Annotated in this window: 46 protein-coding genes and 4 pseudogenes (2 of these 50 only partly in view); 21 read left to right on the top strand and 29 right to left on the bottom strand. The window is 73.0% G+C overall.

What is annotated here, in order from left to right:
- Positions 1–2,223: the 5' portion of a leucine--tRNA ligase gene (gene leuS, locus ACLQ2V_RS12140; RefSeq protein WP_425718530.1), read on the bottom strand. 615 nt of this gene lie to the left of the window's left edge; only the first 2,223 of its 2,838 coding nucleotides appear in the window; the start codon lies at positions 2,221–2,223; its stop codon lies off the left edge, out of view.
- 523 nt (positions 2,224–2,746) lie between these two features.
- Here leuS and ACLQ2V_RS12135 point away from each other — a divergent pair.
- The 3 genes from ACLQ2V_RS12135 to ACLQ2V_RS12125 all read left to right on the top strand — a co-directional run bounded on the left by ACLQ2V_RS12135 (position 2,747) and on the right by ACLQ2V_RS12125 (position 7,650).
- On the top strand, positions 2,747–3,802 hold the full coding sequence (locus ACLQ2V_RS12135; protein ID WP_425718529.1) for an AAA family ATPase: 1,056 nt from the start codon (positions 2,747–2,749) through the stop codon (positions 3,800–3,802).
- A 3-nt stretch (positions 3,803–3,805) separates the two neighbouring features.
- Entirely contained in the window at positions 3,806–5,104 is a 1,299-nt protein-coding gene (locus ACLQ2V_RS12130; RefSeq protein WP_425718528.1) for a DUF58 domain-containing protein, read from the top strand.
- 77 nt (positions 5,105–5,181) lie between these two features.
- On the top strand, positions 5,182–7,650 hold the full coding sequence (locus ACLQ2V_RS12125; protein WP_425718527.1) for a transglutaminase TgpA family protein: 2,469 nt from the start codon (positions 5,182–5,184) through the stop codon (positions 7,648–7,650).
- Between the two features lie 187 nt (positions 7,651–7,837).
- Here ACLQ2V_RS12125 and ACLQ2V_RS12120 read toward each other — a convergent pair whose 3' ends face one another.
- The 13 genes and pseudogenes from ACLQ2V_RS12120 to ACLQ2V_RS12060 all read right to left on the bottom strand — a co-directional run bounded on the left by ACLQ2V_RS12120 (position 7,838) and on the right by ACLQ2V_RS12060 (position 23,951).
- A complete protein-coding gene (locus tag ACLQ2V_RS12120) occupies positions 7,838–8,239 on the bottom strand; it encodes a DUF3040 domain-containing protein (RefSeq protein ID WP_425718526.1) in 402 nt (133 codons plus the stop codon).
- Positions 8,240–8,355: 116 nt separating this feature from the next.
- Positions 8,356–9,615 (bottom strand): DNA polymerase IV, encoded by a 1,260-nt coding sequence (locus ACLQ2V_RS12115; RefSeq protein ID WP_425718525.1) that lies wholly within the window; start codon positions 9,613–9,615, stop codon positions 8,356–8,358.
- Between the two features lie 50 nt (positions 9,616–9,665).
- Complete coding sequence (locus ACLQ2V_RS12110; RefSeq protein ID WP_425718524.1) at positions 9,666–10,868, bottom strand: alkaline phosphatase family protein; 1,203 nt, start codon at positions 10,866–10,868, stop codon at positions 9,666–9,668.
- On the bottom strand, positions 10,865–11,614 hold the full coding sequence (locus ACLQ2V_RS12105; protein ID WP_425718523.1) for a methyltransferase domain-containing protein: 750 nt from the start codon (positions 11,612–11,614) through the stop codon (positions 10,865–10,867). Before ACLQ2V_RS12105 ends, ACLQ2V_RS12110 begins: the two co-directional genes overlap by 4 nt.
- 71 nt (positions 11,615–11,685) lie before the next feature.
- Positions 11,686–12,609, bottom strand: a complete 924-nt coding sequence (locus ACLQ2V_RS12100) for a carbohydrate ABC transporter permease (protein WP_425718522.1) — start codon at positions 12,607–12,609, stop codon at positions 11,686–11,688.
- Complete coding sequence (locus ACLQ2V_RS12095; protein WP_425718521.1) at positions 12,606–13,514, bottom strand: carbohydrate ABC transporter permease; 909 nt, start codon at positions 13,512–13,514, stop codon at positions 12,606–12,608. The genes ACLQ2V_RS12100 and ACLQ2V_RS12095 overlap by 4 nt, the downstream gene beginning before the upstream one ends.
- A 49-nt stretch (positions 13,515–13,563) precedes the next feature.
- On the bottom strand, positions 13,564–14,919 hold the full coding sequence (locus tag ACLQ2V_RS12090; RefSeq protein ID WP_425718520.1) for an extracellular solute-binding protein: 1,356 nt from the start codon (positions 14,917–14,919) through the stop codon (positions 13,564–13,566).
- Positions 14,920–15,027: 108 nt separating this feature from the next.
- Positions 15,028–18,354, bottom strand: a complete 3,327-nt coding sequence (locus ACLQ2V_RS12085; RefSeq protein WP_425718826.1) for an error-prone DNA polymerase — start codon at positions 18,352–18,354, stop codon at positions 15,028–15,030.
- A gap of 369 nt (positions 18,355–18,723) precedes the next feature.
- Positions 18,724–19,062: pseudogene (locus tag ACLQ2V_RS12080) on the bottom strand (DNA polymerase Y family protein); the annotation flags it as partial.
- Between the two features lie 165 nt (positions 19,063–19,227).
- Positions 19,228–20,469, bottom strand: a pseudogene (locus ACLQ2V_RS12075) (DNA polymerase Y family protein); the annotation flags it as partial.
- A gap of 116 nt (positions 20,470–20,585) precedes the next feature.
- Positions 20,586–21,332, bottom strand: a pseudogene (locus tag ACLQ2V_RS12070) (hypothetical protein); the annotation flags it as partial.
- A gap of 124 nt (positions 21,333–21,456) precedes the next feature.
- Complete coding sequence (locus ACLQ2V_RS12065; protein ID WP_425718519.1) at positions 21,457–21,906, bottom strand: SAV_6107 family HEPN domain-containing protein; 450 nt, start codon at positions 21,904–21,906, stop codon at positions 21,457–21,459.
- A 422-nt stretch (positions 21,907–22,328) separates the two neighbouring features.
- On the bottom strand, positions 22,329–23,951 hold the full coding sequence (locus tag ACLQ2V_RS12060; RefSeq protein WP_425718518.1) for a DUF5722 domain-containing protein: 1,623 nt from the start codon (positions 23,949–23,951) through the stop codon (positions 22,329–22,331).
- Between the two features lie 191 nt (positions 23,952–24,142).
- Here ACLQ2V_RS12060 and ACLQ2V_RS12055 point away from each other — a divergent pair, with 191 nt between their 5' ends.
- From ACLQ2V_RS12055 to ACLQ2V_RS12035, 5 genes are read left to right on the top strand one after another with little or no spacing between them, the layout of a single operon-like run.
- Positions 24,143–24,931 carry a monooxygenase gene (locus ACLQ2V_RS12055; RefSeq protein ID WP_425718517.1) on the top strand — a complete coding sequence of 263 codons (789 nt, stop codon included), beginning with the start codon at positions 24,143–24,145 and terminating at the stop codon, positions 24,929–24,931.
- Positions 24,928–25,512: a GNAT family N-acetyltransferase gene (locus tag ACLQ2V_RS12050; protein ID WP_425718516.1), complete on the top strand. Its 585-nt coding sequence runs from the start codon at positions 24,928–24,930 to the stop codon at positions 25,510–25,512. The genes ACLQ2V_RS12055 and ACLQ2V_RS12050 overlap by 4 nt, the downstream gene beginning before the upstream one ends.
- Positions 25,509–26,348, top strand: coding sequence for a carotenoid biosynthesis protein (locus tag ACLQ2V_RS12045; RefSeq protein ID WP_425718515.1), 840 nt, complete (start codon positions 25,509–25,511; stop codon positions 26,346–26,348). The genes ACLQ2V_RS12050 and ACLQ2V_RS12045 overlap by 4 nt, the downstream gene beginning before the upstream one ends.
- 25 nt (positions 26,349–26,373) lie before the next feature.
- Positions 26,374–27,510: a glycosyltransferase gene (locus ACLQ2V_RS12040; RefSeq protein WP_425718514.1), complete on the top strand. Its 1,137-nt coding sequence runs from the start codon at positions 26,374–26,376 to the stop codon at positions 27,508–27,510.
- Positions 27,511–27,520: 10 nt separating this feature from the next.
- Positions 27,521–29,011: a phytoene desaturase family protein gene (locus tag ACLQ2V_RS12035; protein WP_425718513.1), complete on the top strand. Its 1,491-nt coding sequence runs from the start codon at positions 27,521–27,523 to the stop codon at positions 29,009–29,011.
- A gap of 58 nt (positions 29,012–29,069) precedes the next feature.
- Here ACLQ2V_RS12035 and ACLQ2V_RS12030 read toward each other — a convergent pair whose 3' ends face one another.
- Both ACLQ2V_RS12030 and metF read right to left on the bottom strand, forming a co-directional pair.
- Positions 29,070–29,759: a CDP-alcohol phosphatidyltransferase family protein gene (locus ACLQ2V_RS12030; RefSeq protein WP_425718512.1), complete on the bottom strand. Its 690-nt coding sequence runs from the start codon at positions 29,757–29,759 to the stop codon at positions 29,070–29,072.
- A 43-nt stretch (positions 29,760–29,802) separates the two neighbouring features.
- A complete protein-coding gene (gene metF / locus ACLQ2V_RS12025; protein WP_425718511.1) occupies positions 29,803–30,720 on the bottom strand; it encodes a methylenetetrahydrofolate reductase [NAD(P)H] in 918 nt (305 codons plus the stop codon).
- Between the two features lie 409 nt (positions 30,721–31,129).
- Between metF and ACLQ2V_RS12020 the strand changes: the two genes are divergently transcribed.
- The gene (locus tag ACLQ2V_RS12020; RefSeq protein WP_425718510.1) at positions 31,130–31,642 is read left to right on the top strand and encodes a helix-turn-helix domain-containing protein; all 513 of its coding nucleotides are present in this window, start codon (positions 31,130–31,132) and stop codon (positions 31,640–31,642) included.
- Positions 31,643–31,651: 9 nt separating this feature from the next.
- A complete protein-coding gene (locus tag ACLQ2V_RS12015; protein ID WP_425718509.1) occupies positions 31,652–32,734 on the top strand; it encodes a polyprenyl synthetase family protein in 1,083 nt (360 codons plus the stop codon).
- Between the two features lie 99 nt (positions 32,735–32,833).
- On the opposite strand, the gene ACLQ2V_RS12010 is transcribed toward ACLQ2V_RS12015, so the two are convergent.
- Complete coding sequence (locus ACLQ2V_RS12010) at positions 32,834–33,220, bottom strand: Rv2175c family DNA-binding protein (RefSeq protein WP_425718508.1); 387 nt, start codon at positions 33,218–33,220, stop codon at positions 32,834–32,836.
- Between the two features lie 266 nt (positions 33,221–33,486).
- Between ACLQ2V_RS12010 and pknB the strand changes: the two genes are divergently transcribed.
- Positions 33,487–35,472, top strand: coding sequence for a Stk1 family PASTA domain-containing Ser/Thr kinase (gene pknB / locus ACLQ2V_RS12005; protein WP_425718507.1), 1,986 nt, complete (start codon positions 33,487–33,489; stop codon positions 35,470–35,472).
- Entirely contained in the window at positions 35,463–36,347 is an 885-nt protein-coding gene (locus tag ACLQ2V_RS12000; RefSeq protein ID WP_425718506.1) for a deoxyribonuclease IV, read from the top strand. Before pknB ends, ACLQ2V_RS12000 begins: the two co-directional genes overlap by 10 nt.
- 32 nt (positions 36,348–36,379) lie before the next feature.
- Here the strand turns inward: ACLQ2V_RS12000 and ACLQ2V_RS11995 are convergent, their stop codons facing one another.
- From ACLQ2V_RS11995 to ACLQ2V_RS11975, 5 genes are all read right to left on the bottom strand, one after another.
- On the bottom strand, positions 36,380–37,399 hold the full coding sequence (locus tag ACLQ2V_RS11995) for a threonine aldolase family protein (RefSeq protein WP_425718505.1): 1,020 nt from the start codon (positions 37,397–37,399) through the stop codon (positions 36,380–36,382).
- A gap of 42 nt (positions 37,400–37,441) precedes the next feature.
- On the bottom strand, positions 37,442–38,848 hold the full coding sequence (locus tag ACLQ2V_RS11990) for a class II 3-deoxy-7-phosphoheptulonate synthase (RefSeq protein ID WP_425718504.1): 1,407 nt from the start codon (positions 38,846–38,848) through the stop codon (positions 37,442–37,444).
- Positions 38,849–38,938: 90 nt separating this feature from the next.
- Positions 38,939–39,415 (bottom strand): hypothetical protein, encoded by a 477-nt coding sequence (locus ACLQ2V_RS11985; RefSeq protein WP_425718503.1) that lies wholly within the window; start codon positions 39,413–39,415, stop codon positions 38,939–38,941.
- Positions 39,416–39,637: 222 nt separating this feature from the next.
- Positions 39,638–41,248, bottom strand: coding sequence for a glycosyl hydrolase family 18 protein (locus ACLQ2V_RS11980; RefSeq protein WP_425718502.1), 1,611 nt, complete (start codon positions 41,246–41,248; stop codon positions 39,638–39,640).
- Positions 41,249–41,452: 204 nt separating this feature from the next.
- Positions 41,453–42,256: an SGNH/GDSL hydrolase family protein gene (locus tag ACLQ2V_RS11975; RefSeq protein WP_425718501.1), complete on the bottom strand. Its 804-nt coding sequence runs from the start codon at positions 42,254–42,256 to the stop codon at positions 41,453–41,455.
- Between the two features lie 187 nt (positions 42,257–42,443).
- Between ACLQ2V_RS11975 and ACLQ2V_RS11970 the strand changes: the two genes are divergently transcribed.
- Positions 42,444–43,274 (top strand): exonuclease domain-containing protein, encoded by an 831-nt coding sequence (locus ACLQ2V_RS11970; RefSeq protein ID WP_425718500.1) that lies wholly within the window; start codon positions 42,444–42,446, stop codon positions 43,272–43,274.
- Between the two features lie 49 nt (positions 43,275–43,323).
- On the opposite strand, the gene ACLQ2V_RS11965 is transcribed toward ACLQ2V_RS11970, so the two are convergent.
- The 3 genes from ACLQ2V_RS11965 to ACLQ2V_RS11955 all read right to left on the bottom strand — a co-directional run bounded on the left by ACLQ2V_RS11965 (position 43,324) and on the right by ACLQ2V_RS11955 (position 45,474).
- Complete coding sequence (locus ACLQ2V_RS11965; protein ID WP_425718499.1) at positions 43,324–43,809, bottom strand: GNAT family N-acetyltransferase; 486 nt, start codon at positions 43,807–43,809, stop codon at positions 43,324–43,326.
- 85 nt (positions 43,810–43,894) lie between these two features.
- On the bottom strand, positions 43,895–44,905 hold the full coding sequence (gene gap / locus ACLQ2V_RS11960; RefSeq protein ID WP_425718498.1) for a type I glyceraldehyde-3-phosphate dehydrogenase: 1,011 nt from the start codon (positions 44,903–44,905) through the stop codon (positions 43,895–43,897).
- The gene (locus ACLQ2V_RS11955) at positions 44,902–45,474 is read right to left on the bottom strand and encodes a TetR/AcrR family transcriptional regulator (RefSeq protein WP_425718497.1); all 573 of its coding nucleotides are present in this window, start codon (positions 45,472–45,474) and stop codon (positions 44,902–44,904) included. The genes gap and ACLQ2V_RS11955 overlap by 4 nt, the downstream gene beginning before the upstream one ends.
- Before the next feature lie 202 nt (positions 45,475–45,676).
- Between ACLQ2V_RS11955 and ACLQ2V_RS11950 the strand changes: the two genes are divergently transcribed.
- On the top strand, positions 45,677–46,660 hold the full coding sequence (locus ACLQ2V_RS11950; protein WP_425718496.1) for a threonine ammonia-lyase: 984 nt from the start codon (positions 45,677–45,679) through the stop codon (positions 46,658–46,660).
- A gap of 121 nt (positions 46,661–46,781) precedes the next feature.
- Here ACLQ2V_RS11950 and ACLQ2V_RS11945 read toward each other — a convergent pair whose 3' ends face one another.
- A complete protein-coding gene (locus tag ACLQ2V_RS11945; protein ID WP_425718495.1) occupies positions 46,782–47,132 on the bottom strand; it encodes a DUF2203 domain-containing protein in 351 nt (116 codons plus the stop codon).
- A 159-nt stretch (positions 47,133–47,291) separates the two neighbouring features.
- Between ACLQ2V_RS11945 and ACLQ2V_RS11940 the strand changes: the two genes are divergently transcribed.
- From ACLQ2V_RS11940 to ACLQ2V_RS11910, 7 genes and pseudogenes are all read left to right on the top strand, one after another.
- Positions 47,292–47,492, top strand: coding sequence for a hypothetical protein (locus ACLQ2V_RS11940; RefSeq protein WP_425718494.1), 201 nt, complete (start codon positions 47,292–47,294; stop codon positions 47,490–47,492).
- Positions 47,489–48,007 (top strand): TetR/AcrR family transcriptional regulator, encoded by a 519-nt coding sequence (locus tag ACLQ2V_RS11935; RefSeq protein WP_425718493.1) that lies wholly within the window; start codon positions 47,489–47,491, stop codon positions 48,005–48,007. The genes ACLQ2V_RS11940 and ACLQ2V_RS11935 overlap by 4 nt, the downstream gene beginning before the upstream one ends.
- Positions 48,008–48,077: 70 nt before the next feature.
- Positions 48,078–48,419 (top strand): ArsR/SmtB family transcription factor, encoded by a 342-nt coding sequence (locus tag ACLQ2V_RS11930; RefSeq protein ID WP_425718492.1) that lies wholly within the window; start codon positions 48,078–48,080, stop codon positions 48,417–48,419.
- 3 nt (positions 48,420–48,422) lie between these two features.
- Positions 48,423–48,929 carry an SRPBCC family protein gene (locus tag ACLQ2V_RS11925; protein ID WP_425718491.1) on the top strand — a complete coding sequence of 169 codons (507 nt, stop codon included), beginning with the start codon at positions 48,423–48,425 and terminating at the stop codon, positions 48,927–48,929.
- Positions 48,929–49,593: pseudogene (locus tag ACLQ2V_RS11920) on the top strand (dihydrofolate reductase family protein). The gene ACLQ2V_RS11925 and the pseudogene ACLQ2V_RS11920 overlap by 1 nt, the downstream one beginning before the upstream one ends.
- Positions 49,594–49,766: 173 nt before the next feature.
- The gene (locus ACLQ2V_RS11915) at positions 49,767–50,111 is read left to right on the top strand and encodes a hypothetical protein (protein ID WP_425718490.1); all 345 of its coding nucleotides are present in this window, start codon (positions 49,767–49,769) and stop codon (positions 50,109–50,111) included.
- A 353-nt stretch (positions 50,112–50,464) separates the two neighbouring features.
- Complete coding sequence (locus ACLQ2V_RS11910; RefSeq protein ID WP_425718489.1) at positions 50,465–52,618, top strand: UvrD-helicase domain-containing protein; 2,154 nt, start codon at positions 50,465–50,467, stop codon at positions 52,616–52,618.
- A 63-nt stretch (positions 52,619–52,681) separates the two neighbouring features.
- Here ACLQ2V_RS11910 and ACLQ2V_RS11905 read toward each other — a convergent pair whose 3' ends face one another.
- The 3 genes in view from ACLQ2V_RS11905 to ACLQ2V_RS11895 are tightly spaced (at most 41 nt apart) and all read right to left on the bottom strand, a layout consistent with a single transcriptional unit that may run on beyond the window.
- Positions 52,682–54,409: an AIPR family protein gene (locus tag ACLQ2V_RS11905; RefSeq protein WP_425718488.1), complete on the bottom strand. Its 1,728-nt coding sequence runs from the start codon at positions 54,407–54,409 to the stop codon at positions 52,682–52,684.
- A gap of 41 nt (positions 54,410–54,450) precedes the next feature.
- Positions 54,451–55,644, bottom strand: a complete 1,194-nt coding sequence (locus ACLQ2V_RS11900; RefSeq protein ID WP_425718487.1) for an McrC family protein — start codon at positions 55,642–55,644, stop codon at positions 54,451–54,453.
- Positions 55,641–57,671, bottom strand: partial view of an AAA family ATPase gene (locus tag ACLQ2V_RS11895; protein WP_425718825.1) — the 3' portion only. Its footprint extends 21 nt past the window's final position; 2,031 of the gene's 2,052 nt are visible here — the last part of the coding sequence; the start codon falls outside the window, past its right edge; it ends in the stop codon at positions 55,641–55,643. Before ACLQ2V_RS11895 ends, ACLQ2V_RS11900 begins: the two co-directional genes overlap by 4 nt.

The following is a 57,671-nucleotide window of genomic DNA, read 5'->3' as shown; positions in this document are numbered from 1 at the left end:
GTCCGCGCCGTAGACGGCGCACATGTCGTCGGGGGTGACCACGTTCTTCAGGGACTTGCCCATCTTGCCGTACTCGCGGCGCACCTCCTCGTCGCCCAGGAACCAGGCGCCGTCGCGCTCGACGACCTCCTCGGCCGGCACGTAGGTGCCCCGGGCGTCGGTGTACGCGTACGCCTGGATCATGCCCTGGTTGAACAGCCGCCGGTACGGCTCGAACGACGACACGTGGCCCAGGTCGTAGAGGACCTTGTGCCAGAAGCGGGCGTACAGCAGGTGCAGCACGGCGTGCTCCGCGCCGCCGACGTACAGGTCGGTGCCGCCGCAGTCGCCCGCGCCGCGCGGGCCCATCCAGTACCGCTCGTTCTCGGCGTCGACGAACCGCTCGGCGTTGGTCGGGTCCAGGTAGCGCAGCTCGTACCAGCAGGAGCCGGCCCACTGCGGCATCACGTTGGTCTCCCGGGTGTAGCGCTTGGGCCCGTCGCCCAGGTCCAGCTCCACCTCCACCCAGTCGCGGCGGCGCGACAGCGGGGTCTCCGGGTTGCTGTCGGCGTCGTCGGCGTCGAAGGTCTTCGGGGAGAAGTCGTCGACCTCGGGCAGCTCGACCGGCAGCATCTCCTCCGGCAGCGCGATGGCCGCGCCGGTTTCGTCGTACACGATGGGGAACGGCTCGCCCCAGTAGCGCTGCCGGGAGAAGAGCCAGTCGCGCAGCCGGTAGGTCACCGCGCCGGTGCCGTGGCCGTTGGTCTCCAACCAGGCGATCGTCGCCGCCTTCGCCTCGGCGACGGCCAGGCCGTCCAGCTCCAGGCCGCGCTCGGGCGCGGCGCTGTTGATCGCCGGCCCGTCCCCGGTGTACGCCTTGCCGTCGAAGCCCTCCGGCGGCGCCACGGTACGCACGATCGGCAGCTCGAAGACCTCGGCGAATGCCCAGTCCCGCTCGTCCTGCGCCGGCACCGCCATGATCGCGCCGGTGCCGTAGCCGGCCAGCACGTAGTCGGCGACGAAGACGGGGATCTGCCGACCGGTGACCGGGTTGGTGGCGTACCCGCCGACGAAGACGCCGGTCTTCTCCTTCGTGTCGGCCTGCCGCTCCACGTCGCTCTTGGCCGCCGCCGCCTTCCGGTACGCCTCCACGGCCGCCCGGGGGTTGGGGTGCCCGCCCGTCCAGGCGTCCCGCGTCCCCTCCGGCCAGGCCGCCGGCACCAGCGCGTCGACCATCTCGTGCTCGGGGGCCAGCACCAGGTAGGTGGCCCCGAAGATGGTGTCCGGCCGGGTCGTGAACACCCGCACCGCCCCGGCGGCGGTCGGGAAGTCGATGTGCGCCCCCTGCGACCGGCCGATCCAGTTGCGCTGCATCAGCTTGATCGGCTCGGGCCAGTCCAGGGCGTCCAGGTCCGCCAGCAGCCGGTCGCCGTACGCGGTGATCCGCATCATCCACTGCTTCAGGTTCCGCTTGAAGACCGGGAAGTTGCCCCGGTCCGAGCGGCCGTCGGCGGTGACCTCCTCGTTGGCCAGCACGGTGCCCAGCCCGGGGCACCAGTTCACCGGCGCCTGCGACACGTACGCCAGCCGGTGGTCGTCGACGATGCTCCGCTGCTCGGCGACGGTCAGCTCCGCCCAGGGGCGGCCGTCCGGGGTGGGGCGGGTGCCGCCGGAGAACTCGGCGATCAGCTCGGCGATCGGCCGGGCCTTCTTCGCCTCGGCGTCGTACCAGGAGTTGAAGACCTGCAGGAAGACCCACTGCGTCCAGCGGTAGAACTCGGTGTCGATGGTGGCCACCGAGCGCCGGTCGTCGTGGGCCAGCCCCAGCCGGCGCAGCTGCTCCTTGTAGCGGGCGATGTTCGCCACGGTGGTGGTGCGCGGGTGGGTGCCGGTCTGCACCGCGTACTGCTCGGCGGGGAGCCCGAACGCGTCGAAGCCCATCGCGTGCAGCACGTTGCGCCCGGCCATCCGCTGGTAGCGGGCGTAGCAGTCGGTGCCGATGTAGCCCAGCGGGTGCCCGACGTGCAGGCCCGCCCCCGACGGGTACGGGAACATGTCCAGCACGTACAGCTTCTCCGCGCCCGCCCGGGGGTGGTCGGGGTCGGCCAGCGGCCCGGTCGGGTTCGGGGCGTGGAAGGTGCCCTCCCGTTCCCAGGTGGCCTGCCAGTCCTGCTCGATCTTCCCGGCCAGGGCCGCGGTGTACCGGTACGGGGGGGTGTCGCCCACCGGTGCTGCCTCACTCATGGCGTCTCCTCGCTTCGCTCGTCGCCGCCGGCCGCGCCACGGCCGGGCTGGGTGCTGACCTCGCTCGGCGCGGTCAATGTCGGTATGGGGAGTGCGTCCGCCCGCGCTGCCACCGCCGGCCGCCCGGCGGGGCGTCGTGCCGCCCGGCGCGCCGCGCCCGGTGAGGGGCGTGACCCGGCGGAGGGCACAAAAAAGCCCCTCGCGCAGGAGGGGCCGCCGTGCTGTCGCGCGTCAGCGCATCAGCACGGCCCGGTAAGGAGCAGGAAGACTCCGGCCATGTCCGGCAGTGTACCCCGCCGCCGGTCCGCGCACGTCGCCCGCACCGACAGGCGGGACCCGCCGGCGAATCTTCCGGGGCTAACCTACGGACTTGCTGCGAGGGTCGGCGATAACGACAAACATGGTTAGCCTGAGAGGCCGACGTCTTTTTCTGCGGCAGACAAGACTCTTCCCGTCGCGAACCAACTGGCGGGTCCAGGTGCTCTCTGCAGAGCTGCCGTTTCGCCCGACGAGGAGGAGGCCCGTGACACAGCAGACCTGGGACGAGGTGGGCGGCGTGCTGCCGCACGACGAGTTCCGTACGGCCAGCGAGGCCATCGTGGCCAACATCGAGCAGGTCATCGAGGGCAAGACGGCCACGGTCCGGCTCGCCCTGGCCGTCCTGCTGGCCGAGGGCCACCTCCTCATCGAGGACGTTCCCGGCGTCGGCAAGACCAAGCTGGCGAAGGCCCTCGCCCGGTCGATCGACTGCTCGGTGCGTCGCATCCAGTTCACTCCGGACCTGCTGCCCAGCGACGTCACCGGGGTCAGTGTCTACAACCAGGAGACGCACGACTTCGAGTTCCGCCCCGGCGCGGTCTTCGCCAACCTGGTCGTCGGCGACGAGATCAACCGGGCCTCGCCGAAGACCCAGTCGGCGCTGCTGGAGTGCATGGAGGAACGGCAGGTCACGGTCGACGGGGTCACCTACCACCTGCAGACCCCGTTCATGGTGATCGCCACCCAGAACCCGATCGAGATGGAGGGGACGTACCCACTCCCCGAGGCGCAGCGGGACCGCTTCACCGCCCGGATCGCGATGGGGTACCCGGACCCGGCCGCCGAGCTGGCGATGCTGGACGGGCACGGCGCGTCCGACCCGTTGCAGGAGCTGGGGGCCGTCGCCGACGCCGACTCGGTGCGGCGGCTGATCGCCACGGTCCGCGAGGTGCACGTCGCCGACGCCGTCAAGCAGTACGCGGTGGACCTGGTCACCGCCACCCGTGAGGCCCCCGACCTGCGGCTGGGCGCGTCCCCCCGGGCCACCCTGCAACTGCTGCGCACCGCGCGGGCCGTCGCCGCCCTGGAGGGGCGCGACTACGTCCTGCCCGACGATCTGCAGGCGCTCGCGGTGCCGGTGCTCGCCCACCGGATCATCCCCACCGCCGACGCCCAGCTCGCCCGGCGCACCACCGACGCGATCGTCTCCGAGCTGGTGCACCGGCTCGCGCTGCCGCAGGAGCGGCAGCGTTCCCCGTACGACACCCGGCCGGCGGCCGACGGCACCGGGCGCGCGCCGCACGAGCCCCGGAGGCGGTGACGCGTGCGCGAGGGACTGCGGGGCCTGACCACCCGTGGCCGGTCCTTCCTGGCCGCCGCGCTGGCCGCCGGCCTCTCCGCCGCCATCCTCGGCGAGCGGGACCTGCTGCGGGTGGCGGTGCTGCTGGCCGTCCTGCCGCTGCTCGCCGCCGCCTACGTCGGGCGCAGCCGGTACAAGTTGGCCTGTCACCGGTCGCTTCAGCCGCACCGGGTGCCGGTCGGCGCCAGCTCCCGTGTGGTGCTGCGGTTGCAGAACATGTCCCGGCTGCCCACCGGCACCCTGCTGCTGGAGGACCGGCTGCCGTACGCGCTGGGCAGCCGGCCCCGGGTGGTGCTGGAGCGGCTCGGCGCGCAGCAGGCCAGTTCGGTGGCGTACACCGTCCGCGCCGACGTGCGCGGCCGCTACGAGGTGGGCCCGCTGGTGGTCCGGCTGACCGACCCGTTCGGGCTCTGCGAGCTGAGCCGGGCCTTCCCCAGCACCGACCATCTCACGGTGATCCCGCAGGTCACGCCGCTGCCCTCGGTCCGGCTCCCCGGCGAGTACGCGGGCAGCGGCGACAGCCGGGCCCGTTCGGTGGCGGTGCACGGCGACGACGACGCGGCGACCCGGGAGTACCGCCGGGGCGACGACCTGCGGCGGGTGCACTGGAAGTCGACCGCCCGCACCGGTGAGCTGATGGTCCGCCGGGAGGAGCAGCCCTGGGAGAGCCGGGCGACCGTCGTGCTGGACACCCGCGGGTACGGCCACCGCGGCGACGGCCCGACGGCGAGCTTCGAGTGGACGGTCTCCGCGGCGGCCAGCGTCGCGGTGCACCTGCGCCAGGCCGGGTACAAGCTGCGCCTGGTCACCGGCGGCGGTGCCGACGTCGACGCCGGCGAGAGCGCCGGGGACGGCGCGCTGCTGGACCACCTGGCCGAGGTCCGGCTCGACCCGCGCGGCGAGATCACCACCCTGGTGCAGCGGGTCCGGCAGCGCGCCGACGGCGGCCTGATCATCGCGCTCCTGGGCTCGCTGAGCACCGCCGAGGCCGAGCTGCTGGCCGGGTTGCGCGGCAACGGCGCCACCTGCGTGGCCCTGCTGCTGAACACCGCCACCTGGTTGAACCTGCCGCCCCGGGCCCGGGACGAGGCCGACCACGCGCACAGCACCGCCGCGCTGGCCCTGGTGCGCAACGGCTGGCGGGTGATCGGGGTCGACCACGGCACCCGGCTGCCGGCGCTGTGGCCGCAGGCCGGCCGGGGCTCGCAGGGCTTCGCCCTGCGGGCGGCGCTGGCCGAGACCGTCGCGGGTGGCGTGAAGTGACGACGGCCGCCGCGCAGGCGGCGTGACGTGACGCCCGGCACGCGCCGGGCGGGACAGCGACCGGAAGGGGTGGTCCCGTGACCGCGACCCGCAACCTAGGATTCGTGGCCGCCGCCGCGACCCTGCTGGCGGCGGCGCCGCTGTCGGCCATCTTCGAGCGCTGGACCTGGCTGATCCAGGCCGCCGTCGCGGTCGCGGTGGTGGCCGGGGTGGCCGCGCTGGCCCGGCTGGGCCGGGTGCCGCTGTGGGGGCAGGCGCTGGCCATGCTCGCCGGGCTCCTGTTCGCGCTGACCTGGCTCTTCCCCAGCGGCGGCGAACTGCTGGCGCTGCTGCCCACCCCGGCCACCTTCGCCCACTTCGGCGACCTGCTTGCCGCCTCCGCGCAGGACATGCGCTCGTACGGGGTGAAGGTCCCCGACACCGATCCGCTGCTCTTCGTCACCGTGCTCGGCGTCGGCGCCGTGGCGGTGGTGGTGGACGTGCTCACCGTCGGGCTGCGCCGCCCGGCGCTGGCCGGCCTGCCGATGCTGGCCATCTACTCGGTGCCGGTCGCGGTCTACGTCGACAGCGTCCCCGCCGTGCCGTTCGTGGTCGGTGCCGCCGGCTACCTCTGGCTGCTGGTCACCGACAACGTGGAGCGGGTGCGTCGGTTCGGCCGCCGGTTCACCGGCGACGGCCGGGACGTCGACGTGTGGGAGTCGTCCCCGCTGGCCGCCGCCGGTCGGCGGCTGGCGGCGGTGGGGGTGGTGCTGGCGGTGGCCCTGCCGCTGGCCGTGCCCGGGATGACCGGCGGGCTGCTCGACACCCTCGGCTCGGGCGGCGGTAACGGCCCGGGCGGCGGCAAGGGCACCGGCGGCAACCCGGGCCGGGTCGACCTGTTCGCCGCGCTCAGCGGGCAGCTCAACCAGTCCGAGGTCTACGAGATGGTCCGGGTCGACACCGACGAGCCGGCCCCGTTCTACCTGCGCTACGGCGTCGCCGACGAGCTCTCGCCGAACGGGTTCCGGGTCGGTGACCCGTCCGGGCGCGCGGTGACGCGCGGGTTCCCCGATCCGACGTGGGCCACTGCCGAGGGGGTCACCCAGAAGCGGTACCGGGCGACGGTGAAGGTGACGGAGAACCTGGCCATGCCCCTGCTGCCGGCCTACGCGCAGCCGGTGCGGGTCGACGGTCTGGGCGGCAGCTGGCTCTACGACACCGACCTGCAGGTGTTCTACTCCAACCGGGACAACTCCCGGAACAAGCAGTACTCGTTCGACTACGTCCGGTCGACGTTCAGTCCGGCCGCGCTGCGCCGGGCTCCCTCGCTGCCGGCCGACCACCCGCTGCGGGTCGGGCAGACCGACACCCCGCCGGTGCCGCAGGTCGACGCCCTCGTCGGTGAGCTCGTCAAGGGCAAGAGCACCGACTACGACAAGGTGCGGGCCATCTACGACTACTTCTCCTCGGAGAACGGCTTCACCTACACCCTGACGACCAAGGGGGGCACCAGCGGCCAGGAGATCGTCGACTTCCTCACCAACAAGTCCGGCTTCTGTCAGCAGTACGCGGCGGCGATGGCCTGGCTGGTCCGGGCGGCCGGCATCCCGGCGCGGGTGGCGTTCGGCTTCACCAACGGCACCGGCCGCACCGACGAGGGCTACGTGCTGACCAACCGCAACCTGCATGCCTGGACGGAGGTCCACTTCGACGGGGTGGGCTGGGTGCCGTTCGACGCCACCCCGGCGTACGGGGTGCAGGGTTCCACCCGTTCGGCGTGGGCGCCGGACACCGACGCCCCGGAGCCCACCACCCCCGACGCCGGCTCGCCGGCCGACGCCGACGACGCGGAGACCTCGCCGGAGGTCGCCGGCCCGGACCGGGCCGACCGGGACGCCGACACCGGGCTGGCGCTCGGGGCCGCCGGCCCCGCCCGGCAGTCCCCGGTCTGGCCGTGGTGGGCGGCGGGCGGGCTGGTCCTGTTGGCCCTGCTGGCGCTTCCGGCGCTGCGCCGGGCGATGCTGCGCCGCCGCCGCGGCCCCCGCACGACGGTGGCAGTCCCGGCGACCCCGGCGGGCACCGGCGTCGCCGACGCGGGTCGGACGGTCGTGGTCGGGATGGACCCCGACCGGGCCCGGGCCCAGGCGCATGCCACCTGGGACGAGCTGCTCGACACCCTGGTGGACTACCGGGTGCGGGTGGACCGCACGGAGACCCCCCGGGCGACGGCCGAGCGCCTGGTCACCGAGGTCCTGGCCGAGGATCCCGCCGCCGTGGCGGCGGCGCGGTTGCTCGGGCGGGCCGAGGAGCGGGCCCGCTACGCCCGCGACCCGCTGACCGGCGAGGAACTGCCCCCGGCCCTGCGCAGCGTGCGCGGGGTGCTCGCGGCGCAGTCGGACCGACGGACCAGGTTCCTCGCCGCCGTGCTGCCGCCGTCGGTGCTGTTGCGCTGGCGCAGGGCGGTGGGTGACACGTCCTCGCGGGTGGTGGCCAGGGCCGGCGACGCCCGGTACCGGCTGCTGCGCTGGAACCCCCGCCGGTTGCTGGCCACCCGCGCCGGCCGCTGACGCCTCCGGGGGCGGGGCGCCGGCGGAACCCGGCCGGCACCCCGGCCGCCGTCGGCGGTGCCGCCCGAGGGCACGGGTGACGGGGTACCCAAAGGTGATCAGGACGCCATCGACCTCAAAACGCCCGGATGGCAGCTCAGCGCGGGCGGCAGGTCGGCGCGGGCGGCAGGTCGGTGTCGGTGTCGGGTCAGCGATGCCCCTCCGGGCGCTGCCGCCAGCGGTCCTCCATCCGGTCCAGGAACGACCCGCCGCGTCGGCCCGACGAGCGCCCACGTGGGCGACGCCGGCTGGTCGTCCCGCCGACCACGTGCAGGTCGGGTGACTGCCCCTTGCGGTGCGACTGCACCCCGTAGGCGGCCGAACCCAGCATGACGACGAAACCGGCCACCGCCAGCGGTGGAGTCTTGATCACTGCACCGTAGACCAACAGGGCCAGGCCAACGATGGTCGCGCCGGCAGCGACAAGCAGGCGACGCCGCGCATGGAAGCGCGGATCGCTGGCACGCACGGCCGAGGCGAATTTGGGGTCCTCGGCAAGCGACCGTTCGATCTGATCGAACAGCCGCTGCTCGTGCTCCGAGAGCGGCACGGCACTCCTCCCCGGTCACGTTGGTCGGCACCGGACGGGCCGACAGACCGTGGCAGCCGATCGGCTGCTTACCGCCAAGTCTACGAGGGGGGTCGCGCCTCGGAAAGCGGGACGACCTACGGGTGGGGCGGATTTTCATTTCGCTTCCGGTCGTCACGGCGGAGCAGACTCGCCGGACCTATGACGGACCGCCCGAAACGGGCAGCGGCGGCGTCCGCGGCGGCCTCCACCTCCCGCCAGCCGTGCTCGGGGGCACCGAGGGTGAGCTGCTGCGGGCTCTCCCCCGCCGGGACCAGACCCTCCAGTCGCACCCCGACGAGGCGAATCAGCTCAGCGGGGTTGAGCGCGGTGTAGAGCGCCCAGGCCGTGTCGAAGATCTCTCGGGCGGTGTCGGTGGGGACGTCGAGGGTGCGGGAGCGGTTGACGGTGCGGAAGTCGGCCATCCGCACCTTGATCGACACCGTCCGGCCGACCTGGCCGGCCTGCCGCAGCCGGACGCCGACCTTCTCGGCGAGGGCGAGCAACGACCGGCGGATCTCCAGCGGGTCGGCGACGTCGACGTCGAAGGTCGTCTCGGCGCCGATGGACTTCTCCACGTGCTCCGGGGAGACCCGGCGCGCGTCGCGCCCCGAGGCCAGCTCGTGCAGGTGGGCGGCGGCGGCCTCCCCGACCGCCCGGCGGAGCAGGCCGAAGGGCGCCTCGGCCAGGTCACCGATGGTGCGCAGCCCCAGCCGGGACAGCGCCTCGGCGGAGCGCTCCCCCACCCCCCACAGCGCGGAGACCGGCAGCGGGTGCAGAAAGTCCAACACCCGGTCGGCGGGCACCACCAGCAGCCCGTCGGGCTTGGCCCGGGTGGAGCCGACCTTCGCCACGAACTTGCTCGGCCCGACCCCCACCGAACAGGTCAGCCCCTGCTCGCGCTCCACCCGCGCCCGGATCCGCCGGGCGATCGTGGCCGGGGAGCCGAAGAGCCGGCGGGCCCCGGCCACGTCGAGGAACGCCTCGTCGAGCGAGAGCGGCTCCACCAGCGGGGTGATGTCCCGGAAGATCCGCATGACCGCCCGGGAGGCCGCCGTGTACTGCGCGAAATCGGGCGGCAGGAAGACCGCGTGCGGGCAGAGCGCCCGCGCCCGCGCGGTGGGCATGGCGCTGCGGACGCCGTACCGCCGGGCCTCGTAGCTGGCGGAGCTGACCACGCCGCGCGGGCCGACGCCGCCGACCACGACAGCCCGGCCCCGCAGCTCGGGGCGCGCCCGCACCTCCACGGAGGCGAAGAAGGCGTCCATGTCGACGTGCAGGATGGGGCAGCCGGAGTCGTCGCCGTCGGGCCCGAAGCGCGGGTCGTCACCGCGCGGCAACGACTGACTGCGACCCATCCCCGCAGGCTAGCCCCCGGGTCCGACACCCACCCACCGCGTCGGACGGCTCAGCCCCGCACCACCAGCAGCGGAATGGTCATCTCGGCGGCGGTGTCCGCCCCGTGGTACGCCACCAGACGCGAACTCATCGGCGGCTCCGACCGGGTGGCCATGACGGCGGACGTGCCCCGACAGACCACCACCAGGTCGCCGACCCGGCTCAGGTGCTCCTCGGGCACCGGGCCGAACCAGCCGGTCGCCACCGCCTCGTCGCGGTGCAGCACCCGCGCCGCGTCGCCGAGCACGGCCGACCAGGCGGCCGCCACGTCGTCGGCCGCGCCGGGCTCGACGTGCAGGTAGCGGACCCGGGCCTCGCCGGCGAGCACCCGCACCCCGGCCCGCAGCCGCGCGTCGGCGTCGAAGTCGAACCGGTCCGCCGCCGGCACGTCGAGCTGGCCGTGGTCGGCGGTGACCAGCAGCGCGGCGTCCGACGGCAGCCCGTCGACCAGCCGGGCGAGCAGCCCGTCGACCTCGGTCGCGGCGGCCCGCCACGGCTCGGAGTCGAGCCCGCTGAGGTGCCCGTGCCGGTCCAGGTCGGGGTGGTAGCCGGAGACCAGGGTCGGCCCGGTCCCGGCGGTCAGCGCGGTGAGCATCGCGGTGGCCAGCTCGTCGGCGTCGGCCGCGCCCCGGTAGTCGCCGCCCCGGTTGGCGGCCACGGTCAGGCCGCTGCCGGCGAACTCGGGGCGGCTCACCACGGTCACCGCGACCCCGGCGGCGCGGGCCCGTTCGAGCTGGGTGGGGACGGGCTGCCAGCACAGCGGCTCCGGGTCGTCGGCCCAGTTGGTGTGGCTGAGCACCCGGTCGGTGCCGGGCACCCGGACGTTGAAGCCCACCACCCCGTGCGCGCCGGGGGACGTGCCGGTGCCCAGGGTGACCAGGCTGGTCGGGGTGGTCGAGGGAAACCCGCAGGTGAGCGGGCGGCCCACGGTGGCGGCCAGCCCCGCCAGGGTCGGCGCGTGCGGCGCGGCGGTGGGGATCTGGTACCAGCCGAGCCCGTCGACCAGCAGCACCGCGACCCGCCGCACCCCGGCCAGCCGGGGGGCCAGCCCGAGCAGGTCGGCCGCTCCCGGCACGCCGAGCACCGCCAGCGCGCTGGGCAGCACGTCGGCCAGACTCCCGCCGCCGTAGCGGGGCGCGACCGGATCGAGCGGCCCGACCGACACCGGCGAGGGCGCGACCCGGTCCGACGACGGCGTTACCGGCGTGCTCACGCCGGCCGCCGGGCGAACAGGTGCAGTTGGGCGGCGAGGTCCCGGTACGGGGGCCGGGCGGCCAGCGCCCGCTCCAGCTCGACCAGGGCCGTCGACTGGCCGTCGGCGACGGCGGCGGGGATCAGGTCGGCCAGCACGCGTACCCCGTGGATCTCCTCGACGACCAGGCCGCCGGCGGTGAGCAGCGCCGCCGCGCGGTCGGCGTCGTAGCGGCGGCGCAGGGTGTCCCGGGGGCCGGCGGCCCCGGTCGGGTCGGCGGCCAGCGCGGCGGCCAGCGCGAGGTGGCCGTTCATCGCCCGGCCGAAGACCGCGGCGGCCCGGCCGGCGACCAGCACGCTCGCCGCGCCGCCCGGCCGCAACGCGGTGACCAGCGCGGACACCACCGGCGCGGGATCGTCGACCACCTCCAGCACCGAGTGGCACAGCACCAGGTCGACGCTCGCCGGCTCGACCAGCCCGGCGAGCGCGTCGCCGTCGCCCTGCACCGCGCGTACCCCCTGCGCGACGCCCGCCTCGGCGGCCCGGCGGGTCAGCGCGGCCAGCGCGTCGGGGCTGGCGTCGACGACGGTGACCCGGTGCCCGGCCTGGGCCAGCGGCACGGCGAAGCCGCCGGTGCCGCCGCCGACGTCGAGGACGGTGAGCCGGTCGCCGGCCCGGCGGTCCAGCTCCGCCCGGAGCACGGACCAGATGACGGCGGTACGGGGGGTCGACGGCGGGCCGGTGCGCCCGCCTGGGGTCTGCTCCACCCGGCCGAGCCTAGTCGCGCCCGGCGCTGCCGACGGGGACGCCTCCCGCGCCGGGCGCGACGACACGCCGCTCAGCCCTTGCGGCCCGTGGTGGCGATGCCCTCGACGAAGTGTCGCTGGGCGAGGAAGAACAGGATCAGCATGGGCAGGGTGGAGAGCACGGTCCCGGCGAGTACCACCTCCCACTGCTGCTCGCCGCCGTAGCCGAACCGGTCCAGCACCACCTTCAGCCCGCGCGGCAGGGTGAACAGGTCGGCGTTGCGCAGGTAGATCAGCGGCTTCATCAGGTCGGTCCAGCTCGCCTTGAACTCGAAGACGAACGCGACCAGCAGGGCCGGGCGGATCAGCGGGAAGGCCATCTTCCAGAACAGCTGCGGGTAGCTGGCCCCGTCGACCCGGGCGGCCTCGAAGTACTCCCGGGGCAGGGAGAGCAGGAACTGCCGCAGCAGGAAGACGTAGAACGCCGAGGCGAAGAGGTTGTTGGCCCAGAGCGGGACCTGGGTGTCGGTGAGGTCCAGCTTCGACCAGATCAGGTACGTCGGGATCATGGTCACCGCGCCGGGCAGCATCATCGTCGCCAGCACCAGCCCGAAGAGCACCTCACGGCCCGGGAACCGGAAGTACGCGAAGCCGAAGGCCACCCAGGCGCTGGAGAGGGTCACCGCGGCGGCGGCAGCCACCCCCACCACGACGCTGTTGCCGAACCACTTCAGCAGCGGCGCGGCCTGCCACACGTCGACGTAGTTCTCGGGGGCGAACGGCGTCGGCAGGAGGCTGGTGGCGAACGTGTAACCGGAGGGGCGCAGCGACGCGCTGACCAGCCAGACGAACGGGGCCAGGAAGATCGCCGTCGCGCCCAGCAGGGCCAGCACGAACAGCCAGCGCCGCCAGCGGGGGCCGGCGGATGCGGTGTCGCCGGGCGGACGGTCGGCGGTCTGACCCGCTCCGATGCCGGGCACCGGCGCGGTGACGCCACGTTCGGCGGTGGCGGTCACTGGTTGTCCCCCTCGTAGTAGACGAACCGGTTGCCGAGCTTCATCTGCACCAGGGTGATCAACAGGATGATCACGAACAGCAGCCACGCCATCGCGGAGGCGAAGCCCATGTGCAGGAACTGGAACGCCTCCTGGAACAGGTGGATGACGTAGAAGGTCGCCGCGTCGCTGTTGAACGAGTTCTCGGTCTGCCGGTTGCCGAAGTACATGGTGTAGACCTCGGTGAACATCTGCAGCGAGGCGATGGTGTTGACGATCAGCGTGAAGAAGATGGTGCCGGAGATCATCGGCAGGGTGACGTGCCGGAACCGGGCCCAGGCGCCGGCCCCGTCGATGCTGGCCGCCTCGTAGAGGTCGCGGGGGACGTTCTGCAGCGCCGCCAGGTAGATGATCACGGTGGAGCCGAGGCTCCAGAGGCTCATCAGGATGATGCCCGGCATCACCCAGTCCGGGTCGGTGGTCCAGCTCGGCCCGTCGACGCCGATCACCCCGAGGGCCCGGTTGACCAGCCCCTCCTGGGTGTTGAGCAGCAGCAGGAACAGGATGCCGACGGCCACCGCCGGGGTCATCACCGGCAGGTAGAACACCGTGCGGAAGAAGCCCTGCAGCCGGCCGACCCGCTTGAGCAGCAGCGCCAGCCCCAGCGAGATCGCCATCACCAGCGGCACGTGCAGCACCGTGTAGTAGAAGGTGTTGCCGAGGCTGCGGGCGATCGCCGGGTCCGACATCAACTGTCGGTAGTTGTCCAGGCCGGTGAACCGGGGTTCGTTGATGACGTCGTACTCGGTGAAGCTGAGCCAGAGACTGGCGACCATCGGCCCGGCCGTGAAGGCCAGGAAGCCGACGATCCAGGGCGCGATGAAGAGCAACGCCCAGCGGGCCTCCCGGCGGGCCGACGGCGACATCCGTCGCCGCCGACCCGGCGGGGATACGGCGGGGGCGACCACGGCGGGGCTACTTCGCTGCCTTGTCCAGGGCGGCGGTGGCCTCCCGCTGGGCGCGGGCCAGCGCCTGCGCCGGCTGCTCCTGCCCGGCGAGCACCCGGTTGATCGCGCTGGTCCAGGCCTTGTCGAACTCCGCGCCGGCCGGCGACGGCGGCGAGGAGTACGCCACGTCCTGCACCGACCGGATGACCTGCACCCCGTCGTCGAAGCGCTTGTTGCCGCTGGGCTGGTACAGCTCGTTGAAGATCCGCTCGTCGGCCCGGCTGTTGCCCGTGTAGACGCCGGTGAAGAGCTGCCCGGCGGCCTTGCGGGCCTCCTGGCGGGCCTTCGCGGCGGCGAACCAGGTCTCCACGGAGGTCATCTGCTTGGCGAAGGTGCAGGCCGCCTGGGGGTTCTTCGCGCCCTTCGGGATCGCCCACGCCTGGCCGCCGGCCTCCGTCAACGGCTTGCCCTGCCGGTCGGTGAAGGGCTTGACGACCAGTTCGGCCTTCGGCGTGTTCTTCGCCACCTGGTTGAGGAACCACTCCTCCATCGGCCAGACGGCGATCTGGTTCTGCGCCAGCGGGCTCTTGACCCCGAAGAAGTCGAAGGTGTCCCGGAAGGACTTGAACTTGCCCCAGCCGCCCTGCGCGGCGATCAGGTCCAGCCCGACCTGCAACGTCTCGGCGAGCTTCGGGTCGGTCAGGTTGGCCGTCCTCCCGTCCGCCGAGAGCATGTCGAAGCCGTTGGCCTTCGCCCACATCGGCAGGAACTCGGGGATCTTCGGGTCGATGCCGATGCGGGAGACCTTGCCGCCGGAGACCTTGGCCAGCTTGGCGTTGAGCGCCGGCAGCGCCGCCCAGTCGGAGAGGTCCACGTCGTCGGGGGTGAGCCCGGCCTCGCGCAGCAGCGCCTCGTTCATGTACACGACCCGCACGCTGTAGAACTCCGGAATGCCGTGGACGACACCGTCCACGGTGACCTGCGCCCGGGCGGCCGGACGGTACTGCTCCATGTCGATCTGCTGGTCGGCGACGCAGTCGGTCATCGGCTGCAGCGCGCCCCGCTTGGCGTACGTGCCGATCAGCTTGCGGTCCAGGTAGATGACGTCCGGCGCGTTGCCGGAGGCGATCGCCGAGAGAAACTGCTGCTCGTCGAAGGCGCCCTCGGTGATCTTGAGGTCGACGCCCGGGTTGTTCTTGCGGAACGTCTCCACCCTGGTCTTGGCGATCTCGTCCGGCAGGCCGAAGCCCATCGTGGTGAGCGCGCCGGCGCCGCCGCTCGACCCGCCGCCGGAGTCGTCGTCGGAGCCGCCGACTCCCCCGCAACCGCTGACCGCCAGGGCGAGCACCCCGGCCAAGGCGGTCGCCCGCAGTGTCCGTGACATGAAACCTCCCAACAGGGCCACGAGCGACCTTGCCCGCGTGGCCTGCACTTCTCCGGGTCGAGGCCGTTTCAAACTCCGAAGTGGAATTCCCGTAGCTTCGGCCCATCGTCAGCGGAAGTCGCGCGACGGCGGCGCGACCGGTGGCGCGATCGGGTCGAGCCGGTCGGCGACCAGGTTCGTCACCCCCTCGTGCCGCTGCAACAGACCCCGCACCACCAGGGCGGCGCTGGTGCGCGCCACCCGCCGGTAGCGCTGCCACAGCCCCGGCGAGCAGGTCACGTTGAGCATCCCGGTCTCGTCCTCCAGGTTGAGGAAGGTGACCCCGCCGGCGGTGCCCGGCCGCTGCCGGTGGGTGACGATCCCGCCGACCCGGATCCGCCGACCCGGCTCCACCCCGCCCAGCCGGGCGATCGGCACCGCGCCGAGGGCGTCGAGGGCGTCCCGGACGAACCGGGCCGGGTGGCTCTCCGGCGACAACCCGGTGGCCCAGACGTCGGCGACGAGGCGGTCCACCGCCGCCATCCCCGGCAGGGTCGGCGCGGTCGTGCCGGTCACCGTGCCGGGCAGCCGGCCCGGCCGGTCCTGGGCCGCCGCCCCGGCCGCCCAGAGGGCCTCCCGCCGGGTCAGCCCGAAGCAGGCGAAGGCGTCCGCGGTGGCCAGCGCCTCCAGCTGCGCGGCGGTCAGCCCCACCCGCCGGGCCAGCTCCGGCATGTCGCGGTACGGCCCGTGCGCCGCCCGCTCGGCCTCGATCCGCTCGGCCACCCCCTCGCCGAGGGTACGCACGCCGCCCAGCCCGAGCCGGACCACCGGCCCGCCCAGCCCCCACTCGTGCGGCGCCTCCCCCGGCTGGCTGCCCCACCGGGTCGCCGGGGTGGATTCGAGGACCGCCAGAGCCCCGCTGGCGTTGACGTCCGGGCGGCGCACCCGCACGCCGTGCCGGCGGGCGTCGTCGACCAGGGTCTGCGGCGCGTAGAAGCCCATCGGCTGGGCGTTGAGCAGCGCCGCCAGGAACGGCGCCGGGTGGTAGCGCTTGAGCCAGGAGCTGGCGTAGACCAGGTACGCGAAGCTCATCGCGTGGCTCTCCGGGAAGCCGTAGCTGGCGAACGCGGTGAGCTTGCGGTACACGTCGTCGGCCAGCTCGCCGGTGATGCCCCGCTCGGCCATCCCGGCGTAGAGCCGGTCGGCGAGCCGCGCCATCCGCGCCACCGACCGCTTGGCCCCCATCGCCCGGCGGAGCTGGTCGGCCCCGGCCGCGTCGAAGCCGGCCAGGTCGATCGCGAGCTGCATCAGCTGCTCCTGGAACAGCGGCACCCCGAGGGTCTTCTCCAGGGCGTTGCGCATCAGCGGATGCGCGTACGTCACCGGCTCCTGGCCGTTCTTGCGGCGGATGTACGGGTGCACCGAGCCGCCCTGGATCGGGCCGGGCCGGATCAGCGCCACCTCCACCACCAGGTCGTAGAACTCCCGCGGCTTCAGCCGGGGCAGGGTGGCCATCTGGGCGCGGCTCTCCACCTGGAACACCCCGACCGAGTCGGCCCGGCAGAGCATGTCGTACACCTCGGGGTCGTCCAGCGTCATGTCGCCCAGGTCGAGGCTGGCCCCGATCATGTCGTAGCCGTAGTGCAGCGCGGAGAGCATGCCGAGGCCGAGCAGGTCGAACTTGACCAGGCCGACGGCGGCGCAGTCGTCCTTGTCCCACTGGAGCACGCTGCGGCCGGGCATCCGCCCCCACTCCACCGGGCAGACCTCGATCACCGGCCGGTCGCAGATCACCATTCCCCCGGAGTGGATGCCCAGGTGCCGGGGAAAGGTCTGCAACTCGTTCGCGTACGCGACGACCTGCTCGGGAATGCCCTCCACCTCGGCCCCTGCTCCTGCCTCGACCCCGTCTGCGGCTCCGGCCCCGGCGGCGGGGGCGGCTCCGGCGGGGGCGAGCGAGCCGCCGTGGTCGATCTGCTTGCTCCAGGCGTCCTGCTGGCCGGGCGAGAAGCCGAACGCCTTCGCCACGTCCCGCACCGCCGACCGGGGCCGGTACGAGATGACGTTGGCGACCTGGGCCGCGTGCTCCCGCCCGTACCGGGCGTAGACGTGCTGGATGACCTCCTCCCGCCGGTCGGACTCGATGTCCACGTCGATGTCGGGCGGGCCGTCGCGTTCCGGGGCGAGGAAGCGCTCGAAGAGCAGCCGGTGTCGCACCGCGTCCACGTTGGTGATCCGCAGCGCGTAGCAGACCGCCGAGTTCGCCGCCGAGCCCCGACCCTGGCAGTAGATGTCCTGTTCCCGGCAGAAGGTGATGATGTCGTACACCACCAGGAAGTAGCCGGGGAAACCCAGCTCGTCGATCATCCGCAGCTCGTGGTCGAGCTGGGCGTACGCCTCCGGGTGCGCCTCGCGCGGCCCGTAGCGCTCCCGCGCCCCCCGCTCCGTCAGGTGGCGCAGCCAGCTCATCTCGGTCTCCCCGGCCGGCACCGGGTACGCCGGCAGCCGCGGCGCCACCAACTGGAGGTCGAAGGCCAGCTCCGCGCCGAACTCGGCGGCCCGCCGCACCGCCCCCGGGTACGCGGCGAACCGGGCCGCCATCTCCTCGCCGCTGCGCAGGTGGGCGGTGGACGCGGCGGGCAGCCAGCCGTCGATCTCGTCCAGGCTGCGCCGGGCCCGCACGGCGGCCAGGGTGGTGGCCAGCCGACGCCGCCCCGGGGTGGCGTAGTGCACGTTGTTCGTGGCCACCGTCGCCAGCCCGGCGGAGGCGGCCAGCTCGGCGAGCGCGTCGTTGCGGTCGGCGTCGACGGGGTGCCCGTGGTCGGTCAGCTCCACCGCCACCGTCTCCGCGCCGAAGAGCGCGGTCAGCCGGTCCAGCTCCCGGGCCGCCGCGTCGACCCCCTCGGTGAGCAGCGCCGCCGGCACGTGCCCCTTGCGGCAGCCGGTGAGGACCAGCACGTGGTCACGCAGTTCGGCGGCGACCTGCTCCAGCTCGCCGTAGTCCGGGCGGCCCTTTTCCCCACCGCGCAGGTGGGCACGGGCGATGGTGCGGGCCAGCCGCGCGTACCCCTCGGGGCCGTGGGCGAGCACGAGCAGGTGCGGGCCGTACGGGTCGGGCCCGACGCCACCGCCGCGGCTCCCCCCGCTGGCGGCGGCCCTGCGGCTCCCCCCGCCGTTGCCGTCCCTGCGGCTCCCCCCGCCGCCGCCCCTTCGGTTGCCCGGGGAACCGGGGCGCGACCCGGCCAGGCCCAGCGACAGCTCCGCGCCGATCACGGTGGGCAACCCCGACGTACGGGCCGACTCGGCGAAGCGGACCACGCCGTAGAAGCCGTCGTGGTCGGTGACGGCGAGCGCGGTGAGCCCCAGCCGGGCTGCCTCCTCGGCCAGCTCCTCCGGATGGCTGGCCCCGTCGAGGAAGCTGAAGTTGCTGTGCGCGTGCAGCTCGGCGTAGGGCACCGCGCCGCCGGGCCGGCCCCCCTCGCCCGACCGGCCTCCCCCGCTGGATCCGCCTCCCCCGCTCGACGTGCCTCCCCCGCTCGACCGGTACGACCATGGGCCGCGCCCCCGGGCCGGGCCGTCGCCGTCATCGTCGGCGAGCGGGTCCACCACGTGCAGTAGCCGTCCGTCGCCGAGCACGCTCGTCCCGCCCCGCCCCGCGCCCGGTCCTCCGACACCGGGCCGCCCGGAGAGCACCCCTTCCAGCTCCGCCCAGGACAACTCCGGCTGACGAAAGCTCACCAGCCACCCCCGACGCTGGAGATCTTGGTAGATTTCGGCCCCTGGAGGGGTCGAAATCTACCAAGATCCATAAGGGTGGCTCGATCGTCAGTCATAGATCGCCTCGACCAGCCATTGGCCGGACTCGACCGCCAGCAGGAGGGCGGTGCCGTCGGCCAGACAGACCTGGAACCGGGCTTGGCGACGGGCCTCGGCCGGTGCCCACCAGCGCTCGTCGACCGGCCACGGGCCGGCCCAGCCGACGATCTCCACCGGCCGGGCCGTGCCGACGACCAGCCGGGCCGGGGCACCGGTGAGGTGGAGCCGAGCGCTCACCCCGACCGGCTCCCCTACGGCGTCGTGCACGGTCGCGGCGAGCGGCGCGGGGAGCACCACGGCCGGTGCCGGCGGCGGCAGCCGCCCCGGCCACGGCGGCTCCCCGGACCGCACCGCCCCGGCGACGCCAACCCCCGAACCAGGCCGAGCCGCCCCGGCCGACACCGACCCGGCCGACACCGACCCGGCAGAACCGGCCACCGACCCGGAGTGCGCCGATTCGGGAGGACGAACAGGATGAGCGGAAACCACGGCCTGGGTCGGGTCGATCGGCCAGGTCGGCGGGCCGGGACGAGCCGGCAACCGTTCGTCGCCCCAGGACACCAACCGCACCTGGTCGGCCGGCGAACGCCCGCCACCGAGCACCGCGGTGACCACCGCCTCCGGGCCGAGGATGCCCTGCACCCGGCTCAGCGCCCGGTGCGCCCGGTCCCGTTCCTCACCCGTCTCCCCCCACAACCCGGGTTGCAGGCCGGCCTGGGCGAGCACCCCGTCGGGCACCAGCCGTAGCCGGATGATCCCGGCCGTCGGCCGCGCCGGGCGGCCCCCGGACCGGCCGGCGCTGCCGGTGAGCCAGCCGTCCAACTGCCAGCGCACCCGGTCGGCGATGGCCGCGGCGGTGAGCAGGCCATCGTGTCGCCAGACCCGGTGCAGTTCCTGGCCGTGCGCGGTGACCGCCTCGATGCCGAGCCGGGTGCAGGCCAACCCGTGCGCGGCCAGCCGGTCGTGCAGCCGCTCGGCCAACGCGCGGGCGGCGAAGGCTGCCGCGTCCACCCGGTCGATCGGGTCGTCGTAGTCGGTGCCGACGGCCAGCTCGGTCGGGGGGCGGCGGACGGCCAACGGCCGGTGGTCCCGGCCGGCGGCGAGCCGGTGGGCCAGTGCGCCGTCGAAACCGAACCGGGCCAGCACGTCCCCGGCCGGCAGCGCCGCGAAGTCCCCCAGCGTACGCACGCCGAGCCGCCGCAGCAGATCCGCCAGGGCCGGCCGGGCCAGCGCCTCCACCGGCAACCCGGCCAGGAAACCGGGGGTGCCGCCGACGGGTACGACCCGCCCGGCGCGGGCCGCCAGGCCCGCCGCGAACACGCCGTCGGCGATCCCCACCTGGCTCTCCACCGCGCAGCTCTGGGCGACGTGCTCGATGATCCGCTCGGCGGCCGCCTCCTCGCCACCGAGGTAACGGCTCGGGCCCCGCGCGGCCAGTGCGCAGGCCCCCGGACGCACCACCTCGACCCCGGCCGCGACCTCCTCGACGGCGGCCACCACCGGCTCGAACGCCCGGGCGTCGCGCCCCGGATCGTGGTCGACGACGGTCAACCGCGGGCAGCGCCCCTGCGCCTCCCGCTTGCGCAGCCCTCGGCGCACGCCCTCGGCGCGGGCCTGCTCCGAGCAGGCGACCACCCGGTTGGCGTGCAGCACGGCGACCGGGCCGACGGCCGGCACCCCGTCGACGATCTCGGCGGCGAGCACCGGCCAGTCGGGGCACCAGAGCAGCAGGGTGCGCGGCGGGGCCCCGGTCACGAGGGGCCGACCAGCGTGAGCGGGCCACGACGGGGCGGCGCGTCGGGGGCGAGCCCACCACGGCTGGTCAGGCCGTCGGGCGCGCGCGAAGCCACCGAAGCAGCAGCCGCCAAGGCAGCCGGAGCAGCCGGGGGCACCGGGCGGAGCCGGCCGGCCGTCGACCGGCCGGTGACGGAGGCGGCCAGGACGCCGGCCGAGCGGGGGATGACCCGGGTGTGGCCGTCACCGGGGAGCCAGACCTTGACCTCCTTGGGCCGGGCCGCCGCGCCCCGGCCCCGGGCCGCGACGGTGACCTCGCGCCGGCGCAGCCGGCCCCGCCCCTGTCCCAGCCCCTCCCAGACGCCCCGGACCACCTCCAGGGTGACGTCGGCGCCGGCCCAGTGGCCGTACGGGACGAGCACGCTGCCGCGCTGCCGCGCCCGCGCGGCCAGCCGGGTCGCCACCGAGGCCGAGACGGTGGCCGGCACGGCGGCGACCACCACGTCCACCCCGTCGATCAGCGCGGCGACGACGGTGGGCCACTCCGGCCCCGGCTGCGGCACCAGGGCCAGCCGGTCCAGGGCTATCCCGGCCTCGGCCGCCGCGCCCGCGCCGAAGGTGGGCACCCCCACCACGGCGCACCACGAGCCGGCCCGGGACGCCTCGGCGAGCAGCGCCAGCATCAGCGAGGTGCCACCGCTGCGCCGAGGCTGGCCGGTGGCGACCGCGATCGTGCTGCCCCGGCGCAGCCCTCGGTTGGGCAGCAGGCTGGTCAGCGCGGGGGCCACCGGCAGCATCCGGTGCCCGCCGGCCGCGTCCGCCGCGCTCGCCGGACGTACCAGACCCGCGAGCGCGGCGGAACCGGCCACCATGCGGCCCGCCATCGGACCTACCCCCCGTCGGGCTCGTCGTGCTGAAGTCGTGCGTGCTTCGTCGTGCTGGAGTCGTGCGTGCTGCGGCCCGGCGGGCCGACTGCCGTCGGGGGGCGTGCCCCCGCCCGGCCGGGGCTCAGGCGGCGAGGCCGTCCAGCGCCGGCTGGTGGGCGATCCCGAGCGCGGTCTCCACCACCGTCACGAACTGCTCGGCCGCCCGGAGCAGGTCGTCGGCCTCCCGGGCACTGACCACGCGGGGGATGCCGGCCTCGGCTGCGGCGCGCTTGCCCGCTGCGGCGGCGAAGAACGCCGCCCACTCGTCGAGCTCCGGGGCGACGGTCGACAGCAGGACCCAGACGCTGGTGATCCGGTGTCGTCGGGCCGGCGCGGGACGGGCCCGGGCGGCGACCAGGGCCGCGGCGGCGCGCAGCGCCGCCAGGTGGGCGGCGGCGTAGCGCAGCCCGTCGGGGCCCGTCCGGGCGGCCTCCGCCAGCCCGTGTCGGGCCACCGCGAGAAGCTGGGCGGGGGTGCGGTGCGGCAGCACGTGTGCCGGCACCGTCGGTGGCTGGGCCGGGTTGGTCGGCATGGGCTGTCTCCTCCACGTGGCCGGGGCCGGACGCGACGACCGAGGTCGTCGACGCGCAGGCCGGTCGGTGGTGCGGAGGAAGACGCACCGGGTGTGGGGCCGGCCGGGTGTGGACGCTTCCCCACACCACACCCGGCCGGCGACCGGCGGGTTCGTCGCCCGCCGCCCGGGGGTCGTGGGCGGCGGACGACGCTCCTGCCTGACGGGCCCGGGCTCGCGACTGCCCGGAACCCAGGTGCGGCCCGCGGAGCCGCACCGCCCCGGAGCGGCGCCGCGAAACACCACCCGGGATGTTGGAACGAACGTTCGACTCAATCGAACACTCGTTCTAACTGCTGCTGACAGTACACCCCCCGCCGGACGAAAAAGCAACGTGTGACGGAGGGGGTGGCGTGGGACCCCACAGACCGGCCGCGCGCCGCTCAGGGCCGGACGTAGCCGAGCAGCCGCTCGGTGCGCTGCCCCTCGCAGCCCGGGTCGGCGCTGACGAAGTGGTCGCCGTCGGCGGGCAGGTGACATCGGTAGAGAGCCACCGTGCCGGCGGTGGGGGCGGTATGCACGTAGCCCACCGGCCCGAGCGGAAACTGCCCCTCGCAGCCGGCCTCGGGGGTCAGCAACGAGTGCTGTCCCACCCGGCACTCGTAGAGCAGCACCGTGCCGGGCGCGGCGTTGCGCAACAGCCGCCACGCCCGCTCCTGGGTGAAACCGGCCGGGAACTGGCGGGTGCTGGCGACGTGCCCGGCGCCGGCCCGGTACCCGCGCCGCAGCAGGGTGTACGGCAGTTCCTCGAAGCCGCAGGAGAGCTGGGGCGGGTTCAGGTCGTTCCGGTTGGCCAGCGCCCAGGTCGCCCAGGCCGGCTTGGCGCTGCCGTCGGCCCGGCGCAGGCCGAGTTTCAGCCCGCCCTCGTCGGGATTGTCCTGCATCCGGTGGTACAGGTAACTCTCGATGCCCGGGGTGCCGAGGACGTTGCGGAAGCTCTGGCAGAGCGCAGTCGCCTGCGCCGCCTCGCTCGACTGCGAGCCGGAGTTGATCCCCTGCTCGGTGAGCTGCACCTGCCAGGCCGACGGCGTGCCGGGGTAGGTGGCGTGCAGCCAGCCGAGCAGCACCCCGATGTTGCCGAAGGTCACCTTCGGGTAGTCGTCGGCGCCGAAGCCAGGCGCCAGGAGGTTCGGCGGGTACGGGTGGAACGCCACCCGCCAGGCCCGGCCCGCCGCTCGGGCCGCCACCGCGCGGATGACCCGCTGACCGGAGAGGAGCGGTGACGCCGTGGCGGGCTGGTCGAAGGCCGGACCGAAGTGGTGGTCCAGGGAGATCAGCACCTTCGCGCTGGGCTGCGCGGCGACGATCCGGTCGTACGCGGCGTTGTAGTTGTCGGAGTACTCGGTCACCCACCGGGTGGTGTCGCAGGGCACGCCCTGCCCGCAACCGATGTCGAACCAGGTGTTCGCGTTGACCTCGTTGTGGATGACGAAGTCGGCGATCCGGCCGGTCCCGCGCAGCCCGTCGTACCGCCGGGCCAGGTAGCCGGCGAAGCGGGCGTAGTCGGCCGGGTCGGTGGGCGTACAGAAGATCTCGAAGCCGGCGGCGGCGGGCGAACACGGCTTGCCGGCCCGGGCCCACGCCGGCACCCCGTAGACGATGGCGGTGACCACCAGGCCCCGCGCCGAGTAGTCACGGATGGCGGCGTCCACGCCCGGATCGATCCGGAAGCACTGCCCGTCGTGGGCCTCCTCGCCGGCGGCGCAGGGTGCGGCCTTCCGGCTGGGCTGCCAGTTCGCCCAGAGCAGGTTCATCGAGACCCCGCCGGCGTTGTTGCCGGCGATCTCGTCGACGTTCGGCCAGAAGTCCGGTTGGACCCCCTTGAGCCGGTGGTCCGAGCGGGTCGGGTACGGCAGCGCGGCCGGCGCGGCCGGCCCGACGCCGCCGGTGGCCCCGTACGCCGGTCTCGCGGCGGTGGCCCCGCTCGCCTGCGGCGGTGGCCCGGTCAACCCCAGGGCGATCGCCAGGCCCAGCCCGGCCGCGATCACCCGTCCCGTCGTCCGCATCCGCCGCACCCCGCATCCTCGACGCCCCGGAGAGCTTCCGAAACTCATCGACACAGAACGATGTCAGATCCCGCGACCACCCGCCAGTCCGGGCGTCGGCCCGGTGATCGGCACGACCCGGGCCGGCGGGAAGGAGCGGGCGGGGCCGCCCCTGGGAGCCGGATCGGAACCGAACGGGGACAATGGGCGGCATGCAGCCACACCCACCGGGGTTCGACCGTGGGCAGCCCGGCCGGGGCGGCGTGAGCGACGTCCCCGAGCTGGTGACCCTGCACGTCTGGCGGATCGCCCCGGCCGGGCTGCCGGGGGCGCTGGCCCGGATGGCGACCCACCCGCCGCGGCTGCGCCGTACCCCCGGGGTGCGCTTCGGCAAGCTGCTCGGCACCGGGACCGGCACCGGCTTCGGCCCCGGCGACGCCGACCTGACCCGCTGGGCGGCGCTGACGGTCTGGGACTCCCCGGCCCACGCGGCCGGCTTCGACGACTCGCCGGTGGGGCGCTCCTGGGCCCGGCTCGCCCGCTCCTCGGCCCGGGTGGAGCTGCGCCCGCTGAGCAGCCGGGGCGAGTGGTCGGGGCGGCGTCCGTTCGGCGAGCCGGCCGGGGGGCGGGTCGCCGGCCCGGTGCTGGCGCTGACCCGGGCCCGGCTGCGGCCCCGACGGGCGGCCACCTTCTGGCGGGCGGTCCCGCCGGTGGCCGCCGCCCTGCGCTCCGCGCCCGGCCTGCTGGCCCGGTTCGGCGTCGGCGAGGCCCCGCTGGGCTGGCAGGGCACGGTCAGCGTGTGGCGCGACACGGCGGACCTCGTCGCGTTCGCGTACCGTCACCCCGAGCACCGCGCCGCGATCACCCGCACCCCCACGCAGGGGTGGTACGCGGAGGAACTCTTCGCGCGATTCGAGGTACGCGACGTGATCGGCGACCGGTCGGTGCTGGGTTGGGTGGCCGACGGCGACCCGCAAGCGGCGAAGGATGGGCGGGCATGAGGTTGGTGCGCTGGACGCCGGACGATCTGCTCCGGCGACTGGACGACGTGGTGGCCGTCTACGGCGAGGCGATGAACTACCGCCCGGACCTGTTGGAGGCCCGGCGCGGCTACATCGCCACCCACGCGCGCCGCCCCGGCTTCCGCGCCGTGGCCAGCCTCTCCTCGGAGGGGCACCTGACCGGCTTCGGGTACGGCTACCTCGGCACCCCCGGCCAGTGGTGGCACGAGCAGGTGTACCGGGCGCTGGACGACGACGCCCGGCAGCGCTGGCTCACCGACTGCTTCGAGGTGGTCGAGCTGCACGTCCGGCCGCCCGCCCAGGGGCACGGCCTGGGCTCCCGGCTGCTCACCGGCCTGCTCACCATGGCGCCGGGCAGCACCGTCCTGCTCTCCACCCCGGAGGCCGACGAGCAGCGATCCCGGGCCTGGCGGCTGTACCGCAAGTACGGCTTCGTCGACCTGCTGCGGCACTTCCACTTCCCCGGCGACGAGCGCGCGTTCGGCATCCTCGGCCGGGACCTTCCGCTCACCCCGCAGGCCCCGGCGGGCCGGACGGCCGCCGCCCCCGGCGCGTCGTGACCCGTCGCCGGCTGCCGTGGGCGGGGCTGGCCGTGCTGGTCCTCGCCCAGATCTGCTACCCGCTGACCACCGGCGCCACCCGGGCCGGGCTGACCGTGGCCACCGTCGTGCTCGGATACCTGCTCGCGGTCGGCCACGCGCTGCTGAGCCGGGGCCCCCGGACGGCGGCGGCGCTGGTCGCCGTGGCCACCGGCGGCGGCTTCGCCATCGAGGCACTCGGGGTGGCCACCGGCTTCCCGTTCGGCAGCTACGACTACTCCGGCGAACTCGGCCCGAAGCTGGCCGGGGTGCCGCTGATCATTCCGCTGGCCTGGACGTGGATGGCCTGGCCGGCCTGGCTGACGGCGGCCCGGCTGGTCGCCCCCGGGATCGGTCGGGTGGCCCTGGCGGCCGTCGGGCTGGCCGCGTGGGACCTCTTCCTCGACCCGCAGATGGTCGCCGAGGGCTACTGGGTCTGGCGCGACGCCACCCCCGCGCTGCCCGGCCTGCCCGGCGTTCCGGTCAGCAACTACCTCGGCTGGCTGCTCTTCGCGGTGCTGCTGATGGCGGCGCTGCGCCCGCTGGCCGGGCCGGCGAGCGCGCGCACCGGCTCCGGGGACGCCCCGATGTTCGCGCTCTACCTCTGGACGTACTTCTCCAGCATCCTGGCCCACGCGGTCTTCCTCGGCCTGCCCGCCTCGGCGGCGTGGGGCGCGGCCGGCATGGCGGTGGCCGCCGTGCCGCTGACCCTGACCCTCGGGCGGGAACGCCACGCCCGCCGGGAACCCGGCGACCCCCGCGACCCCCGCGATCCCCGCGAGCCCCGGCCGCGCCGCCCGGCCGACGCCGACGCATGACACGCCTGACCGGCGAGGCAGCCGCATGACCGGGGTGTCGCTGCTGGTCGCGCTGGTCACCGGCGTCGCCGTGCTCACCGCCCACACCTGGGTCAACGCCACCCGGTGGCTGCGCCGCCCGGCCACCGGGCCGGTCGAGGTCGCCGAGACCGTCGCGGTGCTGCTGCCGCTGCGCGACGAGGCCGACCGGCTCACCCCGTGCCTGCGCGGGCTGCTCGCCCAGCGGGGCGTGGCCGACCTGCGGATCGTGGTGCTCGACGACGGCTCCACCGACGGCACGGCCGACGTGGTCCGGGCGGTGGCCGGCGACGACCCCCGGGTCACCCTGCGCGCCGGGGTCGCCCCGCCGCCGGGCTGGCTGGGCAAGCCGTACGCCTGCCACCAGCTCGCCGGCCACGCCGCCCCGGCCGCCACCGCGCTGGTCTTCGTCGACGCCGACGTGGTGCTCGCCCCGTACGCGGTGGCGGCAGCCGTCACCGAGCTGCGCGCCGCGCGGGTGACGCTGCTGTCGCCGTACCCGAAGATCGTGACGGTGACGGCCGCCGACCGGCTGGTGCAGCCGCTGTTGCAGTGGCTCTGGCTGACCTTCCTGCCGCTGCGGGCGATGGAGCGCTCGGCGCGGCCGTCGCTCGCGGCGGCCGGCGGGCAGTTCCTGGTGGTGGACCGGGCCGGCTACGCCGCCGCCGGCGGGCACGGCGCGGTGCGGGACAGGATCCTGGAGGACATCGAGCTGGCCCGGTCGGTCAAGCGCTCCGGCGGGCGGATCGCCCTGGCGGACGGCTCCCGGCTGGCCACCTGCCGGATGTACGACGACTGGCCGCAACTGCGCGACGGCTACACCAAGTCGCTCTGGGCCTCCTTCGGCCACCCGGGCGCGGCGGCGGCCGTGCTGGCCCTGCTGCTCCTGCTCTACACCGCTCCCCCGCTGATCGTGGCGGTGGCGCTGGCGGCGGGCGAGCCGGCGGTCGCGGCCCTGGCCCTGCTCGGCTGGCTGCTCGGCGCGGCGGGGCGGGCGATCAGCGCCCGCGCCACCGGCGGCCGGTGGTGGCCCGACGCGCTCGGCCACCCCGTGTCGGTCGTGGTCCTCGGTTGGCTGACCGCGCGGTCGTACCATCTGCGGAAGCGACGCCGCCTGTCCTGGCGCGGTCGCCCGGTCAGCTAGGAGGCACGTCATGGCGCGGATCGTGGTCGTCGGCGCCGGGGTGGGCGGGCTGGCCACCGCCGCCCGGCTGGCCGCCACCGGGCATCAGGTCACCGTCTTCGAGCGGGCCGAGGCCGTCGGCGGCAAGCTCGGCCGGTACGTCCACCACACCCCGGCCGGGTCGTTCCACTTCGACACCGGGCCGAGCCTGCTCACCCTGCCGGAGGTCTTCCACGACCTGTTCGAGGCGACCGGGGCGAAGCTCGACGAGTACCTCGACCTGACCCCGGTGGACCCGATCGTCCGGCATGTCTTCCCCGGCGACGGGCCCACCCTCGACTCCTGCGCCGACCCGACCGAGTTCGCCGCCCGCATCGGGGCGGCGTTCGGCGACCGGGCCGCCGCCGACTGGCAGCGGCTGTGGCGGCGGGCCACCCGGGTCTGGGACGCCTCGCACTCCGCCGTCCTGCGCCGGGCCGTCGACTCCCCGCTGGACCTCGCCGCGCTGGCCTGGCGGCTGGGCGACCTCGCCGCGATCGGCCCCGGTCGCACCCTGCGCGGCCTGGGCCGGCAGTACCTCTCCGACCCCCGGTTGCGGATGCTGCTGGACCGCTACGCCACCTACACCGGCGCGGACCCGCGCCGCGCCCCGGCCGCGCTGGTCGCCGTCCCGTACGCCGAGTTGACCTTCGGCGGCTGGTACCTGCGCGGCGGGCTGGGCACCCTCGCCGACGCGCTGCTGACCCGCTGCCTGGACCTGGGCGTGGTGGTGCACACCGACGCCACGGTCACCCGGATCGACGCCGCGGGCGGCCGGGTCCACGGGGTACGCCTCGCCGGCGTCGCCGCGCCCGTCCCCGCCGACGTGGTGGTGGCCAACGTGGACGCGCTGACCGTCTACCGGGACCTGCTGCCCAGCCCGCGCCGGTTGGCCGCGCTCACCGACCGCAGCCTCGCCGGCTTCGTGCTGCTGCTCGGGGTGGCCGGCGAGACCGGGTTGGCGCATCACAACGTGTTCTTCCCGCGCGACTACGACGCCGAGTTCGACGCGGTCTTCGGCCGGCCGGGGCGCGGCGTGCGGGCCCGACCCGCCACCGACCCGACGGTCTTCGTCACCGTGGCCGCCGACCCGGCCGTCCGCCCCGCCGGCCACGAGGCGTGGTTCGTGCTGGTCAACGCCCCCCGCCACGGCACCGCCACCGGGGCGGTCGACTGGCGGCGACCGGGCCTTGCCGAGGCGTACGCCGACCGGGTCCTCGACGTGCTCGCGGCGCGCGGCGTGGACGTGCGGGACCGGCTGGTGTTCCGCGAGGCCCGCACCCCGGCCGACCTGGACGCCGCCACCGGCGCCCCCGGCGGGGCGATCTACGGCACGGCCGGCGGGCTGCTCCGCCCGGCCAACCGGGGGCCGGCCGCCGGCCTCTGGCTGGTCGGCGGCTCCGCCCACCCGGGCGGCGGCCTGCCGATGGTGACGCTGTCGGCGCAGATCGTCGCCGACGAGATCGGCCCGGCCTGGGAGTGACGAGCGCCGGTCCGGCCGGGGCTGGCGAGCCCGGCCCCATCCAGGGCGCGGGAGAGGGTCAGCCGGCGTCGACCAGGGCGTGCCGGACGGTGGAGAGCAGTTGCCCCAGGCCGAAGCCGGCCAGCAGCACCCAGACGGCGGTGGCCATGGTGATGGTGCCGGCGGTCAGGTCCGGTGCGATCACCCCGGCGGCCCAGGCCAGCAGCAGCCCGACCAGCGCCACGCAGACCCGGGTGGGCCGCTCCCCCACCGTCACCGCGCCGAGTTCCCGCATCCCGGCCGAGACCGCCCGGGCCCGGACGTACTCGTGCAGCCAGGACAACGCGCCGGCCGTGACGACCAGCAGGCCCGGCGCGCCCAGCAGCCAGAACGCGGTCAGCCAGGCGACCTCGCCGAGCCGGTCGGCCACCGAGTCGTAGACGTAGCCGAGCCGGGTGGTGCGGTTGGTGACCACCGCCACCGCGCCGTCGACGCTGTCGGCCACCGAGGCGACCAGCACGAACAACGCCCCGAGGAGCGGCCCGTCGCCCGGCCGGACGGCGAACAGCGGCACGCAGAAGCAGAGCAGCACCCCCGCCACGGTGACGGCGCTCGGGCCGACCCGCAGCCGGCCCAGCACGTACCCGACGTGGTAGGCCAACCGCAGCCAGGCGCGGACCACCGGGGCCGCCGCCCGGGGATCGAACCCGCCGTGCAGCCGCGCCCATGTCGTCGCGTACTCGTCCCAGTTCAGCTGAGTGCCCACCACTGGTCAACCGTCGCATCGGCACCCAGGTGTCGCGCCGGGAGGGTCACACCCGCGCGCCGACCTGCAGCTGCTGCCAGACCTCCCGGGTCGCGGTGGAGCGGTTGAGGGTGATGAAGTGGATGCCGGGCACGCCCTCGGCCAGCAACCGGCGGCACATCTCGGCGGCCTGGTCGATGCCGAGCCGGCGGACCGCCTCCGGGTCGTCGGCGACCTCGGCGAACCGGGCGGCGAGGGCCGGCGGGAAGGGCGCCCCGGAGAGCTGCACGGAGCGCTCGATCGTGCTCAACTGGGTGACCGGCATCACCCCGGCCAGGATGGGGGTGTCGCAGCCGGCCGCCGCCACCCGGTCGCGCAGCCGCAGGTAGTCGTCGGCGTCGAAGAACATCTGGGTGATCGCGAACTCCGCGCCGGAGCGGCACTTGCGGACGAAGTGCGCCGTGTCGGCGGCCACGTCGGCCGAGCGCGGATGCTTGTAGGGGAAGGCGGCCACCCCGACGCTGAAGTCGCCGGAGTCGCGGACCAGCCGGACCAGCTCCTCGGCGTAGAGCACGCCCTCGGGGTGGCGGACCCACTCGCCGCCCGGGTCGCCGGGCGGGTCGCCCCGCACGGCCAGCACGTTGCGCACCCCGACGCCGGCCAACCGGCCGATGACGTTGCGCAGCTCGGCGACGGAGTGGTTGACGGCGGTCAGGTGCGCCATCGGCAGCAGGGTGGTCTCGGTGGCGATCCGCTCGGTCACCGCGACCGTGGTGTCCCGGGTCGAGCCGCCGGCACCGTAGGTGATCGAGACGAACGACGGGCGCAGCGACTCCAGCTCCCGAATGGCCTGCCAGAGCAGCCGCTCGCCCTGCGGCGTCTTGGGCGGGAAGAACTCGAAGGAGAAGGTCGGCTGATGGTCGCGGATCAACTCCCCGATCGCCGGTTGCGGATTGGGAAGGACCGAGGGAAGACCGAGCGCCACGGATCGACTCTAGCCGCCGACACCCGCCGGACCGCCCCCCTTCCCACCCACCGCGACGAAATCCCCACCGCCCGGCCACCCCCACCGCCCTCACCGCTCCACCCTCCCGCCGCCCCCGCCGCCCCCGCCGCGGTCAAGATCCGCGCATTGTCCCCGAAAATGCTGCCTGCGGGGCCGGTTCAGCCAGCATTTTCCGGGAAGTTGTTCGGATCTTGACCGCGGCGGGCGCCTCGGGAGGGTGGAGCGTCGTACCCCCGAGGTAGACAGGGGGCAGCGCGGACGGGAGGCGGTGGGAGCCGGTTCCCGAGGGGGCCCGCGCGGGGGTCGACACCGACCGGCGGCGCGCCGGTCCGTCCGTTCGGGGCGGTCTGCGCCGCCGACCGCGCCGACCCCTTGCGGAGGAGCACCGATGACGCAGCCCACGCCGCCCGTCCCCGACCGGCTCGGGCCGCTGCTCGCCCGGCTCCGGCAGGCCCGGGGGCGCAGTCAGCAGCGCCTCGCCGCCGAGCTCTGTGCCGCCTCGGGCGTGCCCACGCTGAGCCGGCACGAGGTGTCCCGTTGGGAACGGCAGCGCCGCGTGCCGGGAGGCTTCTGGCTGGGTTGGCTGGCCGTGGTCCTCGCCGTCCCGGTCGAGCTGCTGGCCGAGGCCGCCGGGCGCAGCCGGCCCACCCACCGGGCCACCACGCCGACCCACCGGGCGACGCCCACCCACCAAGCGACGCCGACCCGCCGGGCGACGCCGACCCGCCCCGCACCCCCACGGGCCGCCGGCACCACCGCACCCCCACGGGCCGCCGGCGGTACGAGCGCACCCGCACCGGCCGGCGGTACGACCGCACGCGGCCCCCGGCGGCGCGGCGGCCGGCTGAGCCACGGCGTGCCACGGGCCGCTGATGCGGCACCGCCGACGGCGACCCGCTAGCGTCGGGGCGTGACCCACGCTGCTCCCGTGTCCCCCGTCGACCGCGCCGGCCTGCGTCAGCGCGTCGACAAGGCTCTGACCGAGTTCCTGTCCGGCCAGCGCGCCTGGATGACCGCCGTCGACGAGGCCCTGGTGCCGGTGGCCGAGGCGATCGAGGCGTTCGTGTTGGGCGGTGGTAAACGTTTGCGTCCGGCCTTCGGGTACTGGGGGTTCCGGGGTGCCGGCGGGATCGACTCCGACCAGGTGGTCACCGCCCTCTCCGCGCTGGAGCTCGTGCAGGCCAGCGCCCTCATCCACGACGACCTGATGGACCGTTCCGACACCCGGCGTGGCGAGCCGGCGGTGCACCGGCGGTTCACCGCCCGGCACCGCCGCTCCGGCTGGGGCGGCGACGCCGACGCCTTCGGCGACTCGGCGGCGATCCTGCTCGGCGACCTCTGCCTGGTCTGGTCCGACCAGTTGCTGCACTCCGCCGGGCTGGACCCGCGGGTCGTCGCCTGGGCCCGGCCGGTCTTCGACGAGATGCGCACCGAGGTCACCGTCGGTCAGTACCTCGACGTGCTCACCCAGGCCACCGGCGACACGTCGGTGGAACGCGCGGGCAAGGTCGCCCGGTACAAGTCGGCCAAGTACACCGTCGAGCGCCCGCTGCTGGTGGGGGCCGCGCTGGCCGACGCGCCGGCGGACGTGCGGGCGGCCTACTCGGCGTACGGGTTGCCGCTGGGCGAGGCGTTCCAGCTCCGCGACGACGTGCTCGGGGTGTTCGGCGACCCGGTCCGGACCGGCAAGCCGGCCGGCGACGACCTGCGTGAGGGCAAGCGGACGTACCTGATCGCGGCGACCGTGGCGGCCAGCGACGACGCGGGCCGGGAGTTGCTGCTGGGCCGGCTCGGTGACCCCGACCTGGACGCCGAGGGGGTGGCCCGGATGCGCGAGCTGATCACCTCGACCGGGGCGCTGGCCCGCACGGAGGAGCGCATCGCCACGCTGACCGACACGGCGCTCGGGGCGCTGGCCGCCGTGGAGCTGGAGACCGAGGCCCGGCAGGCCCTGGTCGACCTCGCCATCGCCGCGACCCGCCGCGCCGACTGACCCCGACCGACCCCGACCGGCTGACCCCGATCCGCCCGGCCCGCCCGCTGACAGATCGGGAGCGGGCGGGCGGGAACGGGAGCGGACGAAGCGGAGGAGTCAGAAGCCGAGGGCCTGGGCGCGGCGCTTGACCTCACGGGCGTGGTCGCCGCCCAGGGTGACGGCCGGGGTGCCGCCGGAGAGGGTGTCGTCCGGCTCGTAGAGCCAGCGCAGCGCGGCCTCGTCGTCGTAGCCGGCGTCGCCCAGCAGGGTGAGCACCCCGGGCAGGTGCTTGAGCACGATCTGGTTGGCCACCAGGTCGGTGGGAATCTTGCGGACGCCGTCGCGGCGCACCGCCAGCAACTCCCGGTCCCGGATCATCTGGTGGACCTTGCTGATCGACAGGTCGAGGCGCTCGGCGACGTCCGGCAGGGTCAGCCAGCCGGCCGGATCGGTCGGGCCGGCGAGGTCGGAGGCGGCCTGGTCGGAGGGTACGGAGTCGGTCACCCGACCACCCTGCCACGCCGTCCACGCCGCCGACGAGCGGCACCCCCTCGACCCACCCGGACGACGACCTACGAAACGGGCCCTTCGGCACCCGCGACGGGGCCCACCGGCACGCGCGAGAGGGCCCACCGGCACGCGCAAAACGGGCTTACCGTCACCTATGAACGAGCCACCGGGTGCCCGGAGCCGGCGGCACAGGCCACCGGAGCGCTCGGGTGCGGCATCCTGTTCATCCTCCGCCTCCCGGACGCATAGACTCCGTGCCGATGGACACACAGGTCGCCGACACGTTGCTGGGCTCGCTGATCGATGGGCGCTACCGCATCCGCGGTCGCGTCGCTCGTGGCGGCATGGCGACCGTGTACACCGCCACCGACGAGCGCCTCGAGCGCACCGTCGCAGTCAAGATCATTCACCCCACTCAGACACCCGAGACGGGCGCCCGCACCGCCGGGTTCTCGGAGCGGTTCACCGACGAGGCGAAGACCATCGCCCGGCTGACCCACCCGAACGTCGTCGCGGTCTACGACCAGGGCAACCACGCCGGCCTGCCGTACCTGGTGATGGAGTACGTGCGCGGCCGGACGCTGCGCGACGTGCTCGCCGAGCGTCGCCGGCTCAAGCCGGACGAGACGCTGGCGATCATGGAGCAGATGCTCGCCGCGATCGCCGCCGCGCACCGGGCCGGTCTGGTGCACCGCGACGTCAAGCCGGAGAACGTGCTGGTCGCCGAGGCGCCCACCGGCGGCGTGGCCAACCTGATCGACAGCGTGGTCAAGGTCGCCGACTTCGGGCTGGCCCGCGCCGTGGAGGCCAGCGCCGAGGAGGAGCCGGGCAACCAGCTCATGGCCACCGTGGCGTACGTCGCGCCGGAGCTGGTCACCGACGGCCGCTCGGACACCCGCACCGACGTCTACTCCGCCGGCATCGTGCTGTTCGAGATGCTCACCGGCCGGGTCCCGTACGACGGCGACCGGCCGGTGGACGTCGCCTGGCAGCACGTGGACAACGACGTGCCGGCCCCCTCGACCCTGGTGCCCGGCCTGCCGAAGGCGCTCGACGAGCTGGTCGCGCGGGCCACCCGACGGGACCCGGCGGCGCGGCCGGCCGACGCCGGCGTCCTGCTGGCCGAGGTCCAGGTCGCCCGCGACGAGCTGGGCGACCCGAACGCGCACACCGCCGTGCTGCGCCCGGTCTCCGACGACACCGCCTCGGTGGGACAGCCGACGATGATGGTCGCCACGGTCCGGCCCGCCCAGCGGCCGGCCTGGGCCCGGTTGCCCGAGCAGAAGGACGAGCGCCCGCACCGCCGCCGGGCCGAGCCGCAGGGCGGCGGGCCGCTGGGCCGGCTCGGCGCGCTGCGCGCCCGGGTGCTGAGCGACCCCCGCGGACGCCGCGGCGTCCTGGCCGCGGCGGTGGTGCTCGTGCTGGTCGCCGCGCTCGCCGGCTGGTGGTTCGGCGTCGGCCGATACACCGTGGCCCCGGAGCTGGCCGGCCTGACCAAGGCCGAGGCGCAGACGCAGGCGACCCGGGGCGGCTTCGCCCTGGAGTACGCCGAGCCCCGCTACGACGAGAAGGTCCCGCGCGACGCCGTGGTGGCGCAGAGCCCCGCCTCGGCCGCCCGGATCCTCAAGGGCGGCACCATCACCCTCACCCTGTCGCTGGGGCCGGAGCGCTTCCCGGTGCCGGACGTGGTCGGCAAGGAGTTCGACCTGGCCGAGGCCGACCTGCTCAACCTCAAGCTGGTGGTGGCCAAGGGCACCCCCCGCTACGACGACAACCTCCCGGCGGGCGTGGTGGTGGCCACCAGCCCGAAGGTCGGCGCGGAGGTGAAGCCGGGGGCGAAGGTCACCCTCGTCCTGAGCAAGGGCAAGGCGCCGATCTCGGTGCCGAACCTGATCGGCAAGAGCGTCACCGAGGCCCGCACCACGCTGGCCCAGCTCGGCCTGGTGCCGGTCGAGACGTACAAGGACTCGCCGAAGCCGAAGGACGAGGTCCTCGGGCAGAGTCCGACCGACGGCGCGGGCGTGGAGAAGGGCGCCCAGGTCAAGTTGGACGTCAGCAAGGGCCCGGCCCCGGTGGCCGTGCCCCGGGTGGTGGACCTGCCCTGTCAGCAGGCCAAGCAGCAGTTGGAGGGGCAGGGCTTCCCGGTTAACGTGCAGTTCAACCCCAACGGCACCGTCCGGTTCCAGAACCCGCCCGAGAACGCCCAGGTGGCCCCGGGCACCCAGATCACGATCGGATGTCTGTAGAAATGCCCGTGCTGCCCGTCCCGCACCGGCCGGTCGGCTCGCACACCCCCACCTCCGGCGGGTTGGCGAAGGCCGCCCTGCCGTACGTCGACGCCACCGCCTCGGAGGTCGTCCAGGTCTACGTCTCCAACTCCCGGGGCTGGGCGTTGCCGACGGGTGACCCGACGCAGGACGGGCTGTTCCGCGACGGCTGCGCCGAGCGGGACGTGCGGGTGTACATCCACGCGTCGCTGCTGGTGAACCTGGGCTCCCCCACCCCGGCCACGGTCGAGCGCTCGGCGCAGACCCTGGCCCACGCGCTGCGGCGGGGGCGGGCGATCGGCGCGGCGGGGGTGGTCTTCCACGCCGGCAGCGCGGTCGACGCCGGCTACGCCGACGCGGCCATGCGCCAGGTGCGCGAGGCACTGCTGCCGCTGCTGGACGAGTCCGTGGCCACGGACGGTCCACTGCTGCTGGTCGAGCCGAGCGCGGGCGGCGGCCGGTCGCTGGCCGCCCGGGTGGAGCAGCTCGGCCCGTACCTGGACGCGGTGGAGCGGCACCCCGGGCTGGGGGTCTGCTTCGACACCTGCCACGCCTTCGCGGCCGGGCACGACCTGGCCGCCGAGGGCGGCATGACGGCCTGCCTGGACACGCTGGTCGCCACGGTGGGGCCGGGCCGGCTGCGGCTGGTGCACGCCAACGACTCGAAGGACCTGTGCGGCTCGACCCGGGACCGGCACGAGAACATCGGCAAGGGCAACATCGGGGAGCCGGCGTTCGCCGAGCTGATGGCCCACCCCGCCACGGCGGGCGTCCCGATCGTGGTGGAGACCCCCACCGAGAAGCACGAGGGGCACGCCGCCGACATCGCCACCCTGCGACGACTGCGCCCCTGACCCGTCGGGTCAGGGGCGGCCGGGGGTGCCGGTCAGCCGCGCAGGACGACGGCGAGGACCTCGGCGGCCCGGTCGATCGCGTCGTCGTCGACGTCCAGGTGGGTGACCAGGCGGGCGGTGCGCGGGCCGAGCACCGACATCAGCACGCCCTCGGCGCGGGCGGCGGCGGCGAGGCCCCGCGCGTCCAGCGGCGACTTGGTCAGGTCCAGCGCGACGATGTTCGTCCGCGCCTCCGTGGCCAGCACCCCGAACGGGGCGACCGCCTCGGCCAGCCGGGCGGCCTTGGCGTGGTCGTCGGCGAGCCGCTCGACGTGGTGGGCGAGGGCGTAGCGGCCGGCGGCGGCCAGCACCCCGACCTGCCGCATCCCGCCGCCCATCCGCTTGCGGATGGTGCGGGCCCGCTCGATGCGCTCCGCGCTGCCGACGACGAGGGAACCGACCGGGGCGCCGAGGCCCTTGGAGAGGCAGACCGAGAGGGTGTCGAAGAGCGCACCGTACTCGGCCAGCGGCACCCCGTCGGCGACGTGCGCGTGCCAGATCCGGGCGCCGTCGCAGTGCAGGGCCAGCCCGCCGTCGTCGGCGACCCGGCGCAGCTCGCGCAGGGTGGCCAGCGGGATCACCCCGCCGCCGCCCCGGTTGTGGGTCTGCTCCACGGCGATGGCCCGGGTCGGCACCGCGAAGTAGCCGTCGGGCCGGACCATGCCGGCAACCACGTCGGGGTCGATCTCCGCGCCGACGGCCGGCCAGGTCCGCGAGGAGATCCCGCCGTACGCCGCCGCCGCGCCGATCTCGTACGTGACCACGTGCGCGTCGGCGTCGCAGAGCAGTTCCTCGCCGGGCGGCACCACCAGTTGCAGGGCGATCTGGTTGGCCATCGAGCCGGTCGGGGCGAAGAGCGCCGCCTCGTGCCCGAAGAGGGCGGCGACCTCGGCCTCCAGCGCGTTGACCGTCGGATCCTCGCCGTAGACGTCGTCGCCGACCTCGGCGGTGGCCATCGCCTCCCGCATCCCGGGGGTGGGCCGGGTCAGCGTGTCCGACCGCAGGTCGATCACAGTCTCACTCCTCGCGTCAGCCACGATTTTCCCTTTGACGCGTCAGCCACGGAGCATCTCCGCTACCAGGAAAGCCAGCTCCAGCGACTGCTGGGTGTTCAGGCGGGGGTCGCAGGCGGTCTCGTACCGGTCGGGCAGGTCGAGGTCCTCGATGCCCTGGGCGCCGCCGAGGCACTCGGTGACGTCCTCGCCGGTGAGCTCCACGTGGATGCCGCCCGGGTGGGTCTGCAACGCGCGGTGCACCTCGAAGTAGCCGAGCACCTCGTCGACGATCCGGTCGAAGTGCCGGGTCTTGTAGCCGTTGGAGGACTCGTGGGTGTTGCCGTGCATCGGGTCGCACTGCCAGACGACCTTGGCCCCGGCGGCGGCGACCTTCGACACGATCGGCGGCAACGCGTCGCGGACCTTGTGGTTGCCCATCCGGCTGATCAGGGTGAGCCGGCCGGGGACGTTGTCGGGGTTGAGCTTCTCGCAGAGCTCGATCGCCTCGTCGGGGGTGGTGGTCGGGCCGAGCTTCACGCCGATCGGGTTGGCGATGCGGGAGATGTAGTCGATGTGCGCGCCGTCGATCTGCCGGGTGCGCTCGCCGATCCAGAGGAAGTGCCCGGAGAGGCCGTACGCGCGCTCGCCGGAGACCCGGGTCAACGCCCGGTCGTACTCCAGGGCCAGGGCCTCGTGGGAGCAGTAGAGGGTGACGGTGCGCAGGGCGTCGTCCTCGGTCATGCCGCAGGCGTTCATGAAGGCCAGCGCCCGGTCGATCTCCCGGGCGATCGCCTCGTAGCGCTCGCCGGCCGGGGAGTTCTTGACGAAGCCCTTGTTCCAGTCGTGCACCGCGTGCAGGTCGGCCAGCCCGCCGTCCAGGTACGCCCGGAGCATGTTCATCGCTGCGGCCGAGTTGGCGTACGCGCGGATCATGCGCTGCGGGTCGGCGACCCGGGCCTCCGGCGTGGCCTCCAGGGAGTTGATCAGGTCGCCGCGGTAGGCCGGCAGCCCACGGGCGTCGGTCGGCAGCGACCGGGGCTTGGTGTACTGCCCGGCGACCCGGGCGACCTTGACCACCGGCAGGGACGCGCCGTAGGTGAGCACGATCGCCATCTGCAGCAGGGTGCGGGCGTTGGCCAGCAGGTGGGCCTCGGTGTTGTCGACGAAGGTCTCCGCGCAGTCGCCGCCCTGGAGCAGGAACGCCTTGCCCTCGCAGACCAGGGCGAGTTTCTGCCGGAGCTGGTCGACCTCGTAGGGCGCGACGACCGACGGCACGGTGTCGAGCACCTTGCAGACCTCGGCGACCTGGGTCGGGTCCGGCCAGGGCGGTGTCTGCGCCCGGGGCAGCTCCCGCCATCGGTCCAGGCCGAGGGCGGCGTCCTCGGCGGAGTCGACGGTCGGACGGCTGGTCTGCAGGCCGGGGTTGCCCACCGCGGGATGGCTCAGCTGGTGCCACTCATGGCGCATGACAGAAAGCGTACGGCGACCGTCGAGTGGGCCGGGCGGCGAGGGGGATGGTTCCGGAGGGTGGGAGATCCGCTGGCCCCGGGGCGGGCGTCAGGGGGTGACGGAGGGCTGCGGGGTGTGCCCGCCGGGCGCCTCGGCCGTGACGCACCAGTCCGCGCCGCTGCGGGTGACGGTGAACAGCAGCGCCCGGGTGCCCTTGCGGGAACCGGCCTTGACGGTGACCGACGTGCTGACCTCCTGCCCGGCCGCGCCGGGCCGGACGTCGGTGATGGCCGCCTCGGTCACGGTGAAGTGGTCGGCGAAGTCGCCGTTCGGGCCGGTCGCGGCGGTGTCGAAGGTCTCCTGGGCGGGGGCGCAGAGCTGGCCGCGCCCGGCGGCGACGTCCTTGGCGATCATCGCGTCGAGGTACGCCTGCACCCGCTCGCGGGCCTTGGTCGCCGCCTCCTCGGCGGGTGCCCGGCCGGGCCGGTCCGCCGCGTCGTCGTCGCCGAACCCGCAGCCGACGAGGGTGAGCGGCAGGATCACGAGCGCCGCCACGAGCGTCGTCCTGGAGTTCCTCACGCCCATCCGTCCCTCCCACCGCCGCACCGGCCGGCAACTGGTGCGCCCGTGCGGCGCTGACCCCCTGGGCCCCGACCGTTCGGGGCACGCCGATGCGCGAGTGTGACACATTCCGCGCCCGGCACGCCCACGGCGGGGCCGACAATCGCCGGCCCCGCCGCAGGTGTCACCGGGGTCCCCCGCCGCGCCGAAGGTGTCGGCCGGGTGCCCTCGTCCGTCCGGTCACGGTCAGCCGAGGCCGCCCTTGATGGCGCCGATCAGCTCGCCGTTGCTGGTGTCGCCGGAGAGCTCCCAGAAGAACGCGCCGCCGAGGCCCTGGTTCTTCGCGTACGTCATCTTGCCGCCGATGGTCGCCGGGGTGTCGTAGCTCCACCAGTTGTTGCCGCACTTGGCGTACGCGGTGCCGGCGACGGTGCCGGTGGCCGGGCAGGTGTTCTTGAGGACCTTGTAGTCCTCGATGCCGGCCTCGTAGGTGCCCGGGGCCGCGCCGGTGGCGCTGCCGCCCGGTGCGTCCTGGGTCACCCCGGTCCAGCCCCGGCCGTAGAAGCCGATGCCGAGCAGCAGCTTCTCCGCCGGGATGCCCTTGCTCTTGAGCTTCTGGATCGCCGCGTCGCTGTTGAAGCCCTGCTGCGGGATGCCGTTGTACGACGTCAGCGGCGAGTGCGGGGCGGTGGGGCCCTGCGCGTTGAAGGCGCCGAAGTAGTCGTACGTCATCGGCATGATCCAGTTGAGGTGGGTGGCGGCGCCGGCGTAGTCGGTGGCGTCGATCTTGCCGCCGTTGCTGCCGTCGGCGGTGATCGCCGCGGTGACCAGCGCCGAGGAGCCGAACTTGCTGCGCAGCGCGGAGGTCACGTTCTTGAAGGCGTTCGGGCCGCTGGTGTCGCAGGTCAGCCCGCAGGCGTTCGGGTACTCCCAGTCGACGTCGATGCCGTCGAAGACGTCCGCCCAGCGCGGGTCCTCGACCAGGTTGTAGCAGCTCTCGGCGAACGCGGCCGGGTTCTGCGCGGCCTGGGTGAAGCCGCCCGACCAGGTCCAGCCGCCGAAGGACCAGATGACCTTCAGGTGCGGGTACATCGCCTTGAGCTTGCGGAGCTGGTTGAAGCTGCCGCGCAGCGGCTGGTCCCAGGTGTCGGCGACGCCGTCGACGCTCTCGGCGGCGCTGTACGTCCGCTCGTAGTCGGGGAAGCTCTCCCCGACGGAGCAGCGCCCGCCGGTGGTGTTGCCGAAGGCGTACAGGATGTGGGTCAGCTTCGCGGCGGAGCCGCTGGTGTGGATGTTCTTGACGTGGTAGCCGCGGTTGTAGACGCCCCACTCGGCGAAGTAGCCCACGACCTTCTTGCCGCCGCCGCCCGGCGGGGGCGTGGTCGGCGGCGGGGTGGTGGGGGTCGGGGTCGGCGACGCCGTGGTGGGCGGCGGGGTGCTGGTCGGCGGGGGTGTGCCGCCGCCGCACGGCGCGCCGTTGACGGTGCAGTTCAGCGGCGCCTTGTACGCCCCGGTGCCGTTGTAGCCCCAACTGAAGGCCGCGCCGGGGGCGAGCGGGCCCGCCCAGCTCTTCTTCACCGCGACGTAATGGTTGCCGCTGCTGGTGACGTCGGCGTCCCAGGAACTGCTGATCGTGGTGCCGGCCGGCAGGTCGAACTCGATGCGCCAGGTGCTGACGCTGGCGGCGGAGCCGTTGGTGACGGTGACCCGCCCCTCGTGGCCGGTTCCCCAGTCCTGCGCCTTGGCGAACGACGCGGTCACGCTTGCGGCGCCGAACGCCGAGGTCATCGGGACTGCCGCGACGGTCATCGCGACCACGGCGCCGGCCCAGAGCGCCCGACGGAGCGATCTCTTCATGTGGCGTCTCCCCAAACAGTTAGGAAACCTTCCAGATTGATGGTGAGACGCTACTCACGCCGTCACCAGTTCGTCAAGATGTACATGCTTCGATCTCTCGCGCGGTGCGCTTCCCGGCCGGGCCACGACACGACGCGAGGCCGCGCCCCCACCCGCGGGTGGGGGCGCGGCCTCGCTGGTCGCCGGCGCGCGGGCCGGGGCCGGTCAGCCCGCCGCGGAGCGGAACACCGGGTAGTAGCCGCCGGCCTGGCCGGCCTTCGTCGGGTGGTAGGAGACCCCGATGTTCAGCACGTTCAGGGCGTGCATCCACTTCGTGCCGCCGCTGCACAGCTGGTGGCCGACAAAGGCCGACCGGACGTCGGCGAACTTGAAGCCGGCCGCGTTGGCGGCGGTGCGGATGATGTCGTCGACCAGGTTGATGCCCTCGTTGAGCTTCGACCGGGAGGCGGCGGTGAGACCGACGCAGGTCGTGCCGAGCTGGTAGAAGACCGGGTACCCGACGACCACCACCCGCGCCGAGGGCGCCTTGGCCTTGATGCCGTTGTAGACCTTGGCCAGCTTGCCGGGCAGCTCCGCCCGCGCACTGTTCTCCGAGGCCTGCACGGCGGCGATGCACTTGGCCTCACCCTGGAGCACGCAGGTGCTCATAATGTTGGCGAAGCCGACGTCATTGCCACCGACGGTGACGCTGACCAGTGTGGTGGTCGACGACAGCGCGGAGAGCTGATTGTTGATCACGTCGGTGGTGATCGCGCCGGAGCAGGCGACCGACTTGTACGACGCGGGCTTGATGTTCGTGTTGTAGAGCGCCGGGTACGCGTTGGTGCTGCGCTTGCAGGAGCCGCTCTCAGAGGTGTAGTTCTCGGCGCCGACGCCGGAGGCGTACGAGTCGCCGAGGGCGACGTAGCGGTCGCTCGGCGCGGCCTGGGCGGGGACGGCCAGCGTGAGCGTGGCGCCGAGGGTCGCCGCGACACTCACGGCGAAGGTAACGAGACGGGATCTCCGCACGTAGCACTCCTGGGGGTGGGAAGTGATGGTGAGAGATAGGTAACACTAAATATCGCCCAAATGGAAGATCACCGATTCCATCAGGGGTGTGGTAGGGGTACGTCGGCCGCCCCGCCGGCCGCCGCGTAGCCGCCGTGCTCGAAGATCGTCTCCTGACTCACCGGCCCTTCCACAGGAGACCATCGAAATGATCAACAAGTACGCCGGGCGCTGCGGCGGTTGCGGCGCGCGGGTGCCGGCCGGCGCCGGTCAGGCCGCCAACGTCGACGGCCGGTGGAGCTCGTACCACCACGGGTGCGCCCCGGTCCGCGTCGCGCCGCCGGTCGGCCCGCACAGCGGGTGGCACGACCTGCCGATGGTGGGCTTCGACCTCGAGGGCACGCTGCCCGATCCGATGCGGACCCGGATCGTCTCCGCCGCCCTGGTCCACTCCGCCGGGACGACGCAGGAGTGGCTGATCGACCCGGGGGTGCCGATCCCCGCCGACGCGACGGCCCGGCACGGGATCACCGACGAGACGGCCCGCTGCGGCCGGCCCGCCCGAGAGGCGCTGGCGGAGTTGGGCACGGCGGTCGCCAAGCTGATCGCCGACGAGATCCCGCTGGTGGCCTTCTGCGCCCCGTACGACGTCACGGCCTTGCACACGGAACTGGCCCGGCACGGCCTGCCCGGCATCGACTGGGACCGGGCCGTCATCATCGACCCGTCGGTGTTGCACCGGCAGGTCGAGCCCCGCTGGTACGGCAGCCGGCAGTTGGGCGACCTGTGCCCGTACTACGAGGTCACGTTGGACAACGCCCACGAGGCGGCCAGTGACGCGCGGGCCGCGCTGGACCTGGCCCGGTCGATCGCCGCCCGGCACGAGCACCTCGCCCGGATGCCGGCCGGCCTGCTGCACGAGGCGCAGATCGGGTGGCACGCGGCGCACGCCCGCGACCTGCAGAGCTACTTCGACCGGAAGGGTCACGACGAGACGGTCAGCACCCAGTGGCCCCTGGAGACGACGCCGCGCGGATGACGCCCCCCGCCCGCCGCCCAACGAGCAGGCGCGGACCGCGCCGGGGGCGTCAGTCGGCGGGCGGCAGGCTCAACCGCAGCGTGGGGCCGTTGGTGGGGACGAAACCCAGCGCCCGGTACAGCGGCTCCCCCTCCGCCGACGCCCGCAGATCGATCTTCCCCACGCCGCGCTTCCGGTACCAGTCGAGCAGCGCCTCCAGGCAGGCCCGGGAATATCCCCGCCGCCGGTACCCGGGATCGGTGACGACGTTGAAGACGTACCCGGTCAGGCCGCTCGGGTTGGCCGGGCCGCCGAGCCGACGTTCGATGGTGCCCACCGCGACGGCCGCCAACTCCCCCGGCCGGTCCGGCTTGTCCACGACGAAGACGCCCAGCGCGTCCTGCGGCTCGACCAGCCGGACGCGCAGGGTCTCCCGCGCGGCGTCCTGCCAGGAGCCGGGCGCGGGCTCGGCCCCCTCCATCGACGCCAGCATCGCGCCACGGAGCCGGACCACCTCGGCCGCGTCCGCGACGACCGCCCGCCGTACGTTGATCACCTGCGGACCATATCGCGGCCCCGGTGGTTCAGGGGGTCTGCCGGTGCGGCCTCCACCCGGGACATCCAGCCGGCGCGAAGTCGCCTCAGGCTCCCGTGGCCACTCCGATCCGCTCGGAGAACTCGACGAGGCGATTGGAGAAGCCCCACTCGTTGTCGTACCAGCCGAGCACCTTGACCTGCTTGCCGGCGGCATTGGTAAGCGGCGCGTCGAAGACCGTCGAGTGCGGGTTGCCGACGATGTCCGCAGAGACCAGCGGCGCCTCGGAGTACTGCAGGTAGTGCCGCAGCTGCGGGGAGCCGGCCGCCTCGCGGAACGCCGCGTTGACGTCCTCGACATCGGCGCGCTGCTGCAGGACCACGGTGAGGTCGGTGATCGAGCCCACCGGGATGGGAACGCGTAACGCGGCTCCGGTGAGACGCCCGTCGAGCGCGGGGATGACCTTGCCGATCGCCTTCGCCGCGCCCGACGACGCCGGGATGATCGACACGGCTGCCGCGCGGGCCCGGCGCAGGTCGGAGTGCGGCGCGTCGTGGAGGCGCTGGTCGCCCGTGTAGGCGTGCACCGTCGTCATCAGTCCCGACTCGATGCCGAACGAGTCATTGAGCACCTTTGCGAGAGGCGCCAGCGAGTTCGTGGTGCACGAGCCGTTGGAGAAGACGTCGTGGCTGTCCGGGTCGAGCCGGTCGTCGTTGACCCCGAGCACGAAGGTGGGGACGTCCCCCTTGGCCGGCGCCGAGATGATGACCTTCCGCGCGCCGCCCTTGAGGTGGGCCGCCGCCGCGACGCCATCGGTGAAGTGGCCGGTGGACTCGATGACGACGTCGGCGCCGACCTCACCCCAGGGGATGGTGGCCGGGTCGGAGTGCGCGAAGACCCTCATCCGGGTGCCCCCGACGGCGATCGCGTCGCCGTCGAAGCCGACGCCGTCCAGGTGACCGGAGACCGAGTCCCACTCGAGCAGGGTGGCCAGCGTGCGGGCGTCGGTGAGGTCATTGACCGCGACCACCTCGACGTCGGCGTTGTTCCTCAGGGCCGCGCGCAGGTAGCTGCGCCCGATCCGCCCGAACCCGTTGATGCCGATGCGTACCGTCATGACTTTCCAATCCTCCTGTGGCCCTCGTGGTGGGGCGGGGCTGGTGCCGCCGCCCGGAGCAGGCTGAGGACGCCGGCGCGGGCGGCGTCGAACGGGCCCGGGTCCTGCTGTGCGATCGCGAGTACGTAGCCGCCCTGCAGGACGGCCATCAGGGTGTGGGCGAGGTCCTCGGGGTCGAGGTCGTCGCGCAGCTCGCGGGCGGCGACGGCCTCGCTCAGCACCTTCGCCCAGGCGACGTGGACCTGGGCGAACGCGCGCGCCACCGGGGCGAGCAGCACCGGGTCCTCGCGGACCTGCGGGTCCTGGGTCATCCGGCCGACCTTGCAGCCCTTGAGGGCGTCGCGGGGGCGCATCAGGTAGGCCTCGATCCGCGCCATCGGCTCACCCGGACCGTCGAGTTCCGAGGCGGCCGGCAGCAGGTCGGCGACGTTGCGCTCAAGGGCGGCGAGCGCCAGGTCCCGCTTGGTCGGGAAGTGGTGGTACATGCTGCCCTGGCCCACCCCGGACCGTTCGCGGACGTGGCGCGGGCTGGTGTCGGCGTAGCCGCGCTCCCACATGAGCTCGCTCATCGTGTCGACCAGAAGTTGTCGCGAGTCCATGGCCGTCAGTGTACATACCAGTAGGTACAGTGGGCGGCCGACTCACTTGATTGCCCGTCGAGGCGATCGCCCGTCGAGGCCGATCGCCGCGATCACCCCCGGGCGCCGCCGGCACCCGATGGGAGACCATGGGGCCGTGATGCCCGCCGCCGCGCGGGCTAGGCTGCGGGTCGTGCGGTTGATCAGCGCGGACGACATCGCGGCGGCGCAGCGACGGCTCGCGGGGCGGGTGGTCCGGACCCCGCTGATGCCCTGCCCCCGGCTCGGCGACGCCCACGGCCTCGACCTCTGGGTCAAGGCGGAGAACCTGCAGCACACCGGCAGCTTCAAGGCGCGCGGGGCGATGAACGCGCTGCTGGCGCTCGTCGAGCGCGCCGGTGCCCCGGCCGGCCTGACCGCCTTCTCCGCCGGCAACCACGGGATGGCCGTGGCCTGGGCCGGTCGGACGTTCGGCCTGCCCACCGTGGTCTGCATGCCGCCGCACGCGGTGCCGGCCAAGATCGCGGCGGTCCGCCGGTACGGCGGGGAGGTCGTGCTCACCGAGGACCTGCTCGGCACCTGCGAGACCCTGGCGGCGGAGCGCGGATACCACCTGCTGCCGCCGTACGACAACCCCGACGTCATCGCCGGTCAGGCGACGGTCGGCCGGGAACTCCTGGCCGACGGCCCGCCGCCGGGGCTGGTCCTGGTGCCGGTGGGCGGCGGCGGCCTGATCAGCGGCGTGGCGGCGGCGCTCCGGGCGGCGGCCTCGGGGCCGACGGGGTCGACGGAGCCGCAGGCGGGCCCCGCGACGCGGATCGTCGGGGTGGAGCCGGTCACCGCCAACGCGATCGGCCACGCCCTGCGCACCGGGGAGGCGACACCGCCGCAGCGCCCGAGGTCGATGGCGGACGGGCTGGCCGCGCCGTTCGCCGGTCGACACACCCTGGCCCACGTCCGGGCGCTGGTGGACGAGGTGGTCGAGGTCCGCGAGGACGACATCCGGGACGCCTGGTGGGAGCTGATGGACGCCACGAAGCTGCTGGTCGAGCCGGCCGCCGCGGTCACCCTCGCCGCGCTGCGGGCCGGGCTGGTCAGCGCCGCCCCGGGCACCCGTACGGTGCTGGTGCTCAGCGGCGGCAACGTCTCCCCCGCCGCCCTGTCCACCCTGGCCTGACCGCCCTCAGCCGCGCTCCGGTCAGGACGGCGCCCTTCCCGTCACCCCGGGCGGCGGCCCGGCACGCGGCGGTGCCGACCCGTCACACCGGGCCTCGGCCGGGCGCGACGGCGCCGGGCCGTCACAGCGGGCGGCGGCCGGCGAAGCCGCACTCGACGCGGTGGTACCACCGCACGTCGGAGTCGCCCTCCAGCCAGCACCAGAGCACCGGGCGGCCGGCCCGCTCGCCGGGGAAGTCCAGCAGCACCGGGGCGATGCCCTTGACCTGGATGTCGTGCTCGTGCAGCTCGTCGACGATGCCGTGCAGCCGGGCCTCCAGGCCCTTGACCTCGGCCAGGCCGCCGAGCGGGCTCAGCCCGCCGTCGGTGAGGTCGGCCCGCAGCTCGGCCAGGTCGGCCCGGAGCCGGACCAGCTCGTCGATGCGGGGGCGCAGGGTGGCCACCAGGTACCGGGCCTGGGCGAGTGTGAACACCGCGCCAGTATGGGGCACGGTTCCATTCCTCGTGGCAGCGTCGGCCCCGTCGACGCCCGTGCCGGTCCGACGGCGGTAAGCGCGCGGCGGTGGCCTTGACCGACACCCACCCTCGCTATACGTTCGTACTATACGTTCGTACAGACGCGGAGGAACAGCATGAACAAGCACGGGTGGGCATTCGTCGTCGGCACAGTCATGATCGTCGGGGGCCTGGCGATGTTCTTCGCGTTCCTCGACGTCGAGACCCCCGTCATCGGCCTGCGCCAGGCCGGTCTGGTGATCGCGGTGCTCGGCCTGATCGAGATCGCGGCGACCGGATGGTCGATGATCGGGGCGAGGCGGCCGCAGCAGCGATGACCAGCACCCGCCTGCTAGACGGCGTGCTCACGGTGCTCGCCGAGCAGGGGGTCGGCGCCCTGAGCGTCCGCAGTGTCGCCGCAGCGGCGGGCGTGTCACCGGCCCAGGTGCAGTACTACTACCGGACGAAGAGCGAATTGGTGCGCGCGGGCTTCGACCACGCGGGAGAACAGTTCCTCGCGGAGGTCACGGCCGCACAGCCCACCACGCTGATGGACTTCGTCTGGCCGTGGCTTCCCCTGGACGATCGAAGTGAACGCCGCGCTCGCGTGTGGCTCGCCTACGCCGCCATCTCGGCCGTCGACCCGGACCTGGCGGCGACCTCGGCGCAGCTCGATCGGAAACTTCGCGGCTGGTTCGTCGACGAAGGCCTCTCGGAGCAGGCGGCTGCGCAGCTTCTCGCGCTGATCGACGGGGTCACCATCCAGTGCCTCACGCTGCCTCAAGCGGAGCGTCGAGCGCTCGTCGAGCGCACCATCGTGCCCTTCGTCTCGGCACTGGCGGCGAACCGCTGACCTGAGCGCGCCGGCCGCCACCGCAGGCGGCCGGCTTGACGCTTACCCATATGGGAATATGATGAGCGCCATGGCACGAGCAGCGACGACGTCGGACGCGTTCAACGCGATCGCCGAGCCGCAGCGCCGCAACATCCTGGCGCTGCTGCGCGCGGGCGAGTGGCCGGTGACCGACCTGGCGCAGGAGCTGGGGATGAGCCAGCCGCAGGCGTCCAAGCACCTGCGGGTGCTCCGGGAGGTGGGGCTGGTGCGGGTCCGCGAGGCCGGCAAGCAGCGCCTCTACGCCCTGGACGCCCGCGGGCTGCGGCCGATCCACGAGTGGGTCGGCGGGTTCGAGCGGTTCTGGAACGACAGTTTCGACCGGCTGGACAGCTACGTGCAGGACCTGAAGCAGACCCAACAGGAGGAGTGACCGATGGCGGAAGCAGAGCAGAAAACGCAGGCGGAGCCGACGACGGCCGACCGGGAGGTCACGATCTCCCGGGTCGTCGACGCCCCCCGGGAGCTGGTCTTCGAGGCGTTCACCGAGGTGCGGCACCTGTCGCAGTGGTGGGGTCCGGAGGGGTTCACCACCACCACCCGGTCCTTCGAGTTCCGCGTCGGCGGCGAGTGGGCCTTCATGATGCACGGGCCGGACGGCACCGACTACTCCGAATGGATCACCTGGACCGAGATCGTCGCGCCGGAGTGGATCGCGCTGCTGCATGGCGAGTCCCGCGACGACCCGAACGCCTTCGTGTCGACCCTGGCCTTCACCCCGGACGGTACGGCGACCCGGGTCGTGATGCGCACGGTCTTCCCCACCAAGGAGCTGCGCGACGAGGCGGTCGAGAAGTACCACGCGATCGAGGGCGGCCAGCAGACCCTGGGCAACCTGGCGGCCTACGTCACCGAGACCCTTCGGAACGGGGCGCGGGGCTGATGGCCGGCAAGGTCTTCTTCAGCGTGTCGATGTCGCTGGACGGCTTCAGCGCGCCCGAATCGATGGAAGGCCTCTTCGCCACGCCCGAGCAGCGGGAGCAGGACCCGAGGCTGGGACGCTGGATGGCGCAGTGAATGGAGCTGCAGGCGTGGATCTTCCCGCAGCGGTACTTCCGGGAGAACCTGAAGCTCGGCGAGGGCGGCGAGGAGGGGCGCGAAAACGAGATCGTGCGGGAAACGTTCGAGCGCACCGGGGCGAGCGTCATGGGCAAGCGCATGTTCGACCTCGGCGAGCACTCATGGCCGCCGGAGCCGCCTTCCACGCCCCCGTCTTCGTCGTCACGCACACCAGGTGTGACCCGTGGGAGCGGCTGGGCGGGACCACCTTCCACTTCGTCAACGACGGCATCGCCTCCGCGCTCGATCAGGCCTGCGAGGCCGCCGGCGACCGCGACGTCCGCATCGCCGGCGGCAGTGAGACGATCCTGCAGTACCTCAATGCCGGCCTGGTCGACGAGTTCTCGATAGTGCTGTCGCCCGTGCTCTTCGGGGCCGGCACCCGCCTGTTCGACGGCGTGGACGCGTCCAGGATCGCGCTGGAGCAAATTCGTTCGGAGCCGTCGTCGCGGGCGACGCACCTGACGTACGCGGTACGGCCACGGTAGGCGCACCGCCCGCCCGATCGGAGCGCGACGCGCATCTCGAAAAAGTGGCAATTGCAGACCAATACCAGGAGGAGCGCAGATGCCCGGCCGCTTCGTGTACTGGATAAACGTCTCCCTCGACCTGAAGATCGAGCACGCCACCGGCGAGGAAGGGGGGCGGAAACTGGCTCCGTATGGGGGAACCGCTGCATCGGGAGTTCAACGCGCGGGCCGCAAGGCTGACGTCGATGGTCCAGGGCCGCACGATCTACGAGACGATGCAGAAGATCTTTCCGGCCGCGCGCCAAGACGACGCACTGCCCGACTACCTCCGCGAATACGGCGAGATGTGGACGTCGAAGCCGAAGGTCCTCGCGCCCCGCACGCGGACCGACGCCCCGCACAACACCCGGGCCATCGGCCGGGACGGTGACGCGATGGAGCAACTCGCTCGACTGTGCGACGACAGCGCCGGTGACATCGGCGTCGGCGGTGCACTCTCTCGCCACACAGCTGCTCCGCGTGGGGCTGCTCGATGAGCTCCTGCTCTCCACCCACCCCGTCATTCTCGGCACGGGCCGGCCCCTGTTCGACTCAGGCGACGGGCCACGGGCCTGGCCCTAATCGAGCAAGCTTCGTTCGATGGGGGCGTCACGCTGCATCGATATGTCGTCTGCCGGGAGACTGCGTGATCGCCACATCGATTTGAGGCCATCTCGGGTGCCGTGACCGCGAACTGGCCGCTCATGCACGGCGCACGTGGTAGCGGGCGGTGCGGTGCTGATCATCGACACGCCGGTACCGGCTCGGGCGACCCCACTTACGAGACACGTCCTAGGATTGGTTCGCGCACATCCTCGGTCTGTACTGACGCTGGAAAGGTGGGGCACCGATGTTCGACCACCGCTTCACCCCAAGTTTCTACGACTGCGTCCAGCGCTACCACTCCCGGCCAGAAGTTCTTGCTGCGCTCTCTCAAGCGTTGACCGAGCTCGCGGTCAAGCCGTTCGGCAATCCTCGGCTGCAGACACATGCCGTGCGTAGAGCACAGTCGGAGACGTTCACCTCATACGTCACCAACCAGGGACACCGGCTGATCTGGCGACGGGTGGGAACTGTCATCGTGCTGCTGCTCTTCGGCGAGCACGACGCCGTCTATCGCCGAGCCGAGCGGCTGCGGCTCGAAATCGACGACACGCAAAACGTGCTACGGGTCATCGATGAGGACCCGGAGACCGGGCGGGACGTGCCCTACGCCAAACGCCGGGCGGAGGAGGGCCGCCTCTTCATGGCGTGGAACGACGGGGAACTCACCGCGTTCGGCTTCGCTCCTCACGAGATCCGGGTTTTACGCCAACTGAACGACGACGGGGACCTCACGTCACTGGATCGGCACATGCGGCAAGATGCCTGGCAAGTGGCGATGAACCTCGCAATGTACGCCGATCCGACCGGCGAACCGGCCAGCCCAGCGCCCGATGAGACGCTGCCCCTCGCGGCCGAGCCTTCCATCCCCCAGGACGGACGGCTCGCCGAGGCTCTGAGCACCCCTCGGAGCAGCCCGGAATTCGTGCCCGTACCCGCAGACCGCCTCGCGGACTGGCTGGCCAGACCAATTGAGGACTGGATGGTCTACCTGGACCCAGCGCAGCAGGATCTGGTCGACCGCTCGTACAACGGGCCGGCCCGCATCCGCGGTGGTGCAGGAACGGGGAAGACGGTCGTCGCCCTGCACCGGGCGAAAGCTCTTGCCCGGCTGGGCCACAGGGTGCTGGTCACCACCTACGTCCGCAACCTGCCCGAGGTCTATCAACAGATCTTCGCCCGCTTCGCTCCCGCGCAGCGGGATGCTGTGGAATTCGCCAACGTGCACCGCTGGGCGCTGCAGTATCTACGCCGGCATGGAGTGCGGATTCGGGTCGACCCGCGCGAGGCGGAGCGGGCTTGGCGGGCCGCATACGGCCGCGTGGTCACCACGAAAAGCGTCCTGAAGAAGGCCGGAATTGGTGCGACCTATCTGTGGGAGGAGGTGGACTGGGTCATCCGTGGTCGGGCCCTGCGCGACTTGGAGGCGTACCTTGCCTTGGAACGCAACGGACGCGGAACCCGGCTTTCCAGCGATCTTCGCACCGACGTATGGCGGCTGGCCACCGAATATGCGACCGAGCTGCGCGAGCGGGGCGTAGCCGACTTCACGGACGTGCTCCTACAGGCCCACGAGGTGGCGACGAACGCTCCGTCCGAGTACGACGCGGTCATCGTCGATGAGGCGCAGGATCTCACCGAGGCGGCGCTGCGCCTCCTCCACGCCCTGGTGGGCAATCGGCCCAACGGGCTCCTGCTCGTCGGCGACGGACAACAGTCGATCTATCCTGGCGGATTCAACCTGGCCGCGCTTGACGTGCAGGTGCGCGGTCGATCCCACGTCTTGACCCACAACTACCGCAACACTCGGCAGGTGTACGAGGTCGCGCAAGCGGTCGTGGACGGCCATCCGTTCGACGACGGCGGCGACCGACCCGAACCGGCGCTCCGCAACATCCAGCTCTCCCGCACCGGAGCTGCCCCGATCCTCCTCGGCAACGCCAACGAGGAGGAGCATGACCTCGCGCTGGCGGCGGCAATCGAAGCCGCTATCGAGGACGGCACCGGGATCGGTGATCTCGCTGTGCTCGTTCCGACCCATGCGCTCGCGAGGCATTACACGGACCTGATCGATTCACTTGGCCTGCCGGCGCAACGCTTGGAGGACTACGAGGGGAGCCCCACGGCTCTGGTCAAGGTTGGCACCTACCAACGGGCCAAGGGGCTGGAGTTCAAGCGGATCTTCCTCCCCCGGCTGGACTCCGGAGGCCTGTCCGAGCGCCCGACGCGCGGTGAGGACGCCGAAGCCCACGCGGAGCGAATCGCGCTGGTACGTCGGCAGCTCTTCGTGGCCATCACTCGGGCACGCGATGGGCTCTGGCTCGGTTGGGTCGGCGCGCCCAGTGCACTTTTGCCGTCCACGCTGACGCGCACGTCGGTGAAGCCCGCTCCCGCACGGTAAGCAGCGGCGGGGAGGCTGTCAGGGCCTCCCCGCGCTGGGGGCTGCTCGATCAGGCTCCGTCGGTCACGACGAGAGCCCGGAAGCTCCGCGACGCACGCGATCCGCGAAGTACTCGGTGCGGACGAGATCGCTCAGCAGCGTGCCCGGACGTTCACGCGCGACATCCTTGTGCGCTGCCACCACGACCAACAGCAGTTCCCTGAAGTGATGCTCGGATTCCAGGGGGTTCCACACCACGTTGAGAATATTGTCGCAGGCATCCTTGCCGGCGGACTTTTGAGGCCAGTGCCCCACACCCACCAATCGGGCCTTGAGTGCGGCCAGCAGATGGTAACGCGCTGCACGATAACCCCAGAACAGTTGCTTGTTTCTAAAGATCCACTCCAGCCGGTAGAACGCCGCTGCGGCGGCATAGTAGACGTGCGGGTCGTGGTGTGGCTGAAAGAGCGTCTTCGCATGCTTGCTCTTCAGCTGCACGTAGCGGCCTGTTCCGGCAGGCTGGTCGAGGACCATTGCCGCGTACGCCTTGGTCAGCTGAGCTCGGGTGACGACCCGGGTCCGTTCGACACTCGTGACGCCGGTGTACTGGCGGGACCGCCGCTCGTAGTACAGACGGCGGGCCTCCGGCTGAGCGGCGAAGTAATCTTCGAGGATTTTGTGGAACGATTCGCGCGCCGCCAGGTCGTCCTCAGTGACCGCCGTCTGCCGGTTGGTGGCAGCGATGATGCCACCGATGACGTCATCATCGTTCGACTGGATCAGCCGGACGTTGACCTGCACTCCGTCCGACAGAGTCTTCCGTTGATCGAAGAGCACGTGACAGGTTTGACAGCCGTTGACGATCTGAAAGTCACGGATGTGGACCTCCTCACCGGCGGTGGTCAACTCCCTCGCGACGATGGTGATTCCGTTGTTCAGCACCGCGAAGCGATCACGGCGATCCTGATCTTGAAGAGTTCGACGGATTTCCTGGTTGACCGCGTTGTAACCCTGGAAATCGCGGACATTTTCGTAGAACAGAACTTTGCGGATTCCACCATTCGGGTCGGTCAGAACCTGCTCGACCAACTCTCGCGCAGGCAGCACGCCGATGAACGCCTGTTCGACGCCGGGAATCTTGGGCAGTGGCAACTTCTTCGGCATCGTGAAACCCGCGCCGACTGCTTCAGAAGCCTTCTTGTACAGGCCGCGCAACTGGTTGGCGCCCACAGCGACGACGTCCACATCGTCGAACATGTTCAGCTCGCGCAGCCGCTGTGCGGCGGTGAGCCGCTTTTCGTCGAGCAGGTTGTCCCCGGGAGAGCCCGTGGTGACGTAGTGAACCGCCAACTTCGGCAGGCCCTTGCTCAGCTTTTTGACGTCTCCGTAGACCGCGTCGACACAGGCTCGGAAGTTCGCTACCTCCTCCGAGGCCTTGTAGGTCATGGGCTCCCGCCGAAAGACCTGCACAAGGTTGTCCGCGAGATCCGTGAACACCTTCGTCTCGAACTTCTCACTCCGCTTGGCCTGCACGACGACGAAACGGACCTCGAGCTGCTTGGCCTTGCCCACCGCATCGCGGACATCCTCGGCATCACCGAAAAGATCCCCGTTGACGATGACGGCGGCAACGTCGATCCCAAGGTCGAGCCCGCCACCCATGCGGAACTGGTCCGGGTTGAAATCATCCTCGTGGTAGCTGCTCAGCACGCAAAACCCGGCGAAGGCTTCGAAAGCCTCGGCATCGCTGAGCGCGCTCAGTTCCTGCTCCTTCTGGAACTGCTTGGTCCAGCCCTCGAGAATGAAGTCCACGCCCACCTCCGGGTGCCCTGATCTCCTTGTGTGAGGCCACCCTAGCGAAGGGCGGACGTCCACGCAGGACCCCCGCGGGTGATCTCCTCGGCGAGGACCCGGATGCGGGCCAGGAGTTCCGAGGGCTCGGCAGTCAAGTCGAGCGAATGACAGACGATCTCGATGCCGGCGTTGGGAACGAAATGCCGCCTTTGCGCCGGCTCGCCGAAGGCGTAGACCAGGTGCCCTCGGGTCAGCCGGTAGGCAACGCAGTAGGCGAGCATCTGGTAGGCGTCCTCACGGACGGTGTCGGCCTTGTACTTGGCGTCCACCACCGCGCCCGTCTCGGCCCGGCCCCGCAGCCACACGATGTCCGGTCGCAGTTCCAGGCGACGCCGATCATCGAGATGGTGACGCGCCTGAAAGACGACCGCGCCGCCGTGCGTCGACTCGATCGCGGCACGGAGTGCGACCGAGAGGAAGTCCTCGTACACCCGCCACATGTCGAGCAGGAAGGCGTTGGCCAGGACCCCACCCCGGCCCGCCTCGATGGAGCAATCGGCAAGCACCAGCTCGGCGAGCCGAAGCGCGATGACAAGCCGTTCGTTGAGCCGCGTCCGATGCCACTGCGGCACACGCTCCCCGGGTCGCAGCCGGGTAATGCCGGCCAGGCGGGCGGCGAGGTGTCGAAGCATCCGCCGGGACACGGCATCGACCCCAGGAACCCGCAGCATCCGGTCGACGGCGGTCGCGAGGATCCGATTCTCCGGGATGTCGACCGTGTACTCGTCGTGCCGAATCTCGAGCGGCAGGGGCAGGCCGGCCCGCCGATTCAATTGTGCGGACTCGCGGAGACGACCGCGAAGAACCGGCGAGGTGTCGTCGACCGTTCGGTACCCCTGAAGCAAGCCTTGGCGCAGCGCCCGGTCGGCCTGCCGCCACAGGGCAGCGGCGAGCGCCGGCACCAGACCCGCGTGTTCCGCCAACGGCACGCTCTCATCGCGCCATCCTTTGGGGTCACGGGCGTAACCGGCGAGGAACAGCAGTCGCGCGATCGGCACCTTGGGCTCGATGTAGAGCTCGACGTTGCCGATCCGGGCCGCGCCGACCCTCTTGGCGGCACGCACAGCCCATAGTCCGGCAGCCGGTCCGGGCCGTACGTCGACAACCCCGGCCGCCGCCAGCCGGCGTGCCTCGTCGGCGTCGAGGCGCACCTGGACGGCGGGACCGGCCTCGCGCAGCCGGAGCACGATCATGGCTGGGGAGGCAGCGACTGGCGCAACGCGTCGAGGCCGTACCGCTGTTCGACGTCGATGTCGTCCGCATAGTGGTGCTCGACGAGCAGCGGCAGGATGTCGTGCCGCCAGACACGGTCCAACCCGCCCGGGGCCGTGTGCACCGACTTCCGCATGAAGTACGACGGGCCGACCGCGTAGTCGGCGTCGTCGAGCCGGCCGTTGAGCGCATCGAGCAGCTCCGGCGCGTCCGAGGCCAGGCCCTCCCGGTCCAACCAGCGGCGCAGCAACCCCGCGACCGGGGGCTTCGCCGGGTGCAACTCGACGAACGCGAACCGACGCCGCATCGCCGCGTCGACCGGGGCGATGGACCGATCTGCGGTGTTCATGGTGCCGATGAGGTAGAGGTTCGTCGGCAGGGTGAAGTCCTCCGCCGAATACTGCAGCCGGATGTGCTTCTCGCGATACTCGAGCAGGAAGTACAACTCGCCGAAGATCTTCGCGAGATTACCTCGGTTGATCTCGTCGATGATCAGAATGTACGCGATGGAGGGGTGTTCTCGGGCGTCGTCTGCCAGCTGGCGCAACGGACCGGAGGTGAGCTTGAACCGTAGCGTCCCGTCGTCACCACTCTCCGGACGGAAGCCCTCGAAGAAGTCTTCATAGGTGTAGGACGGGTGGAACTGGATCAGCTTCACCGCGTGCGGCTCGGTCAGCCGGGCAGCCAGCTTCTGGGCCAGGTACGTCTTGCCAGTCCCCGGCGGCCCGTACAGAATCAGCTGCCGGCGCTCGGCGAGCAGGTCACGCAGGTCGGCCAGCCACTCGATGTCGGTCAACACCTCGTCGGCGTGCTGCGTGGTGACGTCGGCCAGCCGTGCCTCCGGGGCCGGTTCGAGCACCGGCTGCTCCAGCACCAGGTCGGCGAAGAGCCGATCCAGGGCATCGAGGGCGTCGGTCAGGTCGATCAGGTCGTCCTGGCTCTGCGTCAAGGTGGGTAACGGCCCGGCCAGGTCCGTGAGATCCCGGGGGGATCCCGTGTTCAGCCATCGCGCTGGGCGGCGAAGATTCGACCGCCGGTCCGGCGACTCGACGAAGTAGGCGGGCCCGTCTACCTGACCGAGGTACACCTCGCCCCGATGCATGGTCATCAGATAGTCGCCCGGTCGCATCTTGCGGAGGAAGGCGCTGAAGTAGCCGAGTAGCTTTTCCCGCACCGAGTAGCTCTTGTGCCGATACTCCTCCTCGACGACCTGCTGAAGGCGCTGCGACTGCACCTCCTCGTCCAACTCCGGCAGCTGTGAAGCCGCGAGGGACACCCAGCCCTGCGCCAACCACACCGGCACGAGGTCGACACCATCGACATTCGAGCCGCGCACCAGCCAGGCCCGGCGGGCCGCGTTCTCCGGCCCGATGGTCTCGGCCTCCGTCAGCCGTTCCCGCAGGAATTCGGCGGTGATCCGTTGCTCGGCGTTGGCGTGCCGACCCTCGAACTCGACGCCCTCCCCGATCAACTGCCCGCGCACGTCACCACCGCGATACTTGAAGTGTTGATGCATCGCGGTCGGCACCTGACCATCTGCTTGGAGAACCCGGTGCGACTTCTCGACATACGTTTCGGCGAGCAGGTGGGCGATCTCGTCGGCCGAGCCGTCGACAAGGTCGGCAAGGTCGTCGTACGCGGTCCAGGAGCCGGCCGGAACGAGTTCGAGTGCACTGGCGAGGGTCTGCAGCTTGCTCTCGTACTTCTTGCGGGCTTGCTTGCGCCTTCGGTACACCTCGCGATACCGGCGACTGATTTCGGCGTACAAGTCGTCGGGGCCCCGATAGGTGTCCAGGGCCCTCCGGCCGGCCTCGGTGATCCACCACAGGCCGTCGCGCTTCACCAACCATCCTGCCGTCGCGGCGTCTCCGGTGTGGAACCTCGCCGCCACGTTCCAAGCGGGCACGCCGCTCTTGTGCGGCTTCAGCTCGGTATCCGTCAGGTCGAGTCGGTTGGCGACCTCATCGAGCACCGCTCTGCCGTGCATCCGCTCACCGCCGTCGCGCAA

Origin of the sequence: Micromonospora sp. DT233 (assembly GCF_049841815.1) — a bacterium.
Lineage (GTDB): Bacteria > Actinomycetota > Actinomycetes > Mycobacteriales > Micromonosporaceae > Micromonospora.
This window is presented reverse-complemented; position numbering and strand designations above follow the sequence as displayed.

Coding starts and splice junctions, on each gene's coding strand:
- ACLQ2V_RS12115 (WP_425718525.1), bottom strand. CDS start 9,615: ATGGGTCGCAGTCAGTCGTTGCCGCGCGGTGACGACCCGCGCTTCGGG.
- ACLQ2V_RS12095 (WP_425718521.1), bottom strand. CDS start 13,514: ATGTCGCCGTCGGCCCGCCGGGAGGCCCGCTGGGCGTTGCTCTTCATC.
- ACLQ2V_RS12090 (WP_425718520.1), bottom strand. CDS start 14,919: ATGTCACGGACACTGCGGGCGACCGCCTTGGCCGGGGTGCTCGCCCTG.
- ACLQ2V_RS12065 (WP_425718519.1), bottom strand. CDS start 21,906: ATGCCGACCAACCCGGCCCAGCCACCGACGGTGCCGGCACACGTGCTG.
- ACLQ2V_RS12060 (WP_425718518.1), bottom strand. CDS start 23,951: ATGCGGACGACGGGACGGGTGATCGCGGCCGGGCTGGGCCTGGCGATC.
- ACLQ2V_RS12055 (WP_425718517.1), top strand. CDS start 24,143: ATGCAGCCACACCCACCGGGGTTCGACCGTGGGCAGCCCGGCCGGGGC.
- ACLQ2V_RS12050 (WP_425718516.1), top strand. CDS start 24,928: ATGAGGTTGGTGCGCTGGACGCCGGACGATCTGCTCCGGCGACTGGAC.
- ACLQ2V_RS12040 (WP_425718514.1), top strand. CDS start 26,374: ATGACCGGGGTGTCGCTGCTGGTCGCGCTGGTCACCGGCGTCGCCGTG.
- ACLQ2V_RS12035 (WP_425718513.1), top strand. CDS start 27,521: ATGGCGCGGATCGTGGTCGTCGGCGCCGGGGTGGGCGGGCTGGCCACC.
- ACLQ2V_RS12020 (WP_425718510.1), top strand. CDS start 31,130: ATGACGCAGCCCACGCCGCCCGTCCCCGACCGGCTCGGGCCGCTGCTC.
- pknB (WP_425718507.1), top strand. CDS start 33,487: ATGGACACACAGGTCGCCGACACGTTGCTGGGCTCGCTGATCGATGGG.
- ACLQ2V_RS12000 (WP_425718506.1), top strand. CDS start 35,463: ATGTCTGTAGAAATGCCCGTGCTGCCCGTCCCGCACCGGCCGGTCGGC.
- ACLQ2V_RS11990 (WP_425718504.1), bottom strand. CDS start 38,848: ATGCGCCATGAGTGGCACCAGCTGAGCCATCCCGCGGTGGGCAACCCC.
- ACLQ2V_RS11985 (WP_425718503.1), bottom strand. CDS start 39,415: ATGGGCGTGAGGAACTCCAGGACGACGCTCGTGGCGGCGCTCGTGATC.
- ACLQ2V_RS11980 (WP_425718502.1), bottom strand. CDS start 41,248: ATGAAGAGATCGCTCCGTCGGGCGCTCTGGGCCGGCGCCGTGGTCGCG.
- ACLQ2V_RS11970 (WP_425718500.1), top strand. CDS start 42,444: ATGATCAACAAGTACGCCGGGCGCTGCGGCGGTTGCGGCGCGCGGGTG.
- gap (WP_425718498.1), bottom strand. CDS start 44,905: ATGACGGTACGCATCGGCATCAACGGGTTCGGGCGGATCGGGCGCAGC.
- ACLQ2V_RS11955 (WP_425718497.1), bottom strand. CDS start 45,474: ATGAGCGAGCTCATGTGGGAGCGCGGCTACGCCGACACCAGCCCGCGC.
- ACLQ2V_RS11940 (WP_425718494.1), top strand. CDS start 47,292: ATGAACAAGCACGGGTGGGCATTCGTCGTCGGCACAGTCATGATCGTC.
- ACLQ2V_RS11935 (WP_425718493.1), top strand. CDS start 47,489: ATGACCAGCACCCGCCTGCTAGACGGCGTGCTCACGGTGCTCGCCGAG.
- ACLQ2V_RS11930 (WP_425718492.1), top strand. CDS start 48,078: ATGGCACGAGCAGCGACGACGTCGGACGCGTTCAACGCGATCGCCGAG.
- ACLQ2V_RS11925 (WP_425718491.1), top strand. CDS start 48,423: ATGGCGGAAGCAGAGCAGAAAACGCAGGCGGAGCCGACGACGGCCGAC.
- ACLQ2V_RS11915 (WP_425718490.1), top strand. CDS start 49,767: ATGGGGGAACCGCTGCATCGGGAGTTCAACGCGCGGGCCGCAAGGCTG.
- ACLQ2V_RS11910 (WP_425718489.1), top strand. CDS start 50,465: ATGTTCGACCACCGCTTCACCCCAAGTTTCTACGACTGCGTCCAGCGC.
- ACLQ2V_RS11900 (WP_425718487.1), bottom strand. CDS start 55,644: ATGATCGTGCTCCGGCTGCGCGAGGCCGGTCCCGCCGTCCAGGTGCGC.